Here is a 56,565-nt window from a genome sequence, read left to right as displayed (position 1 = left end):
GAGCGCGAGGGCAGTACCGTTCACCGAGCCTTCCCCCTTTCACAGGCCTCCCGAGTAGATCAGGCGGCCGGGCCGACCGCGGTGCGGGATCGGGCGCTGAGTGGCCCGGGGCACCACGTGGGCGTCCGCGGGCCGGCTGGTAGCCTTGACGACCGTTGCCGTGTGGCATTCCGCCAGGGAGGAAACCCGGTCCGCCGGGGCCACTGAGACGCGGCAGCGAGATCCGCCGAAAAGATCAAGGAGCGCCAGCGTGGCCAACATCAAGTCCCAGATCAAGCGTATCCAGACCAACGAGAAGGCGCGCCAGCGCAACCAGTCGATCAAGTCCTCGGTGAAGACCGCGATCCGCAAGTTCCGCGAGGCCGCCGAGGCCGGCGACAAGGAAAAGGCGATCGAGCTGCAGAAGGCCGCCGCGAAGAAGCTGGACAAGGCCGCCAGCAAGGGTGTCATCCACCCGAACCAGGCCGCGAACAAGAAGTCCGCGATCGCGAAGCGCGCCAACCAGCTCTGAGCTGCCTGCCGCTTTCTTTCCCGGAAGCCCGCCATGCGTCATGCGTGGCGGGCTTCCGCGTTTTCGGGGGCAGTGGCGACCGGGAGCGTGAACAGAGGCGGCTACGGTTTCGCGCGGGTCGCGGCCGTTCGCAGCGGCGCCCCGGCTCAGCTCACCTGGGGAGCATCAGCCAGGTCATGGCGTCGCCGCATGCCGCTGCCGTCGTGCTGCGGCCGCCATTCCTGCAAATCGCGGGCTTGACCTCACGTCGCGAGCGATCGTCACCATCGCGCAGGCCTCACCGCGACCTGTGGCGCCACGGCTGCGTCACCGCCCTCGCGAGCCGCCCCGTCTCCATGCCGCGTCAGCGCAGGTCGCGGGCTTCGACGAGGTCCAGGACCGCTCGTTCGAGCGCGTAGGACGGGTCGGCGGCGGCGCCCTTCACCTCGGCGTTGACGCGCGCGACGATCGCCATCGCCTTGTTCAGGCCCTCCGCGCCCCAGCCGCGCGCCTGACCTTGGGCTTTGCGAATCTTCCACGGCGGCATGCCCAGCGCACCGGCCATCTGGTTCGGGTTGCCGCGACCGGCAGCCGACACGCGCGCGATCGTACGCACGGCGTCGGCGAGGGCGTCGGCCACCAGCACGTGCGGAACACCGATCTGCATCGCCCAGCGCATCGACTCCAGCGCCGCCGCCCGATCCCCCGCGACGGCCTTCTCCGCGACCGCGAAGCCCGTGACGTCGGCGCGGCCCCGGTGGTAGCGGCGCACCGCGTCCTCGTCGACCTTGCCGCCCGAGTCCGCGACCAGCTGGGCCGCCGCAGAGGCGAGCTCCCGCAGGTCCGAACCCACCGCGTCGATCAGCGCGGCGACGGCGGTCGCGTCGATCCGGCCGCCCGCCTGCCGGATCTCGTTGCGGACGAACGCCTCCCGTTCGGCGGGCTTGGTGATCTTCGGGCACTCCGTGACCTGCGCCCCCGCCTTCCGGAGCGCCGCGGGCAGCGCCTTGGCGGCCTTGCTGCGGCCGCCACCGGTGTGCACGACGACGAGGACCACCCCGTCGGCAGGGGATTTCACGTACGACAGCACCGCGTCCGCCAGCTCCTGCGAGATGTCCTGCGCGGCGTCGAGCACGATCACCCTGCCCTCGCTGAACAGCGACGGGCTGACCAGCTCGGCCAGCGCGGGCGCGGTGAGGTCCGACACCTTGGTCCGCGTCATGTCGGTGGTCGGGTCGACCAGGCGGGCCGAGTCGAGCGCGGCCCTGATCGCGCGCTCGACGAGCAGTTCCTCTTCGCCGAGGACGAGGTGCAGCGGCGACGTGGTGGTGGCTGGCGAGGTCACCTCACGATCCTGCCACGGTGACGAAGCCCGCAGGGGCATGGCGTCGGCAGCCGACGGTGTCGTATGTTTGTAACGGCCGCGTTGCACGCGCCGCGGCCCTGACAACCGAATACCGCTCATCCAGAGGGGCAGAGGGAACGGCCCGATGAAGCCCCGGCAACCGGCGTCAGCCTGTCATCTCGATTCCGCGAGGTAGCTGACGACCACGGTGCCAATTCCGGCCCGCGTCAGCGGGACAGATGAGGAAAGGAACCTCGCGATGACCGCAGCCCTCAGCTCGACCTCCACCCAGCGCACCGTCGACCTCGGCCCCGCCGTGGAGCTGGTGTCGAAGGAGGAGGGCCACCGCCAGCCGCTCGCGCCCGAGTTCGTCTCCGCGGAGGACTTCTCGCCCCTCGAGGTCGCCTACGACTTCGGCCGGGTCCGCCGCGAGGACATCGAGTCCGGCCCCCGCAACATCTGGCGCTACAAGAAGCTGCTGCCGGTGCCCTCGAACGTCGAGGAGATCCCCAACACCGAGCCGGGCTGTACGCGGCTGGTGCGCGCCGACCGGCTCGCGAAGGCCTTGGGCCTCAAGCGGGTCTGGGTCAAGGACGACACCGGCAACCCCACCCACTCGTTCAAGGACCGCGTCGTCGCCGTCGCGCTGGCCGCGGCCCGCGAGTTCGGGTTCGACACCCTCGCCTGCCCGTCGACCGGCAACCTGGCCAACGCCGTCGCTGCGGCCGCAGCCCGCGCGGGCTGGCAGTCCGTCGTGCTGATCCCCTCCTCCCTCGAACGCGCCAAGATCCTCACCACCGCCGTCTACGACGGCAACCTCATCGCGGTCGACGGCAACTACGACGACGTCAACCGGCTCGCGACGCAGCTCGCCGCCGAGAACGAGACGTGGGCGTTCGTCAACGTCAACGTCCGGCCGTACTACTCGGAGGGTTCGAAGACGCTGGCCTTCGAGGTCGCCGAGCAGCTGGGCTGGCGGCTGCCGGAGCAGATCGTCGTGCCGATCGCCTCGGGCTCCCAGCTCACCAAGGTGGACAAGGGCTTCCGCGAGCTGGGGTCGCTCGGCCTGGTCGAGGAGACCCCGTACAAGGTCTTCGGCGCCCAGGCCACCGGCTGCTCCCCCGTTTCGACGGCGTTCCGCAACGGCCACGACGTGGTCCAGCCGGTGAAGCCGAACACCATTGCCCGCTCCCTCGCGATCGGCAACCCGGCGGACGGCCCCTACGTGCTCGACACCGTCAACCGCACCGGCGGCGCGATCGAGGACGTCTCCGACGAGGAGGTCGTCGAGGGCATCCGGCTGCTGGCCCGCACCGAAGGCATCTTCACCGAGACCGCGGGCGGGGTCACCGTCGCGACGACGAAGAAGCTCATCGAGACCGGCAAGCTCGACCCCGAGGCGGAGACCGTCCTGCTCATCACCGGTGACGGCCTGAAGACGCTCGACGCCGTCGAAGGCCGGATCGGTCCTAAGGCGACGGTCCCGCCGTCGGCCGACGCGGTCCGTGCCGCTCTGCAGAGCTGAGTTCACTTTCCCCTGCGCACCACCGCCAATCCTCCGTTGTCCGTCACCACGGCAGCGTCGCCGTCGGTGTCGGTGCGGGCGACCAGCGCACCACCCGCGACGAGTGAGTCCACTGTGGACCTGCTCGGGTGGCCGTAGCTGTTCCCCGCGCCGACACTGATGAGCGCAAGCCGCGGCGAGACGGCCGAGAGGAATGCCGGCAACGAGAACCTGCTGCCGTGGTGGGGCACCTTGAGCACGTCCGCGTGCAGGTCGGTGCCCGCGGCGAGCAGATCCCCCTGAGCCAGCAGCTCCACGTCGCCGGTCAGCAGGACGCGCCCGGCGGGCGTGACAGCCCGCAGCACGACCGAGGCGTTGTTGATGTTCGTGCCGTCCGCGTCATCTCCTTCCTGTTGCGGACCGGGGTAACGCGGTCCGATCACCTCCAAGGACAGTCCGGGCCAGTCGAGCCGACGGCCGAGTTCCAGTTCGAGCAGGGGCACCCCGTGGCGCCCGGCGATCTGCGCCACCTGGCGCCACGCCCACGCCGGCATCCGGCCCGGCCCCACCGCGACCGCCCCGACGGACCGGCCGTCGAAGACGGACTCCAGGCCGCTGATGTGGTCGGCGTGCAAGTGGCTGAGCACGACCAGCGGAACCCTGTCGACACCGAGCCTCGCCAGGCATTCGTCCACCGGCCCCGGTTCGGGCCCCGTGTCCACGACCACGGCGCGCCCGGGTTCGGCCGTCGACAGCACCTCGGCGTCCCCCTGCCCCACGTCACAGGCCACCATCGACCAGTTCCGTGGCGGCCACCCCGGCGCGATCACGCGGACCGGCACGACCACCAGCAGCACGCACACCAGGACGAGCGCGAGCCCCACTCGCAGCCGGGGCCGACGCAGCAGCACCACCAGCACTCCCACGGCAACCAGCGCGAGCACGCCACCCCACCAGCCGCCGGGCCACGGCAGCACCGCTCCCGGTACCCGCGAGGCGTGCCGTGCGACCGCCAGGAGCCAGTGGGCCTCCGGCCCCGCCGCGAGCGCCGGTAGCCGCGCCGCCGCCGGCCAGAACGTCGCCAGCACCGCCGTCACCACCCCCAGCACCGTCGCCGGAGCGACCACCGGTGCGGCGAGCACGTTCGCGGCGATCGAGACGACGCTCACCTGCCCCGCCATGCCCGCGAGCACAGGCGCGGTGACCAGGAACGCGGCGAGCGGAACGGCCAGGCCCTCCGCGATGCCCGGCGGCACCCCGCGCGTGCTCATGGCCTCGACCCAGCGCGGGGCGAGCAGCACCAGCCCAGCCGTGGCGAGCACCGACAGCGCGAAACCGAAGTTCACGGCCATCGCTGGGTCGTAGACCACCAGGACGCTCACCGCGATGGCCAGCGCGGGCAGCACCGACCTGCGGCGTCCGAGTGCCAGCGCGAGCAGCGCGACCGCGCCCATGACACCGGCCCGCAGGACGCTCGGCTCGCCGCCCGTGAGGACCACGAAACCGACGAGCGCGGAACCCGCCACCACCGCCGACAGCCGTGGACCGACCCGCAGTGCTCGCAGGAGCAGCAACACGGCCCCGGCCACCACCGCCAGGTTGCTCCCGCTGACCGCCGTCAAGTGGGACAGCCCGGCGTCGGTGAACTCCCGCTGCACCTGGGGTGAGATCCCGCTGGTGTCTCCGACCACAAGGCCCGGCAGAAGACCCGCGGCGTCCTCGGAGAGGACGGAACAGGCTCCCCGCAGGGCTGCCCGCGTGGCTTCGGCGGCCCGCTGCCACCACGAAACCGGCCCCAGATCGGTCGGCGGACCGCGAACGTAGACGGCGGCAACCGTGAGATCGGCGTCCCGGGGCGGTGCGAGCCTGCCACCCGCCGTGACTTCCTGGCCCGGCAACAGCCCGGCCCAGCCCTGGACGGGCGCCAGCAGCACCACCCGGCCGGTCGTCTCGACGGCAGCACCGGACGCTTTCGCCCAACGCACGGTGGCCGGGATGACGACGAGCCGGGCCCCTGCCTGCTGCCCCGCATAGCCCGCCGACTGAACGGGCTTTGGCCGCTCCTCAGCGACCATGTGCAGCACTGCCGGGGCCGCCCGGTCGGCCAGAGCACGCAGCGGGTCGTGCTGGGCGTCGTGCAGCCGCACGGCCAGCGGACCGGCCAGGAGGACCGCTGCCAGCAGCAGTGCGGCGATGCCGGAGAACCACTGTGGCCGGCTGCGCCGCCAACGCCACAGCAGAGCGCCGGCGACTCCAGCGGCCGCCAGACCTCCGACCAGCGCAGCCCACCAGGTCCAGAGCAGCCCGGCGAGCACACCGAGCCAGAGGACCACCGCGGGAGGCACGAGGCGGTAGTCATGCCTTTCGGACGTGGTGACCTCGGTGAGCATCACACCGTCACCTGGTCCCGGAGCTTGGCGAACTTCGCCGTGCCGATCCCGTCGACTTCCTGCAGCTGGTTGATGGACCCGAAGGCGCCGTGCTGGGTCCGCCACTCGATGATCCGTTTGGCGGTCACCGCACCGACTCCCGGCAGGGAGTCGAGCTGCTCCGCCGACGCCGTATTCAGGTTGATCTTGGCTGGCGCGGACGCGGGATCGGCCGGCACGGCCGCGGGCGGCGCGGCGATGCCCACGTACAGCTGCTCGCCGTCGGCGAGCTTGCGGGCGAGGTTCAGCGCCGTGATGTCCGTGCCGTCGAGAGCACCACCCGCAGCGCTCAGCGCGTCGGCGACCCTGGCACCGCTCGGCACGGTCACGAGCCCGGGCGAGCGCACCTTGCCGACCACGCTGATCACGAGCGCGGCGTCCGCGGCCTTCGACGGCGACCCAGCGGGCACGGGCGGGCTGTCGTGCGCGGCCGGCAGCAGCGGTGGCCGTTCCGGCGACGGACCGCCTCCGAGCACCATGATGGATCCGCCCACGAGGAGCAGCACTCCGGTGAGCACGGCGAGGATCGCGGTGAGTCGGCGGCGAGCCGGACTTCGCGTGAGCCCGGGAGGCACCCACCGTTCGACGAGCCTGCCCACCAGGGGCGGTTCACGCTCCGCTCTCAGCGCCTGGTCGGCGAGCTGGCGGAGCCGGTTGCGGGCGGCGGAGGCCGGTTGCCGGGGTAGAGGTTGTTCGAACACGCTTTCGACGCTAGGAGGAATGGTGCGGGGTGGGAAAGTGGGAAATGAGGTGGCTGTGGACAAGTGGGGGTATGTGGACAACTGCCGATCATGGACGCAGGGGAATTGCGCCGAACCCCCGATGAGGGGAAACCGGGCAGGAAAAGGACCGGATTGTGGCGCGGAAACAGCCTCGGATCCGCCCGTGGAGTGAAAGCGGGAAGGTCAGCGGTACCCGATCGGATTCCGCTGCACCACGACGCCGATCACGCCGGGCCCGGTGTGGGCACCGATCACCGCGCCCAGTTCGGACACCAGACAGCCCTCCGGCACCGTCAGCCGCTCCTCCAGGAGGTTCGCCAGCTCGGCTGCCCGTTCCGCCGACGCGAGGTGGTGCACCGCCACCTCGACCGGCTCGCCCGCCGCCGTCTCGGCCGCCAGATCCACCAACCGTCCCACGGCGCGGTGCATCGTCCGCACCTTTTCGAGCGGCTTGATGCGCCCGTCGTCGATGTGCAGCACCGGTTTCACGGCCAGCGCCGTCCCCAGTAGCGCGGCCGCGGCCCCGATCCGGCCACCCCGGCGCAGGTACTCCAGGGTCTCCACGGCGAACAACGTCTTCGACGCCCGCACAGCCGCTACGGCCGCTTTTTCGACTTCCTCCGGAGACGCCCCCTTCGCCGCCGCCTGCGCCGCGTGCAGAGCGGCGAACCCCAGCCCCATCGCCGTCCCCCGCGAATCGACCACCCGCACCACGTCAGGGCCGACCTCCTGAGCGGCCAGCACCGCCGACTCCCAGGTGCCGGAGATCTCGCTCGACAGGTGCAGCGAGACGACCGCGTCCGCGCCCTCGTCCAGCGCCGCGCGGAACGCCGCCGCGAACTCCCCCGGGGTGGGCCGCGACGTGGTCACGATCCGCCGCTGCCCCAGCGCCTCCGCGAGTGCCGCGGGCCCGACGTCGACGCCGTCCAGCGCCGACTCGCCGTCGACGAGGACGTGCAGCGGCACCACCCGGATGGCGAACCGCTCGGCGAACCCTTCGGGCAGGTGGGCGGTGGAGTCGGTGATGACGGCGACCGGCACGCCGCCAGCCTACGGGGCTTCCGGGGCCAGCAACGGTCCGATGAGCGCGGCCATGGCCTTGCCGACCGAGGCGTGGCCCTCCCAGCCCCAGTGCATGCCGTCCGGGTTGCCCCGCCCGCTGAGCACGTGCTCACCGACCACGGCGGGCAGGTCGAGCAGCGGAACCCCCACCCGCTGCCCCCACTCGCGCATCGCCGCCTCAGCGGGCCCGCGCGCCGTGTGCACCCCGCCGTAGGAATCCGCCCTGTGCACGCTGGGCAGTACGCCGACGATGGGCAGTGTCGGCCGGAGGATGCGCAGGGCTCCGACGGCCGTGTCGAGGTAGTGGATGGTGAGCCGCGTGGGCAGCACCGTCGGCCGCCCTCGCAGCGCCACCGCGAGCCGCGGCTGAGCAGCGAGGTAGGCCTTACGGGCGACGCGGCGCAACCCGTCCGGACGGAGGTAGCGCAGCCCCGTGCGCAGGTAGGTGGGCAACGGCGAGGGCAGCGTGTCCATGCTGCCGACGGCGAGCACCACGACGTCGACCTTGTGCAGGTCGGCCCACACGCGGGGGTCGCCGATGAGGGACCACCAGAGGTCGCGCGCGTTCCAGCCGGCGCCGGCCACCAGGTCCGCGCTCCCGCCCAGTGCCGCGGCGGTCACGTTCGGCCACAGCCGCGGTTCGTCCGCGGCGCAGGGCCCTTCGGGGCCGTGGAAGCTCAGCGAGTCGCCGAAGACCAGGAGGCGGGGCACGTCAGCCGTACATGCCGGCGTTGTAGGCGTTGAGCCGCCAGACGCCGTCCCGGCGGCTCAGCTCCACCCAGTGGCAGTTGTGGATGCCCCCGAGCTGCGGCCACGCCTCCACGGGCAGCGCCAGCAACCCGGCGGTCAGCGCCGTGATGAGGCCGCCGTGCGCGGCGAGCAGCACGGTCTCCAGCGGTTCGTCACCGGACAGCAGGTCGTTCACGACCTCCGCAGCGCGGGCCGCCACCTCGACACGCGACTCGCCACCCGGAGGCGCCCAGGTCGCGTCCACCCGCCAGCGCGCCCGGTCACCCGGGTAGTCGACGTCGACCTCGGCCCCGGTCCTGCCCTGCCACTCGCCGAGGTGGGTCTCCCGCAGCCGCTTGTCGATCCGCAGCGGCACCCCGATCGCCTCCGTCAGCACGGTGGCGGTGTCGGTGGCGCGGCGCAGGTCGGAGGCGATCACCAGGTCCGGTTCGAAGCGGGCCAGCGCCGGCACGGCGAACCGCGCCTGGTTCCAGCCCACCTCGGTCAGGGCCGAGTCGAGGTGGCCCTGCATGCGGCCGGCCGCGTTGTAATCGGTCTCCCCGTGCCGCCAGAGCACGAGGCGCCGCAAGCTCACTCGGCGCCCTCGCCGCCGGTCAACCCGGCGACCTCGATCCGCGGGCAGTCCTTCCACAGCCGTTCCAGGCCGTAGAAGGCGCGCTCCTCGTCGTGCTGGACGTGCACCACGAGGTCCACGTAGTCGAGCAGCACCCACCGGCCCTCACGGGCGCCTTCGCGGCGCACCGGCTTGTGACCGGCCAGCCGCAGCTTCTCCTCGACGCTGTCGACGATCGCGCCGACCTGGCGCTCGTTCGGCGCGGACGCGATCACGAACACGTCGGTGATCACGAGCTGGTCGGAGACGTCCAGCACCACGACGTCGGTGGCCTTCTTGTCGGCCGCCGCGTGCGCGGCCACGGTCGCCATCTCCCGTGCTTGGGACGTCGCTGCCACTCCTGCTCCCTCTTGACTGGGCATCTGTCGGCTCATCGAGGGTACCTGGGAGGCCCGGCTCACTCCTGCTTGCGGTACAGCCGTCTCTTGTCGATGTAGCGCACCACACCGTCCGACACGAGGTACCAGATCGGCTCACCCCGCTCCACGCGTTCCCGGCACCCCGTGGACGAAATCGCCATCGCGGTGACCTCGACAAGCGTGACCTTGCCGCTGGGCAGGTGGTGGTCGTTGAGCCGGTAGCCGGGCCTGGTGACACCGATGAAGTGCGCGTAGTCGAACAGCTCGTCCGCGTTGTGCCAGGTCAGGATCTGTTCGAGGGCGTCGGCGCCGGTGATGAAGAACAGCTCGTCGTCGGGGTACTCGCTGTGCAGGTCGCGCAGCGTGTCCACGGTGTAGGTCTCACCGCCGCGGTCGATGTCCACGCGGCTGACGGAGAACTTCGGGTTCGACGCCGTGGCGATGACCGTCATCAGGTACCGGTCCTCGGCCTTCGTGACGGTGCGGCCGGTCTTCTGCCACGGCTGCCCCGTCGGTACGAAGATCACTTCGTCGAGATCGAACCGGGACTGGACCTCGCTGGCCGCGACGAGGTGACCGTGGTGGATGGGATCGAAGGTGCCGCCCATGACCCCGAGACGCCGTGCTGACATAACCGCAGCGTATAGATCTTCGGTCCGCGCGTGGGCCGGAGCCGGAGCGCGGCCCACGCGCGGTGCCGCCGCCGGCGGTCCGAGGGGAACCTCCGGAGGCGCCCGGCCCCTCCCCTGAGCCGGAACAGCGGTGGAACGGCCGGGGAACCCGCTCATGACACCTTCCGGGTGGTGTTCCTGCTCACAAACGCATGAGTGGTCCACTCGCACGGTTTGGATTCGGTCTTCGTCGTCCGCATCCGGTAGAGGTGGACCCGTGCAGATCCAGGAATTGCGAGAACGAGCCGACACACTGCTGCGGGCGCTGGCCGGTGACGGTGCCACGCTGCGCGACGACCAGTGGACGGCGATCAGAGCACTGGTCGCCGAGCACCGGCGCGCGCTCGTCGTGCAGCGCACCGGCTGGGGCAAGTCGGCCGTGTACTTCCTGGCCACGGCGCTGCTGCGACAACAGGGAGCAGGGCCGACGGTCATCATCTCGCCGCTGCTCGCCCTGATGCGCAACCAGATCGCGGCGGCCTCCCGCGCGGGTATCGCGGCGGCCACGGTGAACTCGGCGAACCCCCACGAGTGGGACGAGGTGCAGGCCAGGATCGCGGCCGGGGAGGTCGACGTCCTGCTCGTCAGCCCGGAACGGCTCAACAACCCCGATTTCCGGGACGCGGTCCTGCCGAAGCTGACGTCCTCGGCCGGGCTGCTCGTGGTCGACGAGGCGCACTGCATCTCCGACTGGGGGCACGACTTCCGGCCGGACTACCGGCGGCTGCGGACGTTGCTGGCGGAGCTGCCCGCCGGAGTGCCCGTGCTCGCGACCACGGCGACGGCCAACGACAGGGTGGTCACCGACGTGACGGAGCAGCTGGGGCTGGGCACCAGTTCGGACACGCTGGTGCTGCGTGGTCCGCTCGACAGGGAGAGCCTGCACCTGTCTGTCGTGGAACTGCCGACGGCGGAGGCACGGATCGCGTGGCTCGCCGAACAGCTGGCGGAGCTGCCGGGGTCGGGGATCATCTACACCCTGACGGTCGCCGCGGCGGACGACGTGGCGAGGCTGCTGCGTGAGCACGGGTACGAGGTGGCGTCGTACACCGGCAAGACGGATCCCGCGGAGCGGGAGGCAGCGGAGGACGACCTGCTGGGCAACCGGGTCAAGGCACTGGTGGCGACCTCGGCGCTCGGCATGGGGTTCGACAAACCGGACCTCGGGTTCGTCGTGCACCTGGGCGCTCCCTCGTCCCCGATCGCCTACTACCAGCAGGTCGGCCGCGCGGGCCGTGGCGTGCGCAAGGCGGAGGCGATCCTGCTGCCCGGCGCGGAGGACCGGGAGATCTGGAACTACTTCAGCTCACTGGCGTTTCCCGATGAGCGGCGGGTCACGCAGGTGCTCGACGCGCTGGCGGAAGCCGACCGTCCACTGTCGACAGCGGCACTGGAGCCGAAGGTGGAGCTGTCCCGGTCGCGGCTGGAGATGGTGCTCAAGGTGCTCGATGTCGACGGCGCCGTGCGGCGGGTGCGCGGTGGCTGGGAGTCGACCGGGCAGCGCTGGGAGTACGAAGCCGAACGCTACCGCCGCGTGAGCGAGGCACGCGGCGCGGAGCAGCGAGCCATGCTGGAGTACCAGGCGACCGACGGGTGCCGGATGGAGTTCCTGTTACGCCAGTTGGACGATCCGTACGCCCAACCCTGCGGGCGCTGTGACAACTGCACGGGAAACCGGCGGGAAGCAAGGGTTTCCGCCAACGTCGTCGAAACAACGGGGAGCCTGCTGCGGCAGCCGGGTGTCGAGCTGAGCCCGCGGCGGCAGTGGCCCACCGGGATGCGCACTCTCGACGTGCCCTTGTCCGGCCGGATCCCGGAGGAGGAGCAGGCCAAGCCGGGCCGGACGCTCGGACGGCTCACCGATGTGGGCTGGGGCAACCGGTTGCGGGAACTGGTCGGACCTACGGCCCCGGACACCGAGGTACCGGCAGCGGTGTTCCAGGCCTGTGTGTCGGTACTCGCCGCATGGGACTGGGCACAGCGGCCCGTTGCGGTGGTAGCCATGGCCTCCGCCACCAGGCCAACCCTCACGCAGAGCCTCGCGGCGCGGTTCGCCGAGGTGGGCAGGTTACGGCTCCTCGGCACGCTCGAGGCGCACGGGCCGGCACCCCGGCGGGCGAACAGTGCGCAACGGGTGGCGGACCTGTGGCAACGCCTTGTCCTGCCGGAGGACCTGGCCGCAGAACTGTCCACTGTAGAGGGGCCTGTCCTGCTCGTGGACGATCTGGTGGACACGGGGTGGACGATGACGATGGCAGCGCGCCTGCTGCGGAAGGGAGGTGCGCCCGCGGTCCTGCCGTTCGCGCTCGCAGCGGTGAACTAGGACGGAGTCTTCCGAAACAGCCGACGGTGTGGCAATCTCCATCAATCGGGCGATGCGGTGGAGGCACTGATGGCCGAGTCGAAGATCGAGTCCGAGGTCCGGCACCGGTTGCCGCTCCGCAAGCTGTTCGCGGCCAGCGTCGGCAACGCCCTCGAGTGGTTCGACTGGACCATCTACGCGACCTTCAGCATCTACTTCGCCACGGCGTTTTTCCCATCCGGCAACGAGACACTGGCACAGATCAACACCTTCGCCACCTACGCGCTGGCGTTCTTCTTCCGGCCGCTGGGCGGGTTCCTGCTCGGCAGGTTCGCCGACGTGCGGGGGCGGAAGCCGGCCATGATCCTGACCATCAGCCTGATGGCGGGCGGCTCGGTGGTCATCGGCATCCTGCCGACGTTCTCCCTCGTCGGCTGGCTGGCCCCGGTCCTGCTCCTGCTGGCCCGGATCGCGCAGGGGCTGTCGCTGGGCGGTGAGGTGTCGAACGCGTCGGCGTACCTGGGCGAAATCGCGCCCACGCGGTGGCGTGGCCGCTACTCGTCGTTCTTCTACATCTCGACGGGATCGGCTGTGTTGCTCGCTTCGGTGCTCGGTTTCGTGCTGGCGCGGACGATGGACAAAGCCGACCTGTACTCGTTCGGCTGGCGCATCCCGTTCCTGCTGGGCGGGGTACTGGGCGCCATCGGCCTGTGGCTGCGCCGCAGTCTGGTGGAGACCACGCAGTTCGAGGAGAACAAGGCGACCGCGCGTCGCGTGGAACGGCCGCTGCTGGCGACGTTGCGGCAGCACCCGAAGGCCGTCGGGCAACTCATCGGGATCACGATGCTGTCGACGCTGTGCTACTACACGTTCTTCAGCGCCTTGACACCGTTCGCCGTGAAGACCCGGCACGCGAGCGACGTCGACGTGTTCCTGGCGTTGTCGGTGGGCACCGCGTTGTTCGTCATGCTGCAGTACCCCTACGGGATGCTCTCCGACCGGATCGGGCGCAAGCCGCAACTCTACGTCTGGTCCGGCCTGACCGCCGTCCTGATCGTGCCACTGTCCGCTTTGGTGCGGCCAGGGCTCGGAGGGCTGCTCGTGGTGTTCTGCGTGGGGCTCGGGCTGTACGCGGCGTTGTCCTCGCTCGCACCGGCGATCATGAGCGAGCTGTTCCCGACGGCGCTGCGGGGTCTGGGGATCGGTGCCTGGTACAACCTCACGGTCGCGGTGTTCGGCGGCACCGCGCCGCTGGTGATCAGCGCCCTTTCCGCGGCGAACCTGTCGACGGTGTTCTTCTGGTACGTGGCCGTGGCCGCCGTGATCACGTTCCTCGTGCTCCTGACGCTGCCGGAGACGCGGGGTAGCGAGCTGCGCTAACGGCTTGGCGGCCCCCACGCCGGGCTCGGCCTCAGCAGCGCAGCCGCGGGCGGTGCCCCCGTGCCGCCCCACAGCGAGCGTCTGCCCCACAGCGAGCGTCTGCCCCACTGCCCGCACCCCCGCCAGCTCGCGGCGGGAGGCGGCCTCAGCAAGGCAGCGACGGCGGCGCCCGGAGCAGCACCACCACCACGGGCAACCTCAGCACGCCACCACCACGGTCGGCCCGAGCGGCCCACCGACGACGCGGCCTCAGCGGCGCAGCGGCACGAGATCGTCCGCGTGGACGACCTCTCGGCGTTGTTCCGCGGGCAGTTCGTGGCTGGAGCGGCCGATGAGCTCGGGCAGTTCGGTGGCGTCGAATGCCACCACACCCCGGGCGACTACGCGCTGCGCCGGATCGACCAGCTCAACGACGTCGCCGGCCTGGAAATCTCCGCTGACGCCTGTGATGCCCGCTGCCAACAACGACCGGCGGCGGCGGACGACCGCGGCGACCGCACCGTCGTCGAGCTGGAGCCGTCCCGTTGGGCCTGCCGCGTAGCCGAGCCAGAACCGGCGCGCGGACAGGCGCGAATCGGCCGCCGCGAAGGCTGTGCCGACCTCTGCCGTGCTCAGCGCCCGTGACGCCTCGCTCGCCGCGGCAAGCAGAACCGGGATCCCCGCCGCCGCGGCTGTCCTCGCCGCGGCCAGTTTGGAGACCATGCCACCCGTGCCCAATCCAGAACTGGACATGCCCACCGTGATGCCCTCGACGTCCGAGTCATCCGCGACCTCGGCGATCTTGCGCGTCGCACCGTCGCGCGGGTCGCCGTCGTACAGACCGTCCACATCGGACAGCAGGACCAGCGCGTCGGCACCGATGAGGTGTGCCACCAGCGCCGCGAGCCGGTCGTTGTCGCCGAAGCGGATCTCCTCCGTGGCGACGGTGTCGTTCTCGTTCACCACCGGCACCGCGCCCAGCGCGAGCAACCGCGAAAACGTGCGCTGCGCGTTGCGGTAGTGCGACCGTCGCACCACGTCATCGGACGTGAGCAGCACCTGGCCGACCGTGAGCGCATACCGGCCGAACGACTCCGCGTACGCGTGCGCCAGCTGCAACTGCCCCACGCTCGCCGCGGCCTGCTGCGTCGCCAGGTCCTTCGGGCGCTTGCCCAGCGCCAGCGGCGCGAGACCGGCACCGATGGCGCCCGACGACACCAGGACGAGCTGACTGCCCTGCGCGATCCGGGCCGCCAGAGCGTCCACCAGCGCGTTCAGCCTCTCGACGTCCAGACCGCTCCCAGCCGTGGTCAGCGCCGAAGAACCGACCTTCACGACCAGCCGTTCCGCGCCCGCCACAGCCTTCCGGGTGACGCTCACTCTTCGTCCAGCTCGTCGTCGTCCTCGGGCACGCCCTCACGCCGGATACGACGCGCTTCCTTGCGCTGCGCCGCCGTGACCCGGCTGCGGTCCTCGAGCCGCACGTCAGTGCCGCGCCCGGCCAGGTGCGTGACCACACCCGGCGTCGACGGCTGCCAGTCGAACGTGACGCCACCGATGGTGACCGGGCACCCCGGCCGCGCACCCTGGCGCGCCAGCTCGTCCTCGACACCCAGGCGGTTGAGGCGGTCGGCGAGGTAGCCGACGGCCTCGTCGTTGCTGAAGTTGGTCTGCCGGATCCAGCGCTCGGGACGCGCACCCCGCACGATGAAGCCGCCCGACTCCTCCGGGTCCGGCTCCACGGTGAAACCGGCGTCGTCGATCGCCTGCGGGCGCAGCACGATCCGCTCCGCCTCCGGGCTCGGCTGCTCCGCCCGGTACTGCTCGACGATGCCGCCGAGCGCGTACGTCAGCTCACGCAGGCCCTGCCGCGTCGCTGTGGACACCTCGAACACCGGCATCCCACGCGCCTCCAGCTCCGGGCGCACCATCTCCGCCAGCTCCGCCGCCTCGGGCACGTCGATCTTGTTCAGCACCACCACACGCGGCCGGTCGGCCAGCTCGCCCCCGAGCCCCGGCGTGTACCGGGCGAGCTCCTCCTCCAGTGCGTCCACATCGGACAGCGGGTCGCGGCCCGGGTCGTACGTCGCGCAGTCGACGACGTGCACCAGCACCGCACACCGCTCGATGTGCCGCAGGAAGTCCAGACCGAGGCCCTTGCCCTCGCTGGCGCCCGGGATCAGCCCCGGCACGTCGGCCATCGTGAACACCGTCTCGCCCGCCGTCACGACGCCGAGGTTCGGCACCAGCGTGGTGAACGGGTAGTCCGCGATCTTCGGCTTCGCGGCCGACAGCACCGAGATCAGCGACGACTTGCCCGCCGACGGAAACCCGACCAGCCCGACGTCCGCGACCGAGCGCAGCTCCAGGACGAGCGTGCGCGCCTCCCCCGGCTCGCCGAGCAACGCGAAACCGGGCGCCTTGCGGGCCTTCGACGCGAGCGCCGCGTTACCGAGGCCACCGCGACCGCCCTGAGCGGCGACGAAAGTGGTGCCGGGCGTGGTGAGGTCCGCGAGCACCTCGCCGTCCTCGGTCAGCACGACCGTGCCCGCCGGGACCTTCAGCTCCAGCGTCTCCCCGGCCGCACCGGCGCGGTGGCTGCCCTGCCCCTGCCTGCCGTTGCCTGCGGTGGCGTGCGGGCGGAAGTGGAAGTCGAGCAGCGTGTGCACGTTCTGGTCGACGACCAGCAGGACGTCGCCACCGTGACCACCGTTGCCCCCGTCGGGGCCGCCGAGCGGCTTGAACTTCTCGCGGTGCACCGAGGCGCAGCCGTTCCCGCCGTCGCCGGCGGCCACCTGGATCACCGCACGGTCAACGAACCGGGACGCCATGTCTTGCCTTTCCGTCTATTCAGGACCACTTCAGACAAAAACGAGGGGCGGACCCGAATTTGTTCCGGGCCCGCCCCTCGTCAGAAGAGCTACAGCGTGTCTCGGCGGGCCTCAGGCCTCGACCGGGACGATGTTGACCGTCTTGCGGCCACGCTTCGCACCGAACTCGACCGCACCGGCGGCCAGCGCGAACAGCGTGTCGTCACCGCCGCGGCCGACGTTCACGCCGGGGTGGAACTTGGTGCCCCGCTGCCGGACGAGGATCTCGCCCGCCTTGACGACCTGGCCGCCGTAGCGCTTGACGCCGAGGTACTGCGGGTTGGAGTCACGCCCGTTGCGGGAGCTGGAAGCACCCTTCTTGTGTGCCATGCTTACTCAGCTCCTTTACTTGCTGATTCCGGTGACCTCGACGCGGGTCAGCTTCTGCCGGTGACCCTGGCGCTTGTGGTAGCCGGTCTTGTTCTTGAACTTGTGGATCCGGATCTTCGGACCCTTGGTCTGCTCGACGACCTTGCCGGTGACCGAGACCTTCGCCAACGCGTCGGCGTCCGTGGTGACCTCGCCGCCATCGACATACAGCACGGCGGGGAAAGTGTGCTCGGTGCCCGGCTCGCCCTCGAGCTTTTCGACCTCGACGACGTCGCCGACGGCCACCTTGTACTGCTTGCCGCCGGTCTTGACGATCGCGTACGCCGACACGGAAGTCTCCTGCTTACTCGACAATGGGTGAGGGCTTGCGACACGGCCCGCTCGGGCGGCCCGGTGATCGCGCCATGGCCCGCACGCTGGCGGGCCGTCCTATAGGTTACGTGGCCCCCCGGTGCTGGTGAACACCGGGGGGCGTCTTACCCGGTCAGCTCTGGTCCGAGGCGTGCACCGGCGGGCCGGCCGGGCGCGAGGCCGCACGGCGCGGACGCCTGCGGGCGGTGCGCACGGCCGGGGTCGGCACGTCGACCTCGGGCTGCTCGGTGGCGCCGGTGGGCTCCTGCGCCGCGGGCTGCTCGGTGGCGTGCTGGCCCGGCTCCTGCGCAGCCCTGGCCGACTCCTGCGCGGGCTGGCCCGGCTCCTGCGCGGCCTGGGCCGCGGGAGCGGGCCGCTCGGCGCCGTTCGACTCTGCGGCGGGGCGCTGCGGCTCGCCGGAGGCCTGCTCGCCCGATGCCGGGGCGGGGTGGCCCTCGCCCGGCGCCGAGGTGGCGGGCTGCTGCGGCTCGCTGGCGGCCGAGGCAGCGGGCTCCTGGCCCTCGCCCGACGGGCTGGGCCGGCCCTCGTTCGACGAGGCGGTGCCAGGCTGGTGCCCGGTCGGCTCGGCGGTCGTGGGCTGGGCCTCGCCCGGCTCGGTGGCGGCCTGCTGGGCCTCGTCCGGCTCCTGCCCGGTGGGGCGGGTGCTGGACTCGGTGGCGGGCTCGCTGACCGGCGGAGTCGGCTCGGTGGGGGCCGAGGACTCAGCAGCGGGCTGGGCGCCCGGCTCCGCGGTGGCAGCGGGCTGGCCGGCCGGCGAAACCGACTCGGCTGCCCCGGTGCGCGGCTCGGCGGACTGGGGAACTTCGGCACCTGGTTCAGCGGCTGCGGCGCCCGCGGCCGCCGACCCGACGGCCGCAGCACCCGACTCAGCGGCCTGAGCACCCTGCCCGGCATCGGCACCGGACTCGGCAGCCTGGCTGCCCTGCCCAGCGGCCTCGGCGCCCGCCTCCGCCCCAGCAGCCGACCCAGCGGCCGCGGCCTCGGCACCCGAACCGCCCGAACCGCCAGAACCGCTCGAAGCGTCCGAAGCGCTCGTAGCGGCCTGGGCGTTCCGCTCCGCGGCGCGGGCCCTGCGGTGGGCGCGTCGGGTGGTGGGACGGTCGGCCGCGCTGGTTTCCGCCTCCGGCACCGTGTCCGTCTGCTCGTGGACCGGCTCGCCCGGCGCTTCGTGGCGGCCGTTCAGCGCGGCGGTCACCACCTGCTCCGCGGTCTCCTCGGCCGCCTGCTCGGCCTCGTCCTCCGGCTTGCCCGACGACGCGAGCTTCGCGGCGTGGGCCATCGCCTGCACGGCCGACACCACGGACTCCCGCTGCACGTTCTTGCCGCCGGCCTCGGCCTGCTGCGGCTCCTCCGCGCCCTTGCCGCGCCCCCGCGCACGGCGCGAACCGCCGCCCCCGTGCTGGTTGCCGTTGCCGTTCGAACCGCCGCCGTTCCCGGCGCGCTGCGGCTCCGTCGAGATCACCACGCCGCGGCCCTTGCAGTGCTCGCACGTGGTGGAGAACGCCTCCAGCAGCCCGGTGCCGACCTTCTTCCTGGTCATCTGCACCAGACCCAGCGACGTCACCTCCGCCACCTGGTGCCGGGTGCGGTCACGGCCGAGGCACTCGGTCAGCCGCCGCAGCACCAGCTCGCGGTTGGACTCCAGCACCATGTCGATGAAGTCGATCACGATGATGCCGCCGATGTCGCGCAGCCGCAGCTGGCGGACGATCTCCTCGGCGGACTCCAGGTTGTTCCTGGTCACCGTCTCCTCGAGGTTGCCACCCGACCCGGTGAACTTGCCCGTGTTGACGTCGATCACGGTCATCGCCTCGGTGCGGTCGATGACCAGGTACCCGCCCGAGGGCAGCCACACCTTGCGGTCCAGCGCCTTCGTGATCTGCTCGTCGATGCGGTAGTCGGTGAACACGTCGCCCGTGCCCACGTACCGCTTGAGCCGCCCGGCGAGGTCCGGCGCCACGTGGTTGACGTAGGCGTTGATCGTCTCCCAGGCCGTGTCGCCCTGGACCTCCAGCTTCGCGAAGTCCTCGGTGAACAGGTCGCGGACGACCTTGACCAGCAGGTCCGGCTCCTCGTAGAGCATCGTCGGCGCGGCGGACTTCTTGCCGCCGCCCGCCGCGTCCGCCTTCTCCTTGATGACCTCCCACTGGGCCTTCAGGCGGCGGACGTCGCGCTCCAGCTCCTCCTCGCTGATGCCCTCCGAGGCGGTGCGGATGATCACGCCCGCGTCCTCGGGGACGATGCGCTTGAGGATGTCCTTCAGGCGGCGGCGCTCGTTCTCCGGCAGCTTCCGCGAAATACCGGTGGCACCACCGGAGGGCACGTACACCAGGAACCGGCCGGGCAGCGAGATCTGCGTGGTGAGCCGGGCGCCCTTGTGGCCGACCGGGTCCTTCGTGACCTGCACCAGCACGTTGTCACCGGTGGACAGCGCCTGCTCGATCTTGCGGGACTTGCCCTCCAGGCCGGCGGCGTCCCAGTCAACCTCACCTGCGTAGAGCACCGCGTTGCGGCCGCGGCCGATGTCGACGAACGCCGCCTCCATCGACGGCAGCACGTTCTGCACGCGGCCCAGGTAGACGTTGCCCACGATCGAGCCGCTGCCGTGCGACGTCACGAAGTGCTCGACCAGCACACCGTCCTCGAGGACGCCGATCTGCGTGTGGTCGCCGCGCTCTGCCACGACCATCGTGCGCTCGACGGCCTCGCGGCGCGCCAGGAACTCGGCCTCGGACAGGATCGGCGCGCGGCGGCGGCCCGCCTCGCGGCCGTCCCGGCGGCGCTGGCGCTTGGCCTCCAGCCGCGTCGAACCACGGACGCTGCGGACGCCGTCGCCCTTGTCCTTGGGCTCCTTGGCGCTCTTGTCCGCCTCGGGCTTGCTGTCGCGGACGTGGACGACCGTGTTCGGCGGGTCGTCGCTCGTGGCCTCGGCACCGTCGTCGTCGGAGGCCTTCCGGCGACGACGGCGACGACGGCGACGGCTCGTGCCGGTCTCCGCCTCGTCGGCGTCGTCGTCCTCGCTCTCGGCTTCGGCCTCGGGCTTCGCCTCGTCCTCGGCCCGGGCCTCCTCGGCCTGCTCCGGCTGCTCGGCCGACTCGTCCTCGCCGCCGGCGCTGTCCTCGCCGCCCTTGCCCCGGCCGCGACCACGGCGGCCGCGACGCCGACGGCGACGGGCGCTCCGGTCCTCACCGTCGTCGTCCTTGTCACGCTCGTCGCGCTCGGGAGCCTCCGCCTGCTCGTCCTCGGCGGGCTCCTCCTCCTGCGGCTTCGGCTCCGGCCGCGCCACGGGCGGCTCCGGCGGCAGGAACACCGGCGACGGCGCCGCGAACACCGGCACGTGGGCCAGCGGGCGCACCGGCTCGGGCTCGGCCTCCTCGGCCGCCTCCACCTCGGGCGGGGCGGTCAGCTCGGTGGTGTCGGACTCGGCCGCCTCGGGCTGCGGGGCCTCCGGCGCTTCCGGGACGACCTCCTCGGCCGGGGCGGCGAACGCCTCGGCCACCCGGATGGCGACGTCCTTCGGCACGCTCGACTGCGCGCTGCGGACGGTCTCGCCCAGTTCGGTCAGTTTCGCCAGCACGTCCCTGCTGTTCGACCCGAGCAGCTTGGCCAGTGCGTGCACCCGGACCCTGGCGGGCAGCTCGCCCAGCGGGCCGGTGGGTGTGGCGGTGTCCCCGCCGGTGTTCTCGGCGGGTGTTTCCGCGTTCGTCATCTGTCTCCTCCGCCCCCGGGCGCGTCTGCCAGCGCTCACGCTGGAAGGACGCGGCCGCGCAGGGGCCCCTTCCTGTCCTGTTCCGCCGCGGTGGTCACCGCCGACGGGAATCCTGTGCCTCTCAAGCTCCGACCGCACCGGAGGTCCGGCAGCCGCCGGAGGCAGCTCTGCTCGATCACGTACCGGCCGGGCCGGCGGCTTCCCGCTCCGCCTTCCACGTTCGTCGAGCCACCTGATCAGGTGGCGACGACCGGCGCTCTTCCCGCACGTCACCGGGCCATCGGCGCCGGTTCGCACCGCGGTTGACGGGCGTCCCGGCTCGGCGGCCACCCCGAGTATCCCACACCGGACCGCCGGAGCCGCGCGCTTCCCTGTCGCGGGCGCCGTGCCCGCCCGGCCGGGCGAACTTGCCCGTTCCGCTTGTCCGCCCGTCCGGCGGTGGCCTAGCGTCGCCTGGTACCGCAGGTCCGGTGGAGGTTCGGTTGTCCGGGTTGGGACGGTCCCTTGTGCTCGGCGCGTCCGCCGCGCTGCTGGTCGCGGCCACCGCCCCGGCGGCCGTCGCGGACCAGCGCGACCCCGGCTGCGGCGACGACGGGCGCAGCGTGCGCTACCTGGTCGTCTTCGACCAGGGTACGGCGGAGGACGTCGCCGCGGGGCAGGTCGCGGCGGCGTGTGGCGCCACCTCGGTCTACTACCCCGAGATCGGCGTGGGCGTGGTGCGCTCGGCCGATCCGGGGTTCGCGGCGAAGTTCGGGCCGGACCGGGCCTTCAGCGCACAGCAGGTGCGGCGGGGCGGGGCCGCGGTGCGCGCGGAACTCCCGGACGCCGCGGGCGTGTCGGGCGAGGACCGCACCGGTGAGCAGTGGAACCTCGCCGCCATCGACGCCGGACCGCGTGCGGGCAGCCCGGACGTCGTGGTCGGCGTGCTCGACTCCGGGATCGACCCGAGCCAGCCGGATCTCGCGAAAGCCGTCGACGCGGACGACTCGGCAGGCTGCCTCACCGGCGTGCCCGACCGCTCACCCGCGGCGTGGCAGCCGACGACCTCGGCGCACGGCACGCACGTGGCCGGGATCATCGCCGCCGCGGACGACGGGAAGGGCATCACCGGCGTGGCGCCGGGGGTGCGGGTGGCGTCGGTGAAGGTGCTCAACGACCGCGGCTACGTCGATCCCGAGGCCGCGGTGTGCGGGCTGATGTGGGCGGCGGAACGGCACCTGCGGGTGGTCAACGCGAGCTTCGCGGTCGATCCGTGGGGCGTGTCGTGCTCGCAGCGGCGCGGGTTCGCGGTGGTGCGCGAGGCGATCGCGCGTGCCGTGCGGTACTCGACGGCGCAGGGCACGCTCACCGTGACCGCCGCGACGAACGAAGCCGCCGACCTCACCCCCGTGCGGCCGGACGCCGCGCCCTCGGGCTGCGAGGAACTGCCCGCCGGGCTGCGGGACGCCGTGACGGTGTCCGCCGTGGGGCGTGACGAGGTGAAGGCGGGATACAGCTCGTACGGGCTCGGCGTCGTGGACCTCGCCGCGCCGGGCGGCACTCACGGCGACTGCGTGCTGTCGACCGTGCCGGGTGGCTACGCGCCGATGTGCGGGACGTCGATGGCCGCGCCGCACGTCGCCGGGGTGGCCGCGCTCGTCGCGTCGGCACACCCCGGGTTCGGCCCGCGCCAGCTCAGCGCCGCCCTGTACCGGGGCGCGCGGCCGCTCGCCTGCCCCGACGACTACGACCTCACCGGCGACGGGCACCAGGACGCGTTCTGCACCGGGTACACCGGCTACAACGGCTTCTACGGCCACGGCATGGTGGACGCGGCCGGGGCGCTGTCAGCTCAGTAGCAGCCGGCTGAGCCGCCTCGACACGCCCCACAGGCCGAGCGCCGCCAGCGCGAGCAGGTACGCCAGGTGCCCCAGCATCGCGACGTCGAACACGCCCACCGACAGCTTCCGCATCAGCTCGATCCCGTGGTACAGCGGGAAGCACTGGACCACGACCCGCAGCGCCGCCGGGTACACCGTCAGCGGGTAGAAGGTGGTGGAGAACAGGAACATCGGCATCACGGCGAGCTGGATGTAGTCGAACTGCGAGGGCGAGCGCAGGAAGGTCGCGCACGTCATGCCGACCGCCGCGAACGCGAACGCGATCAGCAGCGCGACCGGGACCAGCAGCACGGCCCACGCCGACGTCACCAGGCCCATGCCGAGCATCACCGCGAAGAACGCGACGGCGTAGAGGCCGCCCCGCAGCACGCACCAGGAGATCTCGCCGAGCGCGACGTCCAGCGGCCCGATCGGGGTGGCCAGCATCGCGTCGTACGTCTTCGCGTAGCGGAACTTGAAGAACACGTTGTACGTGCTGTCGAGCACCGCGCCGTTCATCGCCGAGGACGCGAGCAGCGCGGGCGCCACGAACGCCACGTAGCTCATCGGCTGGCCGCCCGGGCCGACGACGTCGTCGACCAGCCTGCCGAAGCCGACCTGGAACGCCAGCAGGTAGAACAGCGGCTCGAACACGCCGGAGACGAAGACGAGCCACATCCGCGAGTACGCGAGCATCGAGCGTTCGACTACCTTGCTCGCGCGGCCCGCGTACAGGCTGGGCGGCAGGACCCGCAGCAGGACGCCGGGCCGGGGTTCCAGCACGGTCACGTCACACCACCAGCCTGCGGTAGAAGTAGTGGCGCGCCAGGACTGCGCCGACCGCGAACAACGCGGCCAGGAACGCCAGGTGACCGAGCATCGCCGGCCACGGCACCCCGCCCAGCGTCACGCCGCGGGCGAGCTGGTTCCCGTGCCACAGCGGGGAAATCCACGCGAGCCAGCGCAGCGCGAGCGGGATCTGCTCGATCGGGAAGAACGTGCCCGCGAACAACGTCATCGGCATCACGACGAACCGGAACAACGCGGTGAAGCGAACGCCCTCGTCGAAGGTGCTCGCCGCGAACGCCGTGACCGGTGCCGCGCAGGCCAGCCCGGTGACCACGCCCGTCAGCACCACGAGGAGCGCGCCCGCGTTGAGCCACGCCCCGAACGGCAGCGCGATCACCGCGTACACCGTGCTCGCCAGCGTCAACCGCAGCGCGACCCACGCGAAGTGCCCGCCCAGCAGCTGCCCGGCGGTGATCGGCGTGGCCGTGACCGCCAGGTAGTCCTTCTGCCACTTGAACCCCGACAGCACCGGGTACGTCGACTCGCCGACCGCGTTCTGCATCGCGGCGGACACCAGCAACGCCGGCGCGATGTACTGCACGTACGGCAGCCCGCCCGTGGCGGGCCCGGCGCGCACCTGGGAACCGAAGCCCAGCCCCATCGCGATCAGGAACAGCAGCGGCTGCAGCCCGGACGAGTACAGGTTGGACTTCCAGTACCGGCGGTACCACGTCCAGCTGCCCTCGACGCGCAGCCACGCCGCCCGCCAGGACCCGACGACCCGGCCCGTGGAAACGACCATCAGTCCACCAACGTCCGGCCGGTGAGCCGGAGGAACACGTCCTCCAGCGTGCTGCGCCGCACCAGGCTCGACAGCGGCCGCCAGCCCCGTGCGTGCACCTGCTCCAGCGCCGACTCCCCTGCCGCGGTGTAGAGCAGCACGCGGTCGGGCAGGGCTTCCACCCGCTCGGCGAGATCGGCGAACGTCTCCGCCGGAACCTCCTGCCCCGGCGGGAAACGCAGCTCCAGCACCTCACGGGTGGAGTACCGCGCGATCAGCTCGGCGGGCGAGCCCTCGGCGACGATGCGCCCGGCGTCCATGACGACGAGCCGGTCGCACAGCTGCTCGGCCTCATCCATGTAGTGCGTCGTGACGATCAGCGTGACGCCCTGCGCCTTGAGCCGGAACAGCCTGTCCCACAACAGGTGGCGGGCCTGCGGGTCCAGCCCCGTCGTCGGCTCGTCGAGCAGCAGCAGCTCCGGCTCGTTGACCAGCGAGCGCGCGATGGTCAGGCGCCGTTTCATGCCGCCCGACAACGGATCGACCTCCGCGTCGGCCCGGTCGGACAGCTGCGCGAACTCCAGCAGCTCGTCGGCCTTGCTCCGCGCCCGCGCCCGCGACAGCCCGAAGTAACGCGCGTACACCTGGAGGTTCTGCCGGACCGTCAGCTCCGTGTCCAGGTTGTCCTGCTGCGGCACCACGCCGAGCCGCGCGCGGATCCGCGGGCCCTCGACGTCCGGGTCCATGCCCAGCACCCGCAGATCCCCGTCCGAGCGCGGCGAAACGCACGCGATCATGCGCATGGTCGAGGACTTGCCGGCGCCGTTCGGGCCGAGGAAACCGAACGCCTCGCCGCGGCGCACCTCGACGTCGATCCCCCGGACGGCCTCGAACCCGCCGAAGCGCTTCACGAGCGCTTTGGCCTGGACCATGTTCGGTGCTTCGTCCACGCCGAGCACAGTACGGGCAGGCACCGACAGTTTCGAACCGTTTACCGGATCGCTGCCCGGAAAGCGGTCAAGGTTTTCCGGGCCGCGGGACCGGCTCCCGCGCGGGCGGCGAAGCGGCGCCGCATGCCGACCGAATCGACGAACCGGTCCTCGGTGCCGAGGATCACCAGGCCGGGACGGGCCGCGGCGACGGGCAGCCCGCGGCCAAGCCGGGCCCGACGAGGTCGACCGGTTCACCCGGCGCCATCCGGGGGAACGTCCCCGCCGAACCCGGGCGGGGACAACCGGACGCCGTCGGTTCTGGCGAGTTCGGCGCACAGGGGGTCCCACACGCGGCTGGACCGGCTCCCGCCGTTGACGAAGGCGGTGTCAGCCCGCCAGCTCCCTCGACAGCGCGAAGGCCGCCGTGCGCACCGCCGGTGCCAGGCGGTCGAGGTCCAGGCGCTCCACGCTGCCCGTGATCGAGATGGCCGCGAGGAGGTGGCGCCGCGCGTCGTACACCGGGGCGGCGACCGCCGCGACCCCCGCCTCGGACTCCTCGCGGTTGACGCCGTAGCCGCGTTCGCAGACGCGGTCCAGCTCCCGGCGCAGCAGGCCCGGCGCGACGATCGTGCGGGGTGTCCTGCGTGCCAGGCCCGCGGCGGCGACCCTCGCGAAGTAGCCGGGCGGCCCGAGCGCGAGGAAGAGCTTGCCGGTGGCCGTGCAGTGCACGGGCATGCGTGAACCGACCCGCGACAGGATGGGCGTCGAGCGGTGGCCCGTCACCTTCTCCAGGAACAGCGTGTGCGGCCCCGCGGGAACGGCGAGGTGGATGTTCTCGTGCGTGGACTCGTACAGGTCCTGCAGGTACGGCAGCGCGGCCTCCCGCAGGTCACGGCGGCGGGGTGCGCGCTGGCCGAGTTCGAAGAGCTTGACGCCGAGGCGGTAGCCCTGGCCCGCGCGCTCCAGGCCGCCCCAGCGGACGAGTTCGGCGGCCAGCCGGTGCGCGGTGGCCTTCGGCAACCCCGTGCGCTCGGCCAGTTCCGCGAGCGTCAGCTCGGTGTCGGTCGCCTCGAACGCGTCGAGGAGCGACAGCCCACGGGCGAGCACCGATCGGGGCGAGGCGCCGGCGCTGGCGGTCATGGGAGGAATGGTGGCCGGAACCGGCCCGGGGCGCAACGGCCCCGGGCCGGTCCTAGCGGCTCACAGGTCGGGGAACCAGAGCTTGAGCTCGCGCTCCGCCGACTCCGGCGAGTCCGAGCCGTGCACCAGGTTGAACTGGGTCTCCAGCGCGAAGTCGCCGCGCAGGGTGCCGGGGGTGGCCTTCTCGACGGGGTCGGTGCCGCCCGCGAGCTGGCGGAAGGCGGTGATCGCCCGCGGCCCCTCGACGGCGATCGCCACGACCGGCCCGGAGGTGATGAACTCCAGCAGCTCGCCGAAGAACGGCTTCTCCTTGTGCTCGGCGTAGTGCTCCTCGGCGACCGAACGCTCGACGGTGCGCAGTTCCAGTGCGGCCAGCGTCAGGCCCTTCCGCTCGATCCGCGAAATGACCTCACCGACGAGGCCGCGCTTCACGCCATCGGGCTTGACCAGGACCAGCGTGCGCTCACTCACGACTCTGTTGCTCCTTTATCAATTGTCTCGGTGTGCGCAGCCTACTGATGCCGTCCCGGCCGCTCGGGCCGGAGGGTCTTCGACCACAGTGAACTGCCCTTCCCGTCCCGGAGATCGACGGTCAGCGCGCCGCTGGCGCCGTCCACGTTCAGCTCCCCGAAATGCTGGAAACCCTCCAGCGGCGAAGTGTTCGCGGCGGGCGGGGCGTGGACGAAAACCGCCTCCGGGCCGAACGTCGGATCGAGCGTGTTCGGGCCGAACGCGCCGGCGTGCAGCGGACCGGAAACGAATTCCCAGAACGGCGAGAAATCGGCGAACGCCGCGCGGTCGGGCGAATAGTGGTGTGCCGCGGTGTAGTGCACGTCGGCGGTCAGCCACACGACGTTCACCACGTTCCTGATCCGGTGCAGCACCCAGGCCAGCTCGGCCTCCCGGCCGGCGGGCGCGCCCGGCAGCGCGTTCGCGACGCCCTCGATCCCGCTGCCGTCCGGCACGACCAGGCCGATGGGCAGGTCGGCCTGCACGATCTTCCACGTCGCCGTGCTGCGGTTGAGCCCGTCGACGAGCCACCGCGCCTGCCGGTCCCCCAGGATGTGCCCCGGCCTGGTCTGGTCCGCGGTGTTGGCGTCCTTGTAGGTCCGCATGTCCAGCACGAAGATCTCGACGTGCCTGCCGTAGCGGAAGCTGCGGTACACGCGCCCGTCGACGGCCCGCTTGGCGTCGATCGGCTGCCACTCGTGGAACGCCTGGAACGCCCGCTGCTTGAGCACGTCGACGCGCTTCTCGGTGTACTGCGGCAGGTCGAGGATCTCGCCGGGGTACCAGTTGTTGGTGACCTCGTGGTCGTCCCACTGCACGTAGCTGGGCACGGCGGCCGCGAACGCCTTCACGTTCTCGTCGAGGAGGTTGTACGCGAACTGGCCGCGGTACTCGTCGAGCGTCTCGGCGACCTTCGACTTCTCCGGCGTGACGATGTTGTGCCACACCCGCCCGTCGGGGAGCGTGACGGACTCCGTGAGCGGGCCGTCGGAGTAGACGGTGTCGCCGCTGTGCAGGAACAGGTCCGGCCGGCGGGCGGCCATCGCGGCGTACGGCGTCATCCCGCCGATGTCCGGGTTGATCCCCCAGCCCTGGCCGACGACGTCGCCGGACCACAGGATCCGCGTGTCGGACCGGCCGAGCGGGACCGTGCGGAACCGGCCGGTCAGCGGCTCGCTCGTGGCGCGGCCGTCCTCGGCGGTGACGCGGTAGTGCAGCTCGGTGCCCGCGGGCAGACCGCTGACGCGCAGCTTGCCCGTGCCGCCGGTGTCGGGGGTGAGCAGCGGGCCGCGGTACGTGCGCGCGTTGCGGAAGGACGGGTCGCGGGAGATCTCGACGACCATGCGGGACGGGCGGTCGGCGCGGGTCCAGACGATGGCGGAGTCGGCGGTGACGTCACCGGACTGGATGCCGTGGGTCAGCACGGGCCGGTCGCGGCGGACGAGCGGGGCGGCGGCGAACGCCTGCGGGGCGGCGAGCGCACCGGCCGCCAGCGCGCCGGCGGTGAGCGCGCCGGTTCTGAGCAGGGAACGGCGGGTCTGTTCGGTCATGCCCGGTTTCTATCCGGCGCCGGGGGCGCGCGGGCCAACTCCCGCTGTCCCCCGGATGAACGAGAAACTTTCGTGATCAGCAATTTTGCGTGTCACGCAAGTTTTGGGTACGGTGGGCGTCATGGGGTTGCGGGAGCAGAAGAAGCAGCAGACCCGGCAGGCGCTGTCCGACGCGGCGCTGCGCCTGGCCGTGGAACGGGGGTTGGAGCACGTGCTCGTCGAGGACATCGCCGCAGCGGCGAACGTCTCGCCGCGCACCTTCAACAATTACTTCCGCAGCAAACAAGAGGCGATCGTCTGGCGGGCCGTGCAGCGCACCACCCGGGCGGCCGAACTGCTGCGCGAGCGCCCCGCGGACGAGCCGGTGTGGGACGCGGTGAGCAACGCCGTGCTGGCCCAGTTCGCGGGCGCGGGCGCGCCCACCGACGCGTGGCTCGCCGGGGTCCAGCGGATCCTGCGGAACCCGGCGCTGCAAGGGGAGTTCCTCAGCAGCCACCAGGCCGCCGAGCTGGAGCTGGCGGCGGCGATCGCGGAGCGGACCGGCACCGACGCCGAGCGGGACATGTACCCGAGGCTCCTCGCGGGCGCGGTCAGCCTGGCCACCCGGGTCGCGCTCGACCACTGGCTGCGCGCCGAACCGCCCTCATCCATCGAAGAGCTGCTGCGAGAGGCCCTCGCCGGACTGCGTGAGGGCCTGCGGAAGGAGACAGCGTGAACGCGGACGTCGTCATCGCGGGCGGAGGGCCGAACGGCCTGTTCCTGGCTTGCGAACTGCGCCGGGCCGGGGTGACACCCCTCGTCCTGGAACGCCTTGCGGAGATCAGCACCCAGCCGAAGGCCAACGGGCTCGTCGGCAGGGTCGTGCAGGCCATGGACTACCGCGGGCTGTACGAACGGCTTTCGGGGCGACCGGGCCCGCCCACGCCGACCCCGGTCTACCAGTTCGCCGGGTTCGGCCTCGACCTGCGTGCGGTGGCGGGCAATCCGCTCTACACGTTGCCGATCCCGCAGCGGGTGCTGGAGGAACGCCTGGACGCGTACGCCGCCGAACTCGGCGTGGCGGTGCGGCGGGGCTGGGAGCTGGAGTCGTTCGAGCAGGACGACGACGGCGTCACGCTCGAAGTCCGGACGCCTGCCGGCAGGCAGCGCCTGCGCACGCGGTTCCTCGTGGGAGCCGACGGGGCGCACAGCACGGTCCGGAAGCAGGCGGGCATCGGGTTCCCCGGCAGCACCGACGACCGGTTCGTCACGCGCACCGGGCTGGTGGTGATCCGCGACCCGGGGCTCGTGCCGGAAACCGGCGAGCTCGAGGTGCCCGACGAGGGACGGGTGCGGCCGCTCCAGTGGCACTGGACTCCGCGCGGCGCCTTCGCCTTCGCGTCGTTCGAACCGGGCGTGCACTTCATCGGCTCCGCCGAATGGGACCAGCCGGCGGTCGACGGGCCGGTCACGTTCGAGGAGGTGCGGGACGCCTTCTGCCGGGTCGTCGGGCGGGACGTGGTGGTGGAACCCGCGCCGGGCGCGGCGGAGTGGAAGCGCCGGGCCGGCAGCAACGCGCGGCAGGCGGAGCGCTACCGCGAGGGCCGGGTCCTGCTGTTCGGCGACGCCGCGCACGTGCACCCGTCGTTCGGCGGACCGGGGCTGAACCTGGGGCTGCAGGACGGGCTGAACCTGGCCTGGAAGCTCGCCGCGGAACTGGGGGGCTGGGCCCCGGACGGGCTGCTCGACACCTACCACCGCGAACGGCACCCGGTCGGCCGCCGCGTGCTGCTGCACACCGTGGCGCAGGTGGCGCTGCTCTCGCCCGGCGAGGACGTGCGCGCGGTGCGGCAGATCTTCGGCGAGCTGCTCGACGAGGACGTCGTGCGGCGCCGGATCGCGGAACTCCTTGCGGGCGCCGACGTGCGGTACGAGATGTCCGCGGCCCCGCATCCGCTGCTCGGCCGGTGGATGCCCGACCTGCCGCTGGGCACGACGCGGGTCGGCGAGGTGATGCGGGCCGGGCGCGCGGTGCTGCTGGACTTCACCGGTGAGTTCGGTGAAGCGGTCGAGCCGTGGCGGGACCGCGTGGACCACCTGCGCGCCGAGACCCCCGAGCCGCCCGCGCCCGCGGTGCTCGTGCGTCCCGACGGCTACGTGGCGTGGGCCGGCGGGAGCGGGCTCGACGAGGCGTTGCGGACGTGGTTCGGCGCCGTCACCGCTGTTGCTGGCTAGGCAAGGTCCCGGCCGCCATGCGCCGGGCCACGTCGCGGCGCAGCCAGAACGCCCACAGCCAGAACGCGAGGAACAGCAGGCCGATCACGCCGATCGCGGTGATGGAGAACAGGAACGCGATCAACGCCAGCTGCAGCACCACGATCACCGCGCCGATCCACGGCCGCCGGACGAACCCGCAGGCCACCAGCAGCAGGATCGCGATGGCGATCACCGCCCAGCCCTTGACCGTGCCGACACCACCGCCGAGCCGCGCGACGACCGGCAGCGCCAGTCCGACGGTGATGGCCTCGCACACGAGCGTGCCGGCCATCACCCCGCGGAAGGACTTCATCGGGTCCTTCGCGGGCGGCTTGACGGCGCCCTCCTGCGGTGCGTCGCTCACGCGGGTTCCTTTCCGAACAAAGTCCTCGCCTCACCCGCGGTCACGACCGAACCGGTCACCAGCACGCCGCCACCGGCCAGCGGCTCGTCGTCGGTCTCCTCGACCAGCGCGACGGCCGTCTCGATGGCCGCGTCCAGGCTGGGCTCGGCGACGACCCGGTCCTCGCCGAAGATCGACAACGCGAGGTCGTTCAGCTCGTCCAGCGGCATCGCGCGCTCGGAGTTGTTGCGGGTCACCACGATCTCGGAAACCACCGGTTCCAGCGCTTCGAGGATGCCCCGCGCGTCCTTGTCCCCCATCACGCTGACGACCGCGGCCAGCCGCCGGAAGGCGAACTCCTCGCTGATCGTGGCGGCCAGGGCGCGGGCGCCGTGCGGGTTGTGCGCGGCGTCGATCAGCACCGTCGGCGCGGCACGCACGCGCTCCAGCCGTCCCGGCGTCTGGACCTCGGCGAACGCCTCGCGCACCGCCTCGATCACGAGCTGCCTGTCCTTGCCCGCCCCGAAGAACGCCTCGACGGCGGCCAGCGCGAGCACCGCGTTCTGCGCCTGGTGGGCACCGTGCAGCGGCAGGAAGATCTCGTCGTAGATCCCGCCGAGCCCCTGCAGCGTGAGCAGCTGGCCGCCGACGGCGATCTCCCGGCGCAGCACGGCGAACTCGCTGCCCGCGCGCGCGACCGTCGCGTCGACCTCGACCACCTGCTCCAGCAGCACGCGCTGCGCCACCGGGTCCTGCTCGGCGAGCACCGCGACGCTGCCGGGCTTGATGATCCCGGCCTTCTCCCCCGCGATGCCCGCGAGGTCACCGCCCAGGTACTCGACGTGGTCGATGCCGACCGGGGTGATCACGGCGACCTGGCCGTCGGCGATGTTCGTGGCGTCCCAGCGGCCGCCCATGCCGGTTTCGATCACCGCGGCCTCGACCGGCGCGTCGGCGAACGCGGCGAAGGCCATGCCGGTGAGCACCTCGAACTTGCTCATCGGCGGCCCGCCGGCCCCGTCCACCATCGCGATGTACGGCGCGATGTCGTGGTAGATGTCGACGTACTTCGACGCCGGGATCGGGACGCCGTCCAGCGCGATGCGCTCGGTGACGAGCTGCAGGTGGGGGCTCGTGTACCGGCCTACGCGCAGGCCCATCCTGGTGAGCAGCGCGTCGATCATGCGGACCGTGGAGCCCTTGCCGTTGGTGCCCGCCACGTGCAGCACCGGGTAGGACTTCTGCGGGTCGCCCAGGACGGTCGCGAGCGCGCGGATGCGGTCGAGCGAGGGCTCGATCTTCGTCTCCGGCCAGCGCGTGTTCAGCTCGGCCTCGACCTTCAGCAGCTCCTGGCGGGCCTGCCGCTCGGTCTCCTCGAGGTCGACGGGGTCGACGTCCGCGGGGTCGTCGGGCAGAGGCCCGGCCACGAAGTTGTCGCCGCTGGACAGCTCGGCGGGGTACTCCTCTTCCACAGTTGTCAAGTCTAGGGCGCCGACGTTCTGGCAGTTTGGGCCCATGCCCTTCGACCACAACTCCCACTACCACCCGTTGTTGCTCCGCCACGTCCCCCCGGGCGCACGTCGGGCGCTGGACGTCGGGTGCGGAACGGGTCGGTTCGCACGGCGGCTCGCCGAGGCCGGGCTCGAGGTGGACGCCGTCGATCCGGACGCCGACGTCATCGCGGCGGCCCGTGCCCTGGGTGGTGGCATCTGCTACCGGCAGGAGGACGTGACCGAGGCCGAACTCGGCCGCTACGACTTCATCAGCTGCCTGGCCTCGCTGCACCACATGCCGTTCGAGACGGTGACGAAGCTGCGGGACGCGCTCAACCCCGGCGGGGTGCTCGTGGTGCTGGGCCTGGCGAAGCCGCGCTCGGCCGCCGACTTCGCGCAGTGGCACGTGCTCTCGCCGCCGCTCAACCTCCTCGCGCGGGCGGTCGTCGCCGCTGGCGAGCGGCTCAACGGCGGTCCGGACCACACCATCGCACCCCGCGTGCGGGACTGGACCATGACGATGACGCAGGTGCGCCGCGAGTCGGCGCGGCTGCTGCCGGGGAGCACGGTGCGCCCAGTGCTGTTCTGGCGCTACCTGCTGGTGTACCGCTTAGGGTGGTCGGCATGAGCAAACCAGACCCCCGTGACCTGCTGGGCATCCGCGAACTGCTCACCGACGAGGAGCGCGGGATAGCCGACACCGTGCGGGCGTTCGTGCGCAAGGAGGTCGCCGAGCACGCCGGTCAGTGGTTCGAGGACGCGGAGTTCCCGCGGCACCTCGTCGGCGCGATCGGCGAGATGGGCCTGCTGGGCATGCACCTGACCGGCTACGGCTGCGCCGGGACGAACGCGACGTCGTACGGGCTGGCCTGCCTGGAGCTGGAGGCCGGGGACTCGGGGCTGCGCAGTTTCGTGTCCGTGCAGGGCTCGCTGGCGATGTTCCCGATCTGGAAGTACGGCTCCGACGAGCAGAAGGAGCAGTGGCTGCCCGCGATGGCGCGCGGCGAGAAGATCGGCTGTTTCGGCCTCACCGAGCCCGACCGCGGCTCCGACCCGGGCGACATGCGCACGACCGCGAAGCGCGACGGCTCGGACTGGGTGCTCAACGGCGCGAAGATGTGGATCACGAACGGCACGATCGCGGACGTCGCCGTCGTGTGGGCGCGGGCCGAGGAAGGCGTCCGCGGGTTCGTCGTGCCCACGGACACGCCGGGGTTCACCGCGCGGGAGATCAAGCACAAGCTGTCGCTGCGCATGTCCGCCACCGCCGAGCTGGTGCTGGAGGACGTGCGGCTGCCGGAGTCCGCGGTGCTGCCGGGGGTGACCGGCCTGCGCGGCCCGCTGTCGTGCCTCGCCGAAGCGCGGTACGGGATCCTGTGGGGCGCGCTGGGCGCGGGCCGCTCCTGCTACGAGGCCGCGCTGGACTACGCGACAAGCCGCGAGCAGTTCGGCAGGCCCATCGGGGGTTTCCAGCTGACGCAGCAGAAGCTCGTGCAGATGGCGCTGGAGCTCAACAAGGGCCTGCTGCTCGCGCTGCACCTCGGCCGCCGCAAGGATGCCGGTGAGCTGCCGCCGGAACTGGTCAGCTTCGGCAAGCTCACCAACGTGCGCACGGCGATCGACATCGCCCGCACCGCGCGGACCATCCTGGCGGCCAACGGGATCAGCCTCGAGTACCCGGTGATCCGGCACGCGAACAACCTGGAGTCGGTGCTGACGTACGAGGGCACCGAGGAGATCCACACGCTGGTGCTCGGGCAGCTGCTCACGGGACAGTCCGCGTACCGCTGAATGGGGTGACTTCGGGCGAGACCACCCCTTCGGCGGCGCCGCCCGGCCCCGGCGAGGGCTAGGAAAGAAGCATGCGTGCTCGCCGGGGCCTCATCGTCGCCGTTCTCGCCGTCTGCACCGTGCTCGCCTCCGCGTTGACCGCTTCGGCACAACCGGCGCGGCTTTCGCGGTACGTCGCGCTCGGTGACTCCTACACCGCGGGCCCCCTGATCCCGTTGCAGCGCGTGGATCCCCTGGGGTGCCTGCGGTCCACGTCGAACTACCCGGCTCAGCTGGCGCTGCGGCTGCTGGTGTCGTCGTACACCGACGTCAGCTGCAGCGGTGCCGACACCGGCGACATGACGGCGCCGCAGTCGGTGCCGCTGGGCACGAACCCGCCGCAGCTCGACGCGCTGCGCCCCGACACCGACCTGGTCACCCTCGGCATCGGCGGCAACGACTACAGCGTGTTCGGCACGCTGGTGGGCACTTGCCCCGGATTGCGGGCGAGCGATCCGACCGGCAACCCGTGCCAGCGGCAGTTCACGGTCGACGGGGTCGACACGATCAAGGCGAAGCTGCCCCAGACGCGGGCGAACATCACCGCCGTGCTCGCGGAGATCCACCGGCGCTCGCCGCAGGCGAAGGTGCTCGCGGTCGGCTACCCGCGGATCGCGCCGCCGAGCGGCACGTGCCCGGACGTCCTGCCCTTCGCCGACGGTGACTACGCGTGGCTCAACAGCGTGGAGGAAGCGCTCAACGCGGCGGTTTCCGGTGCCGCCGCCGATGGTGGAGCGTCCTATGTGGACACCTTCACCCCGTCGCTCGGGCACGACGCGTGCGCGGGCGCGGCGGCGTGGATCAACGGCAAGGACCTCAAGCTCACCGCCGCGCCGTACCACCCGAACTTCGCCGGGATGACCGGCCTGGCGGCGATCGTCGAGCGCGCGGTGCGCTGATCGCTCCAGGTTCCGAAACGGTTGCGAACGCGGTGTCGGCGTAACGAAACGGAGCACGTCCCGATTGCCGGTTGTTGAGCTGACCGACGAGGCGGGACGAGTGGACGAGCAGGACATCGAGAACCACCCGGATCTGAGAGATCCGGACTGGCAGCGGCACGCGGTGAAGGAGGCCTGGGTCGACTACCGGCGCGACCGGCGCCGGGCGAAGCTGGGCAAGCGGCTGGCCATCACCGCCGTGGTGGCCGTCGTGCTGGCCGGAGCGGGGGTCGCGTTCTACTACTGGGGCAAGACGCACGCGGAAACCGCCGCGGACGCGACCAGCGGCGGCGGCACGAGCACGACCACGGCGCCGTCCGTGATCCCGGAGTTCGCGCGCGTGGACCTGTCCCACCCGTTCGACAAGACGCCCGCGCAGAACTGGCGGGAGGGGATCGAGGGGGTGACCTTCCCCGCGGCGGTGAAGGTCGGCGGGTTCTCCGAGAAGCAGGTCGCCACCGCGCTCGACCAGGTCAAGCAGGCCATCGTCCTGACCTCGCTCGACGCGGACGTGCTCCAGGGACACCGGCCGGACAAGTTCCTCGCCCTCCTCGCTCCGGACATCCGCGACCAGGTGCGGACGGACGCGGACCGCTACCTCACATACCTCACCATCGATCCCCCGCTGCTGCCCGTGCCCGCTCGCATGTCGGGTGCCGTCACGATGACCCCGCGGGGGCAGCAGGAACTCGTGCTCCACGTCGACTACGTGACCGCGTACGCCTTCGACCCCGGGAGCCGCACGATCACCAGCCCGGGCGACATGGAGCCGTTCATCCGCGTGCAGGCCGACTTCGTGGCCGAGCGGGGTGAGAAGTACCTGTACCTGGAGAACCGCGGCGGGTACTACTCGAACATCGCCTGCGAGGCGTCGAAGCGGAACCTGATCGCCCCCTCGTTCACGGAGCCGGACTTCGCGGGCCCGTCGCTGACGCAGGAACCGGGCCAGTACGACCCGACGAAGCCGCTGCCCACCGAGGACAACTGCGGCTGACGGAGGGCGCGGGCACGGGAAGGCCCCGTGCCCGCGCCCCGCTTTGGTCCACGTCGGCGGGATCGGCGAACGCGCCGTTTCGAACGGGCTGTTCTTCAGGTTCCGGGCTCCTCGGCGCTGTCCCGTCGCAGGTGCCTGGAGACCGCGCTCCTTTCCACAGGTCAGACTCAACAGGCTAGACTGTGCATATGACCCGCGTTCCGAACGAGGTCGCGCGGCTCGCGGGAGCGCTGCGCGGCGTGGTGGGGCAGCTGCACCGGCGGCTGCGCCAGGTGGACAACGCCGGGGTGCTCACGCCCTCGCAGTCGGCCGTGCTCTCGCGGCTGCACCGCGACGGGCCCGCCACCCAGGCGCAGCTCGCCGCGGCGGAACACGTGCGGCAGCAGTCCATGGCCGCCACGCTCGCCGTGCTCGACGAGCTGGGCTACCTCGACCGCACCCGTGACCCCCGCGACGGCAGGCGGACCGTGATCTCCCTGTCGGAGCTGGGGAGCAAGACCGTGCGGGGCGTGCACCAGCACCGCGAGGAGTGGCTGGCCACGTCACTGGCGGGCTTCACGGCGGAGGAACGCGAGGCCGTAGCCACGGCGCTGCCGCTGCTGGAACGCCTGGCGCAGAACCAGAACCCGGCCTGATCCGACCCAGGAGTGAGAACGACGACGGCACAGCGCACCGCGACGAGGGCACCCGGCCTGTTCGGCCCGAAGCTGGTCACCCCGCTGGTGGCCAGCGCGGTCCTCAACCCCATCAACTCGACGTTGATCGCGGTGGCGCTGGTGCCCATCGCGCACACCTTCGGCGCCCGCCCGGAGCAGACGGCGTGGCTGATCACGTCGCTGTACCTCGCGACCGCCGTCGGGCAGCCGGTGGTCGGCCTGTTCGTCGACCGGTTCGGCGCGCGGCGCGTGCTGCTGACCGGCGCGGTCATCGTGATGCTCGCCGGGATCGGCGGGCTGCTGGCGTTCTCGCTGGGCTGGCTGATCGCGGTGCGGGCGGTACTGGGGATCGGGACGTGCGCGGGTTTCCCGGCCGCGATGGCGGTGCTGCGTAAACGCGCGGACGCGGCGGGGCAGGGCGTGCCGAGCCGGATCCTGTCCGTGCTGGCGATGTCCGCGCAGACGATCATGGTGATCGGCCCGACCCTCGGCGGGGTGCTGATCGGCCTGTTCGGCTGGCCCGCGATCTTCGCGGTGAACATCCCGCTGGCCGGGATCTCCCTGCTGCTGGCGTTGTTCTGGGTGCCCAAGGACGACCGCGCCGGGCTCAAGCGCGAGCGCATCGACGTGCCGGGCATCGTGCTGTTCTCCGCCGCGCTGCTGGTGGTGCTGCTGTTCGTGATGGCACCGGCGCTCGACGACCTGTACCTGCTGGGCATCGCCGTCGTGCTCGCCGCCGTCTTCGCACGCACCGAGCTGCGTGCCCGACGTCCGTTCATCGACCTGCGGATGCTCGCGGGCAACGCGCCGCTGCTGCGCACCTACCTGCGCCAGTCGCTGGCCTTCCTCATCGTGTACTCGATCATGTTCGGCTACGTGCAGTGGCTGGAGGCGGCACGCGGGCTGAGCGAGGAACGCGCGGGTGCCCTGCTGCTGCCGATGTCGGCGGTCGCGGTGCTCGCGGCCGCGGCCTCGGGCAGGCCGACCGGCCTCTACGCCCGGCTGATCACGAACTCGCTCGCGCTGCTCGCCGGGTCCGCGCTGCTGCTGTTCGTGGACACCGGCACGTGGTTCGTGGTGCTCGTCGGCATGACCGCCGTGTTCGGGCTGGGCCAGGGGCTGACGAGTGTGACGAACCAGACAGCGCTCTACGGGCAGGCGCCCGCCGAGCAGATGGGCACCGCCAGCGGCCTGTTCCGCACCGCACAGTACCTCGGCGCCATCGCCGCATCGACGCTGATAGCGCTGTGTTTCGGCGAGCAGACGACGTCGGCGGGGCTGCACCACCTGGCATGGGCGCTCGTCGGGGTCGGCGTCGTGTTGTTCGCCGTGACCGCCTTCGACCGCGGGCTGCGGGCGACCCGGTCTCGTCAGGAGCCGGTCGAGAACGGAAAATGACGGTGTGACACGGAACGCGCCGAGGGCCGACATCGACGAGGCCCAGCTGGAAGTCTCGAAGCCGAAGGACTGGGCCGCGGGCGTGCCCGGGGTGGCGGTCTCGCTGCTGCGGAGCGTGGAGCAGATGGGCGCCGGCCGGACGGTCCGCGCGCTGCGCCTGCTCAACCAGCGCCAGGGCTTCGACTGCCCGGGCTGCGCGTGGCCGGAGCCGCAGCAGGCCGACGGGGAGCACCGCAAGCTCGCCGAGTTCTGCGAGAACGGGGCGAAGGCGGTCGCCGAGGAGGCCACGAAACGCCGTGTCGGCCCGGAGTTCTTCGCCGCGCACCCCGTGTCCGAGCTGGCCGGCAGGACGGACTACTGGCTGGGCCAGCAGGGCCGCCTGACGCACCCGATGGTGCTGCGCGAGGGCGCCACGCACTACGAGCCGATCTCCTGGGACGACGCGTTCGCGCTCGTCGCGTCGAAGCTGCAAGCGCTTTCCTCGCCGAACGAAGCCGTCTTCTACACCTCCGGCCGCACCAGCAACGAGGCCGCGTTCCTCTACCAGCTGCTCGTGCGTTCGTTCGGCACCAACAACCTGCCGGACTGCAGCAACATGTGCCACGAGTCCTCGGGCGCGGCGCTGACCGAGTCGACCGGGATCGGCAAGGGCTCGGTGAGCCTCGCCGACATCCACCGCGCCGACCTGGTCGTCGTGGTCGGGCAGAACCCGGGCACCAACCACCCCCGCATGCTTTCGGCGCTGGAGGAGGCCAAGGCCGCCGGTGCCCGCGTGATCGCCGTGAACCCGCTGCCCGAGGCCGGGCTGATGCGGTTCAAGAACCCCCAGACGCCGCGTGGCGTGCTGGGCAAGGGCACCGCGCTGGCGGACGAGTTCGCGCAGATCCGGCTCGGCGGTGACCTCGCGTTGTTCCAGGCGATCGGGCACCTGCTGCTGTCGTGGGAGGAGGCGGCGCCCGGCACGGTCGTCGACCACGACTTCGTGGGTTCCTCGGCACACGGCTTCGACGCCTACGCCAAGCACCTGCGGGAGCTCGACTGGGCGGCGATCGACGCCGCGACCGGCCTGCCCCGCGAGCAGATCACCCGGATCGCGCGGATGATCGCCGAGTCCGAGCGCACCGTGTACTGCTGGGCGATGGGCGTGACGCAGCACCGGCACGCCGTCGCGACGATCCAGGAGATCACCAACGTCGCGCTGCTGCGCGGCATGATCGGCAAGCCCGGGGCGGGCCTGTGCCCGGTGCGCGGCCACTCGAACGTGCAAGGCGACCGGACGATGGGTGTCTGGGAGAAGATGCCCGAGAAGTTCCTGCTGGCGCTGGAGGCGGAGTTCGGCATCCCGGTGCCGCGCGAGCACGGCTTCGACACGGTCGCCGCGATCCGCGCGATGCGGGACGGGAAGGGCAAGGTCTTCTTCGGCATGGGCGGCAACTTCGCCGCCGCCACACCGGATTCCGAGGCGACCGAGCGCGCGCTGCGGGCGTGCGAGCTGACCGTGCACGTCTCCACGAAGCTCAACCGGTCGCACGTGGTGCACGGGAAGACCGCGCTGATCCTGCCCACACTGGGCCGCACCGAGCGGGACGTGCAGGCGAGCGGGCCGCAGTTCGTCACGGTCGAGGACTCGATGTCGTGCGTGCACGCCTCCCACGGCCGCCTGCGCCCCGCGAGCGAGCACCTGCTGTCCGAAGTGGCCATCGTGTGCCGCCTCGCGCGGGCCCTGTTCGGGCCGGACCACGCCGTGCCGTGGGCTGAGTTCGAGGGCGACTACGACCTGATCCGCGACCGCATCGCGCGCGTCGTGCCGGGCTGCGCGGACTACAACGCGCGCGTGCGGCAGCCGGACGGGTTCGTACTCCCCCACCCGCCGCGTGACGCGCGCGAGTTCCGCACGGACACGGGCAAGGCGAACTTCACGGTCAGCGAGCTGGAGTTCCCGCGCGTGCCGGAGGGGCGGCTGCTGCTGCAGACGCTGCGCAGCCACGACCAGTACAACACCACGATCTACGGCCTGTCCGACCGCTACCGCGGCATCGAGGACGCGCGGCGCGTGGTGCTGGTGCACGCGCAGGACATCGCGGCACTCGGCTTCGCCGACGGCGAGGTCGTGGACCTGGTGTCGGAGTGGGAGGACGGCGAACGCCGCGCCGAGCGTTTCCGCCTGGTCGCCTACCCGACGGCCCGCGGCTGCGCCGCCGCGTACTTCCCCGAGGCGAACGCGTTGGTACCTCTGGGTTCCGTGGCGAAGAAGTCGAACACGCCGGTGTCGAAGGCGGTCGTGATCAGGCTGGAGAAGGCGGCCCGAGCGTCCTGAGCACCTGCGCGAGCGCCTTGTCCCAGTCGGCCCAGAAGTCGGCCGCCTGTCGTCATCGGCCAGCCTTCCTGCGGACTCTGCCGGGGATACTCACGTATCCCGGCGGGTCCGGTGGAGGAAATCCGCCAGGCTTCACCCCGATGGACCAATCACGTCCGCAGGTAGGACGCCCCGTTCAGGTCGAGGATCGCGCCCGACGCCCACGTGGAGCCCGGCGAGGCGAGGTAGACGATCGCTTCGGCGATCTCGCCCGGCTCCGCGACCCGGCCGAACGGGCTCTGCGCCCGCAGCGCCTCGCCCCGCTCGCCGGTGAGCCAGTCGGCGACGCGTTCCGTCGCGATGAAGCCCGGCGCCACCGAGGCGACCGAAATGCCGTGTGGTGCAAGGGAAACCGCGAGTGACTGGCCCATCGAGTGCAGCGCGGCCTTCGTCGCGCCGTACGCCGGGTGGTCCGGTTCGCCGCGGAACGCGCCACGCGAGCCGACGTTCACGATGTGTCCGGGTACGTCTCGGGCGATCATGTGCCGGGCGACGCAGTACGTCAGGTCGGCCGCGCCGAGCAGGTTCACCGCGACCGATTCGCGCCACATCCGTTGCCAGTGCTCGAAAGACGTGTCGGCGAGCGGGTGCGCGGTGGCGTTCGTGGTGACGACGGCGGCGTTGTTGACGAGCACGTCGACGCCGCCGAGCGCCTCTTCCGCGGTGTCGGCGATCCGCTGGGGTGCGGTGGTGATGTCACCCTGGACGAGTGTGTGTCCCTTGCCCGGCAAGGCTTTCAGGGTCGTCTCGGCGTCGGCCCGGTTCGAGTTGTAGTGCACGGCCACGCGGTCGCCCCGGTCGGCGAAGGCGTGCGCGACCGCCCGCCCGAGCCCGGACGCCGCACCCGTGACGAGGATGCCGCGGCTCATTTGGCGAACAGCTGGGACTCGTCGCGGAACGCCTTGAACTCCAGCGCGTTGCCCGCCGGGTCGTGCAGGAACATCGTCCACTGCTCCCCCGGCTCGCCCGCGAACCGCTGGTAGGGCTCGATGACGAACTCGGTGCCCGCGGCGCGCAGCTTGTCGGCGAGCTCGTGGAAGTCCTCGACGGACAGGATCAGCCCGAAGTGCGGCACCGGCACGTCGTGCCCGTCGACGGGGTTGCGGCCCGATTCGGTGCGGGCGCCGGGGACGACGTGCGTCACCACCTGGTGCCCGTGGAAGTTCCAGTCCACCCACGCCGTGTCCGACCGCCCCTCGGGCAGGCCGAGCACGCCGCCGTAGAACTCGCGGGCACGTGCCAGGTCGTCCACCGGGATGGCGAGGTGGAATCCGGGTCGGGTCATTTCGGCTGCTCCTCAGGTCGGCTTGTCCTCAGCTTGACCTTCCGGATGTCCGAATGTCAACATTCGGACATGGAACCGGTTCAGCGGCGGGGTCTCGCGGGCGAGGCGGCCGACCGCATCCGTGAGGAGATCTTCGGGGGGCGGATCACCCCCGGCAGCGCGCTGCGCGAGGTGGAGCTCGCGGCGCTGCTGCAGGTCAGCCGCGGTTCGGTGCGTGAAGGGCTGGCGGTGCTGGAGCGTGAGGGGCTCGTGCAGAGCGTGTGGCACAAGGGCACCCACGTCATCGGGCTGACCGAGGCCGACGTCGAGGAGGTGTACGCCGTGCGGGCGGCCCTGGACCGGCTCGCCTCGGTCACCGCAGCGGAGCGCGCCACGCCCGAGCAGCTCGACGAGCTGGACCGCCTGGTGGACCGGATGGTCAGGGAGACCGACGGGATGCGGATGCTGGCGCTGGACCTGGAGTTCCACGAGAGGATCTACGACGCGGCAGGCAACCGGCGGCTGCTCGACGCGTGGCGAGCGGTGCGTTCGCAGGTGCGGCTGTTCCAGTCCCACCGCGTGCGCCTCGGCCACGACCGGTACCGCGCCGCCGCCTGGGGCGAACACCGGGAACTCGCGAAGCTCATCCGCGCCCGCGACACCGCCCGGCTCGCGGAGGTGGCGGAGGAACACGTGCACTCAGCCCGCCGGGCACTGGTCGAGAAGCTGGCGCGGCCCCCAAGGAGGCAATCAGCGGGGTCGAAGGGCTGAGGGCGCCAGACGCGAATCCTTCACGGGACCGCCGCCGGTTTCCTGGGCAACCAGAGTGGGCGTGGTCCGGGAAACCGAACTCCGCCGACAGAAGCCGCCCCGCCTGCCGCCGACCACCGCCCGAGCGCCCGGCGTCCACCGCCGAAAACCCCAGCCCGGCCACCCAAGTAACCGCCCGGGCGCCCGGTTTCGCCAGGCCACCGGCCTCGGCCCCCCGAAACCCCGGGGAACTCAGCCCCCGAAGAGCTGGACCACCTTGCGGATCAGCTCGTAGACCCCGTACGCGAACGGCAGCCCGACCCACAGCCACGCCAGGGTCAACAGCCACGGACGCCTGCCCTCGTTCATTCCGCTTCCTTCCCCGCGGGCACGCCCGGCCGCCCCGCCGCCGGCTCGTGGTACTTCTCCTTCACCGGCCGCACGAACTCGTTGGCCACGAAGCCCACGACCAGCAGCGCGATCATGATGTAGAACGACGTCGTGTACAGGTCCGGCCCCTGCTTGCCCGCCTGCTTCTCGCTGTCCGCGATCGCGTTGACGATGAGCGGGCCGACGACGCCCGCCACCGACCACGCGGTCAGCAGCCGCCCGTGGATGGCGCCCACCTGGTACGTGCCGAACAGGTCCTTGAGGTACGCGGGCAGCGTCGCGAAACCCGCGCCGTAGAACGACAGGATCACCATCGCGCACAGGATGAACACGACCTTCGACGAGTTCCCCGTCAGCGCGATGACCAGGTACAGCACCGCGCCGATCCCGAGGTAGCCGCGGTAGATGTTCTTGCGCCCCACCAGGTCCGACGTGGACGACCACACGAACCGGCCCAGCATGTTCGTCAGCGACAGCAGCGCCACGAACCCGGCCGCGGCCGCCGCGCCCACCGGCACCGACGTGCCGCGGAAGAAGTCGGTGATCATCGGCGACGCCTTCTCCAGGATGCCGATGCCCGCGGTCACGTTGAAGCACAGCACGATCCACAGGCACCAGAACTGCGGTGTCTTGATCGCGTTCGCCGCCGAGACGTTCGCCGTCGTGATCAGCGCGTTGCCGTTCGCCTTCGGCCGCTCCCAGCCCTTCGGCTTCCAGTCGTCCGCGGGCACGCGGATCAGGAACACGCCCAGCGACATGAACACCGCGTACACCAGCCCGTGCACGAGGAACGCCGCGCCGATACCGCCCGGCGTGCTGCCGAACGTCTCCAGCATCTGGCTCGACCACGGCGACGCGATGAGCGCGCCACCGCCGAAGCCCATGATCGCGATCCCCGTCGCCATGCCCGGCCGGTCGGGGAACCACTTGATCAGCGTCGACACCGGCGAGATGTAGCCGATCCCGAGCCCGATGCCGCCGACCAGCCCGTAACCCAGCACCACGAGCCAGTACTGCGACGTCGCCGCCCCCAGCGCCGAGATCAGGAACCCGGTCGAGAAGCACGTCATCGACACGAACATCGCCCAGCGCGGGCCGTTGCGCTCGACGAGCGTGCCGCCGAACGCCGCCGACAGCCCCAGCATGACGATGCCCAGCTGGAACGGCAGCGCGCTGAGCGTGCCCGACAGGTGCAGCGCCTTCTCCAGCGGCGGCTTGAACACGCTCCACGCGTAGGCCTGCCCGATGGACAGGTGCACCGACAACGCGGCGGGCGGGATCAGCCAGCGACTCCAGTTGGCGGGCGCGACCGTGTGGGAACGGTCCAGGAAAGTGACGGCCACAGTGCTGCTCCCCTAGGCTGGATGGTGACAGCAATCTAGTACCGAAAGCGTGTCGCCGCACCAACGGGTTGTGGAACTTTCGGGCAGAGCGGCGGGGAGTGACGACCATGGGCAGGGTGACCGTGCGGCGGCCGGTGCGGGTGCTGTCCGAGACGGGGCAGCGGCGGCGGCCGGATTCGCTCGCCGCCGAGGAACCGCTGGAGATCCGCGTCGGCGGGAAGGCGCTCGCGGTGACCATGCGCACCCCCGGGCACGACGTCGAACTCGCCCACGGCTTCCTGCTGTCCGAGGGGGTGCTCGGCTCGCCGGACGACGTCTTCGCCGCGCGCTACTGCGACGGTGTCGACGATCAGGGCCGCAACACCTACAACGTGCTGGACGTGACGCTCGCCGAGGGCGTGGCGCCGCCGGAGACCGGGGTGGAGCGCAACTTCTACACCACGTCCTCGTGCGGCGTGTGCGGGAAGGCGGCGCTCGACGCGGTCAAGCTCAAGACGCGGTTCGCGCCGGGGCAGTCCCCGTTCGCGGTCACGCCGGAGGTCCTGGCGAAGCTGCCGGACGCGCTGCGCGAGCAGCAGAAGGTCTTCGCGAGCACGGGCGGGCTGCATGCGGCTGGCCTGTTCACCGCCGACGGCACCCTGCTCGCGGTCCGTGAGGACGTGGGCAGGCACAACGCCGTGGACAAGGTGCTGGGCTGGGCGCTGCTGGCGGGCCGGGTGCCGCTCGGCGACACCGGGCTGCTGGTGTCCGGGCGGGCCTCGTTCGAGCTGGTGCAGAAGGCCGCGATGGCCGGGATCCCGCTGCTGGCGGCGGTGTCGGCACCGTCGTCGCTGGCGGTCGAGCTGGCCGAGGAGAACGGCATGACGCTCGTCGGCTTCCTGCGCGGCGCGAGCATGAACCTCTACACCGGGGAACAGCGCGTGCTCGAAAAGGCCGCCGCCGCGTCCTGACCGTTTTCCGGGGCCCGTGCATACGCTTGAATGGTCCGGTGGACAGACTGCGCTTCAGCCGCCGATCGCTCTTGATCGCCGGCGCCTCCGGGCTGGGCGTGGCCGCGTTCACCGCCGGTACCGCGACCGGCGTGCTGCCCGTGGACGAGGCGGTGCAGCGGGCGCTCGGCGTGACGTCCTCGACCCCGGTGAGCCAGCTGGGGTTCGCGCGGGTGGAGCGCGTCTGGTCGGCCGCGCGCGGTCGTGAGGTCGACTTCGTGACGTTGCTGCCGAGCAAGTCGCCGCCGCGGGACCTGCCGATGGTGCTGGTGCTGCACGGCCTGCACGGCCGCGCCCGCACCGCCGCGCCGACGGGCACCCTCAACGAGCTGGCCGGCCGCGTCGCGCGGCGTTCGGTGCCGCCGTTCGGGTTGGTCGCGGTCGACGGCGGGGACAACTACTGGCACCAGCACCACCCGGGCGACGACCCGATGCGGATGCTGCTGGACGAGGTGCCGCAGTGGCTGCGCCGCCGTGGTCTGGGCGGCGCGGCCGGGCGGCCGTTCGCGGTGCTGGGGATGTCGATGGGCGGGTTCGGCGGGCTGCTGTACGCGCGGCGCCGGGCCGAGCGGCGCCAGCCGCTGGACGCGCTGGCGTTGCTCGCCCCGGCGCTCATCCTGTCCTGGCCGGAGATGGCCAAGCGCGGCGCGTTCCGCGACGCCGCCGACTGGGCGTCGATGGACCCGCTGAAGCACCTCACGGCGACCGGCAGCGTGCCGACCGGCGTGTGGTGCGGCACCGAGGACCCGTTCATCGAGGGCGTGCGGAAGTTCATCGCGGCGACGCACCCCGCCGTCGCGTTCACGGCACGCGGCAAGCACGGCGACTCGTTCAACCGCACCGTGGTGCCCAGCGTGATCGGCTTCCTCGGGCGGCACGTACCCCTGGTCTAGCTGTGCTGGACCGTTTCGGGCTTGAGGTGCTCGGGTGACTCGATGGCGTGGACCCTGGCGCGGCTGACCGTCACCGGTCAGCCACTGTCGATCAGCATAGTCCGGGACGATGCTCAGGAGCTTTCCACGAAGCGCGCGCCCGGCCCTGGCGTGCGGCTGATGTCCTCCGGGGCGAGGTGGCTGTGCCCCGCAGCGCATTCGAGGACGATCTTGACCGGCTCGTCGCAGGAGCTCGCACCGTCGGCGGGCCGGTGCCGGACGATGACCGACGGGCCCTGCGGGTCGGCGAGGTACCTGTCGCCCCATTCCAGGAGCGCCACGAGCGTGGGGCGCAACGCCAGGCCCTGCTCGGTGAGCTCGTAGGCGAAGCGCCGCCGGTCCCCGGGGTCCTGGTAGGGCACGCGCCGCATCACTCCCGCGGTCACCAGGGTTTCGAGCCGGGTCGCCAGGAGGTTCTTGGCGATCCCGAGGCGGGAGTGGAACTCGCCGAACCGGCGCGCGCCGTCCAGCGCTTCACGGACGATCAGCAGAGACCAGCGCTCCCCCACCACCGAGAGTGCGCGCGCCACCGAGCAGTTCACCGGGTCGATCCGCCGCGTCTCCATGGGGCGAGTGTACCCATCTGAGTTTACAAGTTGTACTGAGCACTTGTAGGCTCCGGCCTGAGTTTAAGAACTGAACTTACAAGGAGGCCGACCGTGCCCATGCTCGACGTCTACATCCCCGAGGGTGCGCTCCAGCCGGACGCCGAGGCGGCGCTGCTGAACCGCATCACCGAGATCCTCATCCGCAACGAGGGGTTCGACCCCGCCGACCCGGTGAGCCGTTCCGTCTCCTGGCTCTGGCTGCACCGGCCCGCCGGCGTCTACGTCGGCGGTCAACCCGCGGGCGCACCGCGCTACAAGATCGTCCCGTCCGTCCCCGAGGGGCAGCTCGACGAGCAGCAGCGTGCGAACGTCATCGCCGAGGTCACCGAGGCGATCCTCGACGCGGAAAACGGCGCCTGGCCGCGTGACGCCAGCCGGATCTGGGTGTTCCCCACCGAAATCCCCGAGGGTCACTGGGGCGGCTGGGGCCGGATCAGGCCGCTGGCAACCATCCTCGCCCGGCTCACCGGCAACGACACCAAGCAGGCCCGCGCGCTCGCGCGTCAGCGGATCTCCGCCAGCCGGGCCGAACACGCCCGCCTGCCGTGATGAGCGGGAACCCGCGGGGGGAAGGCTTTCTGATGCGGCGCTAGTGCATCCAGCTGGACACGCGGGACAGGGCCCAGAAGCCGACGAAGATGGCGGCCAGGGTCAGGGACGACCAGAACAGCAGGCGGCGGTCGTCGTCGGTGGTGGCGCGGACCTTGCGGAGCGTGAACCAGCCCGCGACGAACAGCGGGACCGGCAGCAGCGGCAGCGGGGACAGGCGCACGAGCGTGGCGACCAGGCACACGGCGGTGAGGGCGATCAGCACCACCAGGACGCCGCGGTGCACGTGCCGGTGGCTCAGGTACGGCGTGATGATCCGGTACGTCAGATCGCTGATCCCACGCACATCGCCCCGGCCCTCCGGGACGACGGTTTCCGTGTCCGCGGTACCGGTCGTGGCGGTTTCGGTCCCCTGAGCGGGACCTGCCCCCTCGACGCTCATTCGCGTAGCTTATCCGCCCCGTCCCCGACCCGTTCGGGCAATGGCCCCTTACCCACGGCGACGAAAGCGGGACTCTTCTCGGTCGCCCGGGTAGTACAGCGGCCCCGCCGCTGACTAGGCGGTCTTCTCGCCGCGCTCGGTGCTGCGGCGGCGGGAAGGCTGCCGGGACACGATCGTCGGGTTGACGTTCTCGCGGACGGTCTGCTCGGTGATGACCACCTTGGCGACGTCGTTGCGGCTCGGGATGTCGTACATCACCGGCTGCAGGACCTCCTCCATGATGGCGCGCAGCCCGCGGGCACCGGTGCCGCGCAGCACCGCCTGGTCCGCGATCGCCTCGAGCGCCGTCTTCGTGAACTCCAGCTCGACGTTGTCCATCTCGAACAGCTTCTTGTACTGCTTGACCAGCGCGTTCCGCGGCTCGGTCAGGATCCGCACGAGCGAGTCCTTGTCGAGGTGGGTCACGTTCGCCACGATCGGCAGGCGGCCGATGAACTCGGGGATCAGCCCGAACTTGATCAGGTCCTCGGGCATCGTCTCGGAGAAGATGTCGCTCTCCTCGATCTCGGTCCTGGTGCGGATGTCCGCGCCGAACCCGATGCCGCGCTTGCCGATGCGGTCGTTGATGATCTTCTCCAGGCCCGCGAAGGCACCGGCCACGATGAACAGCACGTTCGTCGTGTCGATCTGGATGAACTCCTGGTGCGGGTGCTTGCGCCCGCCCTGCGGCGGCACCGAGGCGGTGGTGCCCTCCAGGATCTTCAGCAGCGCCTGCTGCACGCCCTCGCCCGAGACGTCCCGCGTGATCGACGGGTTCTCCGACTTGCGGGCGATCTTGTCGACCTCGTCGATGTAGATGATGCCGGTCTCGGCGCGCTTCACGTCGTAGTCGGCGGCCTGGATGAGCTTGAGGAGGATGTTCTCGACGTCCTCGCCGACGTACCCGGCCTCGGTCAGCGCGGTGGCGTCGGCGATGGCGAACGGCACGTTCAGCATCTTCGCCAGCGTCTGCGCGAGGTAGGTCTTGCCGCAGCCGGTGGGGCCCAGCAGCAGGATGTTGGACTTGGCGAGCTCGACCGGCTCGTCCTTCGAGTCCTTGGGGCCGGTCTTGTCGTCGGACTGGATGCGCTTGTAGTGGTTGTACACCGCCACCGCGAGCGTCCGCTTCGCGTCCGACTGGCCGATCACGTACTGGTCGAGGAACTCGTGGATGTCCAGCGGCTTCGGCAGCTCGTCGAGCTTCACGTCGCCGGCTTCGGCCAGCTCTTCCTCGATGATCTCGTTGCACAGATCGATGCACTCATCGCAGATGTACACGCCGGGGCCGGCGATGAGCTTCTTCACCTGTTTCTGGCTCTTCCCGCAGAAAGAACACTTCAGCAGGTCTCCGCCGTCGCCGATCCGTGCCATGACCGTTGACCTGTTCCCCTCCGGAGCGCCGGATCGGCGCACCTGATCGTCTACCTGCCCTCGCCGCCGAGACAGCGGATGCGAACCTCGCCTCTGACGGTACCCGCCCGGAGCCCGGTGCGGGAGGACCATCAGTCCCCGGGGAATGCCCGGAAGGCCCGACCACCGCTCCCGACCGCGGCGGTCGCAGCCTAATCGGGGGACCGGGCACGCGTCCGTCCCGACACGCGCCCGGTCCCCCGGTGGTTCAGTTGGCGAGCTTGCGGTACGACAGCACCTCGTCGATGATCCCGTACTCCTTGGCCTGCTCGGCGGTGAGGATCTTGTCGCGCTCGACGTCGCGGCGGACCTCTTCCTCGCTCTTGCCGGTGTGCTTGGCCAGCGTGCTCTCCATGAGGCGGCGCACGCGCTGGATCTCGTTGGCCTGGATCTCCAGGTCCGACACCTGGCCGTACGTGCCCTCGGTGGCGGGCTGGTGGATCAGCACGCGGGCGTTGGGCAGCGCGAGCCGCTTGCCCTTGGTGCCCGCGGCCAGCAGCACGGCCGCCGCGGAGGCCGCCTGGCCCAGCACGACGGTCTGGATCTCCGGGCGCACGAACTGCATCGTGTCGTAGATCGCCATCAGCGCGGTGAACGAGCCACCGGGCGAGTTGATGTAGATCGTGATGTCGCGGTCCGGGTCCTCGTGCTCGAGGTGCAGCAGCTGGGCCATCACGTCGTTGGCCGACGCGTCGTCCACCTGCACGCCGAGCATGATCTGCCGCTCCTCGTACAGCTTGTTGTACGGGTTCGACTCCTTGACGCCGTAGCTGGTGCGCTCGACGTAGGACGGCAGGATGTACCGGGATTGCGGAAGCTGGAAGTTGCTCATTTTCTTGTCTCCTTGTCCACGCCCGGTCAGTGGCTGCCGTTGGGCGAGGGAAGCTGGTTCTCCCGGCTCAGCACGTGGTCGACGAAGCCGTAGTCACGGGCCTCCTCGGCGGTGAACCAGCGGTCGCGGTCGCCGTCGCGGATGATCTGCTCGACCGTCTGACCGGTCTGCTCGGCGGTGATGCGCGCCAGCTCCTGCTTCCACTTGCCGAAGACCTCGGCCTGGATCGCGATGTCGGAGGCGGTGCCGCCGACGCCCGCGGACGGCTGGTGCATCAGGATGCGCGCGTGCGGCAGCGCGTACCGCTTGCCCGGGGTGCCCGAGGACAGCAGGAACTGCCCCATCGACGCCGCCAGCCCCATCGCGTACGTCGCCACGTCCGGCTCGATGAGCTGCATCGTGTCGTAGATGGCGAAGCCGGCGGTGACCGAGCCGCCGGGCGAGTTGATGTAGAAGCGGATGTCGGACTCGGAGTCCTCCGCGGCCAGCAGCAACAGCTGCGCGGTGATCCGGTTCGCCACCTCGTCGTTGACCTCGGAACCGAGCACGACGATGCGCTCGGCGAGCAGCCGCTCGAACACCGAGTCGGTCAGGTTGAGCCCCGCGGTGCTGGTCCGCGCCTCGGGCTTGTGCTGCGTCACGTCTGCCTGCCTTTTCGCCGCCGTGGACCTCGCGAGGAGATCCACTGTGGACGTCCTTCGAAGTTTGAGATCTTGCATTCGACCCTAACGAACTCGGGCGGCGCAGAAGTCCTGACACCGCCCGAGTTCGCTCAGAGCTTTACTTTTCGGTCGCGGACTCCGCACCCTCGGTGACCTCGGTCTCATTCGCCGGGGTCTCGACGGCGGCCTCGTCCTCGTCCTTGCCGAACAGGTCCTCCAGGTCGACCTCGGCACCCGAGGCGTCGGTCACCTTCGCGCGGCGCACGACCGAGGCCAGCGCCTTGCCGCGGCGCACGTCCGCGTAGATGGCCGACAGCTGGCCGGACTGCTGGGCCCGCTGCACGTACTCGTCCGGGCTGATGCCGAAGCGCTGCGCCTGGTAGATGATCCGCTCGGTCAGCTCGGCGTCGTTGACGCTGGTCTGCTCGGCGTCGGCGATCGTGTCCAGCAGCAGCTGCGTGCGCACGGCCTTCTCCGACTCGGTGCGCACCTCCTCGTTGAACTCCTCCAGCGTGCGGCCCTGGGACTCCAGCAGCTGGGCCAGCGCCTCCTCGCTGTGGTCGAGGTCGTGGACGGCGTCGTGCTTGCGGCTCTCGACCTCGGCCTCGACGACCTTCTCCGGCAGCGGCACCTCGACGCTCTCGAGCAGCTGGTCGAGGATCTTGTCGCGGGCCTGGACGCCCTGCTGGACCTTCTTCATCCGGGCCAGGCGCTCACGCAGGTCGGCCTTGAGCTCGTCGATGGTGTCGAACTCGCTGGCCAGCTGGGCGAACTCGTCGTCCGGCTCGGGCAGCTCGCGCTGCTTGATGCTCTGCACGGTCACCGAGACCTCGGCGTCACGGCCGGCGTACTGCCCGGCGACGAGCTTCGTGGTGAAGGTCTTGGTCTCGCCGGCGTTCGCGCCGATGATCGCGTCGTCGATGCCGTCGACGAGCTGGCCGGAGCCGATCTCGTAGGACAGGCCCTGGGTGGCGGCCTCCTCGACCTCCTCGCCGTCGACCGTGGCCGACAGGTCGATGGAGACGAAGTCGCCGTTCTCGGCGGGGCGGTCGACGCCGGTCAGGGTGCCGAACCGGGCGCGCAGGTTGTCCAGCTCGGCCTGGACCTCCTCGTCGGAGACCTCGACGTCGTCGACGGTCACCGCGAGGCCGTCCAGCTCGGGCAGCGCGATCTCGGGGCGGATGTCCACCTCGGCGGTGAACTCCAGCACCTCGCGGTCCTCGAGCTTGGTGACCTCGAAGTCGGGCTGGCCGAGCGTGCGCACCTCGCCGGCGCGCACCGCCTCGAGGTACTTGGCCGGGATGGCCTCGTTGACGACCTCATCGAGCACCGGCGCGCGGCCGATCCGGCTTTCCAGGACGCGAGCGGGCGCCTTGCCGGGACGGAAGCCCGGGATGCGCACCTGCTGGGCGATCTTGCGGTAGGCGCGGTCGAAGTTCGGTTTGAGTTCGTCGAACGGCACCTCGACATTGATCTTGACTCGCGTCGGGCTGAGCTGCTCGACGGTGCTCTTCAACGTGTTCTCCTCGAGCCGTACAGGGATTGGTGGCGGGCACGCGGGTACCCGACGTCCGAGTCTAGGCCAGCGGCCCGTCACGCCGGGTCCGGCCCTGCAAGCAGCGTCAGGACGCGGCGGGAAGTTTACATCCAGCCCTGTTTTGTCTACCTTCTTCGACCAGCAGGTCCCCTATCGGCGAGGAGCCGGTCGTGGCTGGAGTACAGGCGGTGCAGGTCTCACGGGCCGCGGCGGCACTGCCCCGGCTCCGCGTGCGGGTTCCCGCCGTCGTGACGCCCACCCTGTTGCTGTTCGGCTGCTCGCTCGCCCTCGGCGGGTTCGCGGCGTGGCTGTCGCTCCTGCACGTCGCCTCCGGGTGGGTGACGGTGCCGCTGCACGTCGCCGCGATGGTGGGGATGTTCGTGGTGCTGCACGAGTGCGTCCACCACGCCGCGGGCAGGCTGACCTGGGTCAACGACGTCGTGGGGCGGCTGGCCATGCCGTTCGTGTCGGCGTTCGGGGCGTTCGCGCCCGCGCGGTTCCTCCACCTCGCGCAGCACCGGGACGGCGTGGAGGGGCACCTGACGCCGTGGAACGTGCGCGGCCCGGCGTGGCAGCTGCCGCTGCGCTGGATGCTGACCGACCTCTGGCACGTGGCGGCCTACCTGCGCCGCACCGCGGAACGGCCGCAGTGGGAGGTCGCCGAGTCGCTGAGCATGCTCGCGCTCGTGCCGGGCACGATCGTGGCGGTCGTCGCGACCGGGCACGGCTGGGAGCTGGTGCTCGTCTACCTGCTGCCGCAGCGGATCGCGCTCGCCCTGTCGGCGTGGTGGTTCGACTGGTTCCCCCGGCGGCTGCCCGCCGGTGCCCGCAGCTACCACACCGTGCACAACCGGTACCCGAACCTGCCGTTCTACCGGTACCCGCAGGCTTGGCTCGCCGAGCGGGACCTGGCTCCCGCTCCCGCGCCGCGGCCCGCGGCCCCGGAGGTGTTCCACGCGCTCGTCGTGACGGCCGTCCGGCCGCTGACGGGGTGCGCGGTCGAGGTGGCCTTCGCCGTGCCGCCGCACCTGGCGGAGGAGTTCCGGTTCACCCCGGGGCAGCACGTCGTGCTGCGGGCGGACATCGGCGGGGAGCAGGTGGCCCACCCGTACGCCATCACGTCGTGCCCGGAGGAGCCGGAGCTGCGGGTGGCGATCAAGCGGTTGCCGGGCGGGCGGCTGTCCACGTACGCGACGACCGAGCTGCGGCCGGGCGACCGGGTCGAGGTGCGGCCGCCGGACGGGCAGTTCTCGGTGCACCCGTCGCCACAGGGTGAGCACCTGGTGGCGATCGCGGCGGGGGTCGGGATCGCCCCGCTGCTGCCGATGCTCGCGCACGCGCTGCGGACGTCGCCCAAGCACCGGGCGACGCTGCTCTACGTCAACCGCAGCGGGGCCGACACGCTGTTCGCCGACGAGCTGACCGCGCTCGCCCGCCGGTTCGAGGGACGCCTGCGGATCGAGCACTTCCGCACCGACGAGCGCGACCCCGACCTGCGCCCGCCGCGGCCGCCCCGTCCGTTCGACAGCATCGGTTCGGCGCTGGCGATCTGCTACGAGCGCTACCACGCCGGCGGCCTCGACGCGAAGCGCTTGCGGGCGCTGCTGGCGTGCCGCCTGCACCCGGCGAAGGTGGACGAGTGGCTGGTGTGCGCGCCGCGTGAGCTGGCCGGGGTGGTCCACGCGCTGCTGGCGGAGCACCACGTCCCGGAGTCCGCCATCCACAGCGAGCTGTTCTGGTCCGCGGAAGCGGCTTGACGGCCGGTGCCGCGGTCGACGGGCTGGCTCACAGCTCGCGGGCCGGGCTCGAGGAGTGGGACACCCCCTACGGCAGCCCCGGCTATCGCGCTACGGCGATGACCGCCGTTCACGGGCGGCACGCAGGTAGCCCATGACCAGGGATTCCAGGTCGGGTTCCGTGCTCGCCCAGCCCTCGGGTGTCGGCCCGGGCTCCCGCAGCAGCAGCGTGGACTGGCGCTCGGTGCGGCTGGCGCTGATCACGGTTCCGTCCACATCGGACCTGCCCGTGGCCGGGCCGATGAGGATCCGGTGCCGCGCCAGTATTTCCTCGATCTCCCCGTTGACCTGGACCCGGCCCTCGTCGATCAGCAGGATGTGGTCGCACACCTCGCGCACGTCGCTGAGCACGTGCGAGGACATCACCACCGTCGTGCCGCGGTCGGCGACCTCGGTCATGATGATCCGCAGCATTTCGTCGCGGGCCAGCGGATCCAGGTCGGACAGCGGTTCGTCCAGCAGCAGCAGCCGGGGGAGCCGCCGCAGTGCCATCGCGATGGCCACCTGGGTCAGGGCGCCCGCGGACAGGGTGCCGACCTTCGCGTCGTGGTCCACGCCCGCCAGCAGCCCGAGCACCTCGTGGACCCGGTCGGTGGACCAGCGGTCGTTCATGGCCGCGCAGGCGCGCACCTGTTCGCGCACCGTGAGCTCGCGGTAGAGCGAACGGCGCTGCGGCAGGAACGAGACGTGCGGGTGGATGCGGCCCCGCACCGGGGTGCCGAAGGTGCTCACCTCACCGGTCGTGGGGCGGGCGAGCCCCGCCGCCATGCGCAGCAGGGTGCTCTTGCCTGCGCCGTTCGGGCCGACCAGTGCGACGACCCCGCCCTCGGGGATGGTGAAACTGCAGTCGCGGACCGCCCAGCCGGTGCGGTACCGCTTGCCCACCGCGGTCATCGTCAACGGGCTCATGATCGTTCCTCGGTGGGGTAGTGCTCGTCGCGGACCGCGAAGTACAGGGCGTCGACGTCCTCGACGACGAGGCCGTCCTCCCGGGCGCGGCCCATCCAGCCGGCCAGTTCCCGGCGGAGCGGCGCGTCGTCGCCGGCGGTGGCGTCGGAGGACAGCGCCTTGGTCACGAAGGTGCCGAGGCCGCGACGGCCCTCCACCAGTCCTTCCCGTTCGAGTTCGCGGTACGACTTGAGCACCGTGTTGGGGTTGACGGCGGTCGCCTCCACCACCTCCCGCGCCGTGGGCAGCCGGTCGCCGGGGTTGAGCAGTCCCAGCCGCATGGCTTGTTTGACCTGCTGGACGATCTGCATGTAGGTGGAGACCCCCGAGCGCCGGTCGATCCGGAACTCGATCACATCGGTCAGCATAGGTGCTCCCGCAGCTCAGGGGCCTCCGCCGGGCTCACGTCTGACGTCGCAGCACCCACGCGGTACCGGCCAGCAACGCAACCGCGAGGCCGCCGAAGATCGACGCGTCGATCAGGTGCAGCTGCCACGCCTGGCTCTCCGGTATGAAGGACAGGTACTGCTTTCCGAGACCGGACTGCGGCAGGCACGCCAGGAATTCCTCCTGCGTTCTCGGGGACCCGTCCGGGGCCGACTTGCACGCCTGGAGCAGGGCGCGGGCGGTGTCGGCGGCGACCGGTCGTCCCGCGGTGTCGAGCCAGCCCCGTGCGATCGTCATGCCGCCGCCCTGGAGCTCGGCCACGTTCCCGCCGGGCCCGGCCTCGAGGTGCTCCGGGGTGACCAGGTGGGCCGCCAGGCCGGACAGGGCGAAGCGCGCGACGACGAACGCGCCGAGCGTCCCGGTCATCGCCACCAGGGTGCGGCGGGACACCACGCCGAGGAAGGCGCCGAACGCGAAGGCGAACAGCGTGTAGGCAACAGGCGAGGCCTGCTCGATCCCGAAGTTGAGGAAGTGGAACGCCCCGCTGGCTCGCGGGCCGAGCAACCCGGCCGCGGACAGCAACCACGAGACCAGGTACTGCAGCGCGATCAGCACGATCAACGCCGGTGCCAGCGCGACGGCCAGCTTGCTGAACATCCACCGGGTGCGGCTCACGGACTGGGTGAAGGCCAGCACGTGGGTGCCCTGTTCCAGTTCCCTGGCGAACAGGGGAGCGCCGATGAAGACGCCGATCAGGACGGGCAGGCAGAGTATCGCGGCTTGCCCCAGGTTGAGCCGGTCGGTCCACGCCTCGCGGAAGGTGCCGGGCCGATCGGTCGAGCACTCCGGGGCCGCCTGCGTCACGCACCGGCCGAGCCCCAGCGAGTTGATGTCGTGGATCATGCTCGACCGCAGCAGGGCGATGATGCCGGCGCCGACGACCAGCAGTCCGAGCAGGGTGAGCAGTTGCACGCGTTGCCGCCGCCAGGAAACCCA

General features: G+C 71.4%; 53 protein-coding genes, 1 pseudogene and 1 riboswitch (2 of these 55 running past the window's edge). Of the genes and pseudogenes, 19 read left to right on the top strand and 35 right to left on the bottom strand.

Going from position 1 to position 56,565, the window contains the following annotated elements:
* Window positions 1-24: the 5' portion of an EamA family transporter gene (locus tag BMZ92_RS26005; RefSeq protein WP_091512617.1), read on the bottom strand. Its footprint begins 840 nt before the window's first position; the window shows 24 of its 864 coding nt (coding positions 1-24); its start codon is at window positions 22-24; the stop codon falls past the left edge of the window.
* Between the two features lie 226 nt (window positions 25-250).
* On the opposite strand from BMZ92_RS26005, the gene rpsT reads away from it, so the two are divergent.
* Window positions 251-511 carry a 30S ribosomal protein S20 gene (gene rpsT / locus BMZ92_RS26000; RefSeq protein WP_091512615.1) on the top strand — a complete coding sequence of 87 codons (261 nt, stop codon included), beginning with the start codon at window positions 251-253 and terminating at the stop codon, window positions 509-511.
* Between the two features lie 343 nt (window positions 512-854).
* Here rpsT and holA read toward each other — a convergent pair whose 3' ends face one another.
* Window positions 855-1,835, bottom strand: a complete 981-nt coding sequence (gene holA / locus BMZ92_RS25995) for a DNA polymerase III subunit delta (RefSeq protein WP_091512606.1) — start codon at window positions 1,833-1,835, stop codon at window positions 855-857.
* A 113-nt stretch (window positions 1,836-1,948) separates the two neighbouring features.
* Window positions 1,949-2,081, top strand: a riboswitch (SAM riboswitch).
* A gap of 13 nt (window positions 2,082-2,094) precedes the next feature.
* Here holA and thrC point away from each other — a divergent pair.
* Window positions 2,095-3,360, top strand: coding sequence for a threonine synthase (gene thrC / locus BMZ92_RS25990; protein WP_091512605.1), 1,266 nt, complete (start codon window positions 2,095-2,097; stop codon window positions 3,358-3,360).
* Between the two features lie 2 nt (window positions 3,361-3,362).
* Here the strand turns inward: thrC and BMZ92_RS25985 are convergent, their stop codons facing one another.
* From BMZ92_RS25985 to nadD, 7 genes are all read right to left on the bottom strand, one after another.
* Window positions 3,363-5,729: a ComEC/Rec2 family competence protein gene (locus tag BMZ92_RS25985; protein ID WP_091512602.1), complete on the bottom strand. Its 2,367-nt coding sequence runs from the start codon at window positions 5,727-5,729 to the stop codon at window positions 3,363-3,365.
* Window positions 5,729-6,469, bottom strand: a complete 741-nt coding sequence (locus BMZ92_RS25980) for a ComEA family DNA-binding protein (RefSeq protein WP_091512600.1) — start codon at window positions 6,467-6,469, stop codon at window positions 5,729-5,731. The genes BMZ92_RS25985 and BMZ92_RS25980 overlap by 1 nt, the downstream gene beginning before the upstream one ends.
* Before the next feature lie 204 nt (window positions 6,470-6,673).
* Window positions 6,674-7,531, bottom strand: coding sequence for a DegV family protein (locus tag BMZ92_RS25975; protein WP_091512598.1), 858 nt, complete (start codon window positions 7,529-7,531; stop codon window positions 6,674-6,676).
* 9 nt (window positions 7,532-7,540) lie between these two features.
* Window positions 7,541-8,263 carry a diglucosylglycerate octanoyltransferase gene (octT, locus tag BMZ92_RS25970; protein ID WP_091512595.1) on the bottom strand — a complete coding sequence of 241 codons (723 nt, stop codon included), beginning with the start codon at window positions 8,261-8,263 and terminating at the stop codon, window positions 7,541-7,543.
* A 1-nt stretch (window position 8,264) separates the two neighbouring features.
* Complete coding sequence (locus tag BMZ92_RS25965) at window positions 8,265-8,876, bottom strand: histidine phosphatase family protein (RefSeq protein ID WP_091512593.1); 612 nt, start codon at window positions 8,874-8,876, stop codon at window positions 8,265-8,267.
* Window positions 8,873-9,253 (bottom strand): ribosome silencing factor, encoded by a 381-nt coding sequence (gene rsfS, locus BMZ92_RS25960; RefSeq protein WP_091512591.1) that lies wholly within the window; start codon window positions 9,251-9,253, stop codon window positions 8,873-8,875. The genes BMZ92_RS25965 and rsfS overlap by 4 nt, the downstream gene beginning before the upstream one ends.
* A 59-nt stretch (window positions 9,254-9,312) precedes the next feature.
* Window positions 9,313-9,906 (bottom strand): nicotinate-nucleotide adenylyltransferase, encoded by a 594-nt coding sequence (gene nadD / locus BMZ92_RS25955; protein ID WP_091512587.1) that lies wholly within the window; start codon window positions 9,904-9,906, stop codon window positions 9,313-9,315.
* 256 nt (window positions 9,907-10,162) lie between these two features.
* On the opposite strand from nadD, the gene BMZ92_RS25950 reads away from it, so the two are divergent.
* Both BMZ92_RS25950 and BMZ92_RS25945 read left to right on the top strand, forming a co-directional pair.
* The gene (locus BMZ92_RS25950; RefSeq protein ID WP_245783253.1) at window positions 10,163-12,268 is read left to right on the top strand and encodes a RecQ family ATP-dependent DNA helicase; all 2,106 of its coding nucleotides are present in this window, start codon (window positions 10,163-10,165) and stop codon (window positions 12,266-12,268) included.
* A 69-nt stretch (window positions 12,269-12,337) separates the two neighbouring features.
* Window positions 12,338-13,627 (top strand): MFS transporter, encoded by a 1,290-nt coding sequence (locus BMZ92_RS25945; RefSeq protein WP_091512585.1) that lies wholly within the window; start codon window positions 12,338-12,340, stop codon window positions 13,625-13,627.
* A gap of 249 nt (window positions 13,628-13,876) precedes the next feature.
* Here BMZ92_RS25945 and proB read toward each other — a convergent pair whose 3' ends face one another.
* From proB to BMZ92_RS25920, 5 genes and pseudogenes are all read right to left on the bottom strand, one after another.
* Window positions 13,877-14,986, bottom strand: coding sequence for a glutamate 5-kinase (gene proB, locus BMZ92_RS25940; RefSeq protein ID WP_091512583.1), 1,110 nt, complete (start codon window positions 14,984-14,986; stop codon window positions 13,877-13,879).
* Window positions 14,983-16,437 carry a GTPase ObgE gene (gene obgE, locus BMZ92_RS25935; protein ID WP_091512580.1) on the bottom strand — a complete coding sequence of 485 codons (1,455 nt, stop codon included), beginning with the start codon at window positions 16,435-16,437 and terminating at the stop codon, window positions 14,983-14,985. The genes proB and obgE overlap by 4 nt, the downstream gene beginning before the upstream one ends.
* 111 nt (window positions 16,438-16,548) lie before the next feature.
* A complete protein-coding gene (gene rpmA, locus BMZ92_RS25930) occupies window positions 16,549-16,806 on the bottom strand; it encodes a 50S ribosomal protein L27 (RefSeq protein ID WP_091512577.1) in 258 nt (85 codons plus the stop codon).
* Window positions 16,807-16,821: 15 nt separating this feature from the next.
* Window positions 16,822-17,136: a 50S ribosomal protein L21 gene (rplU, locus tag BMZ92_RS25925; RefSeq protein WP_091512575.1), complete on the bottom strand. Its 315-nt coding sequence runs from the start codon at window positions 17,134-17,136 to the stop codon at window positions 16,822-16,824.
* Window positions 17,137-18,193: 1,057 nt separating this feature from the next.
* A pseudogene (locus BMZ92_RS25920) lies at window positions 18,194-20,887 on the bottom strand (translation initiation factor IF-2 N-terminal domain-containing protein); the annotation flags it as partial.
* A gap of 482 nt (window positions 20,888-21,369) precedes the next feature.
* Here BMZ92_RS25920 and BMZ92_RS25915 point away from each other — a divergent pair.
* Window positions 21,370-22,725: a S8 family peptidase gene (locus tag BMZ92_RS25915; protein ID WP_091512571.1), complete on the top strand. Its 1,356-nt coding sequence runs from the start codon at window positions 21,370-21,372 to the stop codon at window positions 22,723-22,725.
* Here the strand turns inward: BMZ92_RS25915 and BMZ92_RS25910 are convergent.
* From BMZ92_RS25910 to BMZ92_RS25885, 6 genes are all read right to left on the bottom strand, one after another.
* Window positions 22,714-23,535 carry an ABC transporter permease gene (locus tag BMZ92_RS25910; protein ID WP_091512568.1) on the bottom strand — a complete coding sequence of 274 codons (822 nt, stop codon included), beginning with the start codon at window positions 23,533-23,535 and terminating at the stop codon, window positions 22,714-22,716. The two genes, BMZ92_RS25915 and BMZ92_RS25910, sit on opposite strands and share 12 nt — an antisense overlap.
* Window position 23,536: 1 nt before the next feature.
* Window positions 23,537-24,337 (bottom strand): ABC transporter permease, encoded by an 801-nt coding sequence (locus BMZ92_RS25905; protein ID WP_177228870.1) that lies wholly within the window; start codon window positions 24,335-24,337, stop codon window positions 23,537-23,539.
* Window positions 24,337-25,248, bottom strand: coding sequence for an ABC transporter ATP-binding protein (locus tag BMZ92_RS25900; protein WP_091512701.1), 912 nt, complete (start codon window positions 25,246-25,248; stop codon window positions 24,337-24,339). The genes BMZ92_RS25905 and BMZ92_RS25900 overlap by 1 nt, the downstream gene beginning before the upstream one ends.
* Before the next feature lie 387 nt (window positions 25,249-25,635).
* Window positions 25,636-26,388, bottom strand: a complete 753-nt coding sequence (locus BMZ92_RS25895; RefSeq protein WP_091512564.1) for an IclR family transcriptional regulator — start codon at window positions 26,386-26,388, stop codon at window positions 25,636-25,638.
* Between the two features lie 60 nt (window positions 26,389-26,448).
* Window positions 26,449-26,859 carry a nucleoside-diphosphate kinase gene (gene ndk / locus BMZ92_RS25890; RefSeq protein ID WP_091512562.1) on the bottom strand — a complete coding sequence of 137 codons (411 nt, stop codon included), beginning with the start codon at window positions 26,857-26,859 and terminating at the stop codon, window positions 26,449-26,451.
* A 41-nt stretch (window positions 26,860-26,900) separates the two neighbouring features.
* On the bottom strand, window positions 26,901-28,448 hold the full coding sequence (locus BMZ92_RS25885) for an alkaline phosphatase D family protein (RefSeq protein WP_091512559.1): 1,548 nt from the start codon (window positions 28,446-28,448) through the stop codon (window positions 26,901-26,903).
* 121 nt (window positions 28,449-28,569) lie between these two features.
* Here BMZ92_RS25885 and BMZ92_RS25880 point away from each other — a divergent pair, with 121 nt between their 5' ends.
* Together BMZ92_RS25880 and BMZ92_RS25875 are read left to right on the top strand one after the other, a co-directional pair.
* A complete protein-coding gene (locus tag BMZ92_RS25880; RefSeq protein WP_091512556.1) occupies window positions 28,570-29,163 on the top strand; it encodes a TetR/AcrR family transcriptional regulator in 594 nt (197 codons plus the stop codon).
* The gene (locus BMZ92_RS25875; RefSeq protein WP_091512555.1) at window positions 29,160-30,662 is read left to right on the top strand and encodes an FAD-dependent monooxygenase; all 1,503 of its coding nucleotides are present in this window, start codon (window positions 29,160-29,162) and stop codon (window positions 30,660-30,662) included. The genes BMZ92_RS25880 and BMZ92_RS25875 overlap by 4 nt, the downstream gene beginning before the upstream one ends.
* On the opposite strand, the gene BMZ92_RS25870 is transcribed toward BMZ92_RS25875, so the two are convergent.
* Both BMZ92_RS25870 and folC read right to left on the bottom strand, forming a co-directional pair.
* On the bottom strand, window positions 30,643-30,996 hold the full coding sequence (locus tag BMZ92_RS25870; RefSeq protein ID WP_091512698.1) for a DUF4233 domain-containing protein: 354 nt from the start codon (window positions 30,994-30,996) through the stop codon (window positions 30,643-30,645). The genes BMZ92_RS25875 and BMZ92_RS25870 overlap by 20 nt on opposite strands.
* Before the next feature lie 47 nt (window positions 30,997-31,043).
* Window positions 31,044-32,498 carry a bifunctional tetrahydrofolate synthase/dihydrofolate synthase gene (folC, locus tag BMZ92_RS25865; protein WP_425425858.1) on the bottom strand — a complete coding sequence of 485 codons (1,455 nt, stop codon included), beginning with the start codon at window positions 32,496-32,498 and terminating at the stop codon, window positions 31,044-31,046.
* A gap of 43 nt (window positions 32,499-32,541) precedes the next feature.
* Here folC and BMZ92_RS25860 point away from each other — a divergent pair, with 43 nt between their 5' ends.
* The 7 genes from BMZ92_RS25860 (at window position 32,542) to BMZ92_RS25830 (ending at window position 40,652) form a co-directional block, all read left to right on the top strand.
* A complete protein-coding gene (locus BMZ92_RS25860; protein WP_091512550.1) occupies window positions 32,542-33,147 on the top strand; it encodes a class I SAM-dependent methyltransferase in 606 nt (201 codons plus the stop codon).
* Window positions 33,144-34,310 carry an acyl-CoA dehydrogenase family protein gene (locus tag BMZ92_RS25855; RefSeq protein WP_091512695.1) on the top strand — a complete coding sequence of 389 codons (1,167 nt, stop codon included), beginning with the start codon at window positions 33,144-33,146 and terminating at the stop codon, window positions 34,308-34,310. The genes BMZ92_RS25860 and BMZ92_RS25855 overlap by 4 nt, the downstream gene beginning before the upstream one ends.
* 71 nt (window positions 34,311-34,381) lie before the next feature.
* A complete protein-coding gene (locus BMZ92_RS25850; protein WP_091512548.1) occupies window positions 34,382-35,248 on the top strand; it encodes an SGNH/GDSL hydrolase family protein in 867 nt (288 codons plus the stop codon).
* A 64-nt stretch (window positions 35,249-35,312) separates the two neighbouring features.
* Window positions 35,313-36,281 (top strand): hypothetical protein, encoded by a 969-nt coding sequence (locus BMZ92_RS25845; RefSeq protein ID WP_245783252.1) that lies wholly within the window; start codon window positions 35,313-35,315, stop codon window positions 36,279-36,281.
* Window positions 36,282-36,469: 188 nt separating this feature from the next.
* Window positions 36,470-36,916, top strand: a complete 447-nt coding sequence (locus tag BMZ92_RS25840) for a MarR family winged helix-turn-helix transcriptional regulator (RefSeq protein ID WP_091512543.1) — start codon at window positions 36,470-36,472, stop codon at window positions 36,914-36,916.
* 87 nt (window positions 36,917-37,003) lie between these two features.
* The gene (locus tag BMZ92_RS25835) at window positions 37,004-38,335 is read left to right on the top strand and encodes an MFS transporter (RefSeq protein WP_091512693.1); all 1,332 of its coding nucleotides are present in this window, start codon (window positions 37,004-37,006) and stop codon (window positions 38,333-38,335) included.
* A gap of 4 nt (window positions 38,336-38,339) precedes the next feature.
* The gene (locus BMZ92_RS25830) at window positions 38,340-40,652 is read left to right on the top strand and encodes an FdhF/YdeP family oxidoreductase (RefSeq protein WP_091512540.1); all 2,313 of its coding nucleotides are present in this window, start codon (window positions 38,340-38,342) and stop codon (window positions 40,650-40,652) included.
* Between the two features lie 149 nt (window positions 40,653-40,801).
* Here BMZ92_RS25830 and BMZ92_RS25825 read toward each other — a convergent pair whose 3' ends face one another.
* Window positions 40,802-41,560 (bottom strand): SDR family NAD(P)-dependent oxidoreductase, encoded by a 759-nt coding sequence (locus BMZ92_RS25825; RefSeq protein WP_091512539.1) that lies wholly within the window; start codon window positions 41,558-41,560, stop codon window positions 40,802-40,804.
* Window positions 41,557-41,976 (bottom strand): VOC family protein, encoded by a 420-nt coding sequence (locus BMZ92_RS25820; RefSeq protein ID WP_091512536.1) that lies wholly within the window; start codon window positions 41,974-41,976, stop codon window positions 41,557-41,559. Before BMZ92_RS25820 ends, BMZ92_RS25825 begins: the two co-directional genes overlap by 4 nt.
* A gap of 69 nt (window positions 41,977-42,045) precedes the next feature.
* Here BMZ92_RS25820 and BMZ92_RS25815 point away from each other — a divergent pair, with 69 nt between their 5' ends.
* Window positions 42,046-42,726 (top strand): GntR family transcriptional regulator, encoded by a 681-nt coding sequence (locus BMZ92_RS25815; RefSeq protein WP_091512534.1) that lies wholly within the window; start codon window positions 42,046-42,048, stop codon window positions 42,724-42,726.
* Window positions 42,727-42,957: 231 nt separating this feature from the next.
* Here BMZ92_RS25815 and BMZ92_RS38860 read toward each other — a convergent pair whose 3' ends face one another.
* The gene (locus BMZ92_RS38860) at window positions 42,958-43,074 is read right to left on the bottom strand and encodes an MFS transporter small subunit (protein ID WP_425425857.1); all 117 of its coding nucleotides are present in this window, start codon (window positions 43,072-43,074) and stop codon (window positions 42,958-42,960) included.
* On the bottom strand, window positions 43,071-44,438 hold the full coding sequence (locus BMZ92_RS25810; protein WP_091512531.1) for an L-lactate MFS transporter: 1,368 nt from the start codon (window positions 44,436-44,438) through the stop codon (window positions 43,071-43,073). The genes BMZ92_RS38860 and BMZ92_RS25810 overlap by 4 nt, the downstream gene beginning before the upstream one ends.
* A 107-nt stretch (window positions 44,439-44,545) precedes the next feature.
* Between BMZ92_RS25810 and fdhD the strand changes: the two genes are divergently transcribed.
* The gene (gene fdhD / locus BMZ92_RS25805; protein ID WP_091512529.1) at window positions 44,546-45,388 is read left to right on the top strand and encodes a formate dehydrogenase accessory sulfurtransferase FdhD; all 843 of its coding nucleotides are present in this window, start codon (window positions 44,546-44,548) and stop codon (window positions 45,386-45,388) included.
* A 38-nt stretch (window positions 45,389-45,426) separates the two neighbouring features.
* The gene (locus tag BMZ92_RS25800) at window positions 45,427-46,320 is read left to right on the top strand and encodes an alpha/beta hydrolase (RefSeq protein WP_425425856.1); all 894 of its coding nucleotides are present in this window, start codon (window positions 45,427-45,429) and stop codon (window positions 46,318-46,320) included.
* A gap of 113 nt (window positions 46,321-46,433) precedes the next feature.
* On the opposite strand, the gene BMZ92_RS25795 is transcribed toward BMZ92_RS25800, so the two are convergent.
* Complete coding sequence (locus BMZ92_RS25795) at window positions 46,434-46,925, bottom strand: winged helix-turn-helix transcriptional regulator (protein WP_091512523.1); 492 nt, start codon at window positions 46,923-46,925, stop codon at window positions 46,434-46,436.
* A gap of 99 nt (window positions 46,926-47,024) precedes the next feature.
* Between BMZ92_RS25795 and BMZ92_RS25790 the strand changes: the two genes are divergently transcribed.
* Window positions 47,025-47,516, top strand: coding sequence for a tautomerase family protein (locus tag BMZ92_RS25790; protein ID WP_245783255.1), 492 nt, complete (start codon window positions 47,025-47,027; stop codon window positions 47,514-47,516).
* 40 nt (window positions 47,517-47,556) lie between these two features.
* Here BMZ92_RS25790 and BMZ92_RS25785 read toward each other — a convergent pair whose 3' ends face one another.
* The 5 genes from BMZ92_RS25785 to tig all read right to left on the bottom strand — a co-directional run bounded on the left by BMZ92_RS25785 (window position 47,557) and on the right by tig (window position 52,417).
* On the bottom strand, window positions 47,557-47,958 hold the full coding sequence (locus tag BMZ92_RS25785) for a hypothetical protein (RefSeq protein ID WP_091512519.1): 402 nt from the start codon (window positions 47,956-47,958) through the stop codon (window positions 47,557-47,559).
* Window positions 47,959-48,072: 114 nt separating this feature from the next.
* On the bottom strand, window positions 48,073-49,368 hold the full coding sequence (gene clpX, locus BMZ92_RS25780; RefSeq protein WP_091512518.1) for an ATP-dependent Clp protease ATP-binding subunit ClpX: 1,296 nt from the start codon (window positions 49,366-49,368) through the stop codon (window positions 48,073-48,075).
* 247 nt (window positions 49,369-49,615) lie between these two features.
* Complete coding sequence (locus BMZ92_RS25775) at window positions 49,616-50,239, bottom strand: ATP-dependent Clp protease proteolytic subunit (RefSeq protein ID WP_091512515.1); 624 nt, start codon at window positions 50,237-50,239, stop codon at window positions 49,616-49,618.
* A 26-nt stretch (window positions 50,240-50,265) separates the two neighbouring features.
* Complete coding sequence (locus BMZ92_RS25770) at window positions 50,266-50,880, bottom strand: ClpP family protease (protein WP_091512514.1); 615 nt, start codon at window positions 50,878-50,880, stop codon at window positions 50,266-50,268.
* Window positions 50,881-51,019: 139 nt separating this feature from the next.
* A complete protein-coding gene (tig, locus tag BMZ92_RS25765; protein WP_091512511.1) occupies window positions 51,020-52,417 on the bottom strand; it encodes a trigger factor in 1,398 nt (465 codons plus the stop codon).
* A 191-nt stretch (window positions 52,418-52,608) separates the two neighbouring features.
* Between tig and BMZ92_RS25760 the strand changes: the two genes are divergently transcribed.
* Complete coding sequence (locus tag BMZ92_RS25760; protein ID WP_245783251.1) at window positions 52,609-54,195, top strand: FAD-binding oxidoreductase; 1,587 nt, start codon at window positions 52,609-52,611, stop codon at window positions 54,193-54,195.
* Between the two features lie 90 nt (window positions 54,196-54,285).
* Here the strand turns inward: BMZ92_RS25760 and BMZ92_RS25755 are convergent, their stop codons facing one another.
* The 3 genes in view from BMZ92_RS25755 to BMZ92_RS25745 are tightly spaced (at most 46 nt apart) and all read right to left on the bottom strand, a layout consistent with a single transcriptional unit that may run on beyond the window.
* Window positions 54,286-55,143, bottom strand: a complete 858-nt coding sequence (locus BMZ92_RS25755; RefSeq protein WP_091512507.1) for an ABC transporter ATP-binding protein — start codon at window positions 55,141-55,143, stop codon at window positions 54,286-54,288.
* Window positions 55,140-55,538: a GntR family transcriptional regulator gene (locus BMZ92_RS25750; RefSeq protein WP_218153554.1), complete on the bottom strand. Its 399-nt coding sequence runs from the start codon at window positions 55,536-55,538 to the stop codon at window positions 55,140-55,142. Before BMZ92_RS25750 ends, BMZ92_RS25755 begins: the two co-directional genes overlap by 4 nt.
* Before the next feature lie 46 nt (window positions 55,539-55,584).
* Window positions 55,585-56,565 carry the 3' portion of an ABC transporter permease gene (locus tag BMZ92_RS25745; RefSeq protein WP_091512501.1) on the bottom strand. Its footprint extends 6 nt past the window's final position, so the window shows 981 of its 987 coding nt (coding positions 7-987); its start codon lies beyond the right edge, outside the window; its stop codon occupies window positions 55,585-55,587.

Source organism: Amycolatopsis sacchari (genome assembly GCF_900114035.1).
In the GTDB taxonomy this organism is placed as follows: domain Bacteria; phylum Actinomycetota; class Actinomycetes; order Mycobacteriales; family Pseudonocardiaceae; genus Amycolatopsis_E; species Amycolatopsis_E sacchari.
Note: the sequence above shows the minus strand (reverse complement) of the source record. Positions and strands in the feature narration are given on the sequence as shown.

Excerpts from the sequence above, each read along its gene's own strand:
- BMZ92_RS25795 (WP_091512523.1), bottom strand. The coding sequence starts at position 46,925 with ATGGAGACGCGGCGGATCGACCCGGTGAACTGCTCGGTGGCGCGCGCA.
- BMZ92_RS25945 (WP_091512585.1), top strand. The coding sequence starts at position 12,338 with ATGGCCGAGTCGAAGATCGAGTCCGAGGTCCGGCACCGGTTGCCGCTC.
- BMZ92_RS25900 (WP_091512701.1), bottom strand. The coding sequence starts at position 25,248 with ATGGTCCAGGCCAAAGCGCTCGTGAAGCGCTTCGGCGGGTTCGAGGCC.
- BMZ92_RS25820 (WP_091512536.1), bottom strand. The coding sequence starts at position 41,976 with ATGACCCGACCCGGATTCCACCTCGCCATCCCGGTGGACGACCTGGCA.
- BMZ92_RS25815 (WP_091512534.1), top strand. The coding sequence starts at position 42,046 with ATGGAACCGGTTCAGCGGCGGGGTCTCGCGGGCGAGGCGGCCGACCGC.
- BMZ92_RS25755 (WP_091512507.1), bottom strand. The coding sequence starts at position 55,143 with ATGAGCCCGTTGACGATGACCGCGGTGGGCAAGCGGTACCGCACCGGC.
- obgE (WP_091512580.1), bottom strand. The coding sequence starts at position 16,437 with ATGGCGTCCCGGTTCGTTGACCGTGCGGTGATCCAGGTGGCCGCCGGC.
- clpX (WP_091512518.1), bottom strand. The coding sequence starts at position 49,368 with ATGGCACGGATCGGCGACGGCGGAGACCTGCTGAAGTGTTCTTTCTGC.
- BMZ92_RS25825 (WP_091512539.1), bottom strand. The coding sequence starts at position 41,560 with ATGAGCCGCGGCATCCTCGTCACGGGTGCGGCGTCCGGGCTCGGGCGG.
- BMZ92_RS25775 (WP_091512515.1), bottom strand. The coding sequence starts at position 50,239 with ATGAGCAACTTCCAGCTTCCGCAATCCCGGTACATCCTGCCGTCCTAC.
- BMZ92_RS25880 (WP_091512556.1), top strand. The coding sequence starts at position 28,570 with ATGGGGTTGCGGGAGCAGAAGAAGCAGCAGACCCGGCAGGCGCTGTCC.
- BMZ92_RS38860 (WP_425425857.1), bottom strand. The coding sequence starts at position 43,074 with ATGAACGAGGGCAGGCGTCCGTGGCTGTTGACCCTGGCGTGGCTGTGG.
- BMZ92_RS25860 (WP_091512550.1), top strand. The coding sequence starts at position 32,542 with ATGCCCTTCGACCACAACTCCCACTACCACCCGTTGTTGCTCCGCCAC.
- thrC (WP_091512605.1), top strand. The coding sequence starts at position 2,095 with ATGACCGCAGCCCTCAGCTCGACCTCCACCCAGCGCACCGTCGACCTC.
- BMZ92_RS25885 (WP_091512559.1), bottom strand. The coding sequence starts at position 28,448 with ATGACCGAACAGACCCGCCGTTCCCTGCTCAGAACCGGCGCGCTCACC.
- BMZ92_RS25895 (WP_091512564.1), bottom strand. The coding sequence starts at position 26,388 with ATGACCGCCAGCGCCGGCGCCTCGCCCCGATCGGTGCTCGCCCGTGGG.
- fdhD (WP_091512529.1), top strand. The coding sequence starts at position 44,546 with ATGGGCAGGGTGACCGTGCGGCGGCCGGTGCGGGTGCTGTCCGAGACG.
- BMZ92_RS25850 (WP_091512548.1), top strand. The coding sequence starts at position 34,382 with ATGCGTGCTCGCCGGGGCCTCATCGTCGCCGTTCTCGCCGTCTGCACC.
- rpmA (WP_091512577.1), bottom strand. The coding sequence starts at position 16,806 with ATGGCACACAAGAAGGGTGCTTCCAGCTCCCGCAACGGGCGTGACTCC.
- BMZ92_RS25855 (WP_091512695.1), top strand. The coding sequence starts at position 33,144 with ATGAGCAAACCAGACCCCCGTGACCTGCTGGGCATCCGCGAACTGCTC.
- nadD (WP_091512587.1), bottom strand. The coding sequence starts at position 9,906 with ATGTCAGCACGGCGTCTCGGGGTCATGGGCGGCACCTTCGATCCCATC.
- BMZ92_RS25870 (WP_091512698.1), bottom strand. The coding sequence starts at position 30,996 with ATGAAGTCCTTCCGCGGGGTGATGGCCGGCACGCTCGTGTGCGAGGCC.
- BMZ92_RS25790 (WP_245783255.1), top strand. The coding sequence starts at position 47,025 with ATGCTCGACGTCTACATCCCCGAGGGTGCGCTCCAGCCGGACGCCGAG.
- BMZ92_RS25905 (WP_177228870.1), bottom strand. The coding sequence starts at position 24,337 with ATGGTCGTTTCCACGGGCCGGGTCGTCGGGTCCTGGCGGGCGGCGTGG.
- BMZ92_RS25785 (WP_091512519.1), bottom strand. The coding sequence starts at position 47,958 with ATGAGCGTCGAGGGGGCAGGTCCCGCTCAGGGGACCGAAACCGCCACG.
- BMZ92_RS25985 (WP_091512602.1), bottom strand. The coding sequence starts at position 5,729 with ATGCTCACCGAGGTCACCACGTCCGAAAGGCATGACTACCGCCTCGTG.
- BMZ92_RS25840 (WP_091512543.1), top strand. The coding sequence starts at position 36,470 with ATGACCCGCGTTCCGAACGAGGTCGCGCGGCTCGCGGGAGCGCTGCGC.